The 57671-nt window shown below is 68.8% G+C and carries 43 protein-coding genes and 1 pseudogene (2 of these 44 running past the window's edge); 22 read left to right on the forward strand and 22 right to left on the reverse strand.

Annotation, left to right across the window (positions count from 1 at the left end; all coding sequences use genetic code 11):
* Both IE248_RS26375 and IE248_RS26380 read left to right on the forward strand, forming a co-directional pair.
* Positions 1-1111, forward strand: partial view of an acyl-CoA reductase gene (locus tag IE248_RS26375; RefSeq protein ID WP_190031902.1) — the final stretch only. 1403 nt of this gene lie to the left of the window's left edge; only the last 1111 of its 2514 coding nucleotides appear in the window; its start codon lies off the left edge, out of view; it ends in the stop codon at positions 1109-1111.
* A 129-nt stretch (positions 1112-1240) separates the two neighbouring features.
* Positions 1241-1978: a TetR-like C-terminal domain-containing protein gene (locus IE248_RS26380; protein ID WP_073794275.1), complete on the forward strand. Its 738-nt coding sequence runs from the start codon at positions 1241-1243 to the stop codon at positions 1976-1978.
* A 38-nt stretch (positions 1979-2016) separates the two neighbouring features.
* Here IE248_RS26380 and lpdA read toward each other — a convergent pair whose 3' ends face one another.
* Together lpdA and thpR are read right to left on the reverse strand one after the other, a co-directional pair.
* Positions 2017-3420, reverse strand: coding sequence for a dihydrolipoyl dehydrogenase (lpdA, locus tag IE248_RS26385; RefSeq protein WP_190031903.1), 1404 nt, complete (start codon positions 3418-3420; stop codon positions 2017-2019).
* Between the two features lie 60 nt (positions 3421-3480).
* Positions 3481-4065, reverse strand: a complete 585-nt coding sequence (thpR, locus tag IE248_RS26390) for an RNA 2',3'-cyclic phosphodiesterase (RefSeq protein WP_229895535.1) — start codon at positions 4063-4065, stop codon at positions 3481-3483.
* Positions 4066-4181: 116 nt separating this feature from the next.
* Between thpR and IE248_RS26395 the strand changes: the two genes are divergently transcribed.
* Positions 4182-4634 carry a carboxymuconolactone decarboxylase family protein gene (locus tag IE248_RS26395; RefSeq protein ID WP_073794280.1) on the forward strand — a complete coding sequence of 151 codons (453 nt, stop codon included), beginning with the start codon at positions 4182-4184 and terminating at the stop codon, positions 4632-4634.
* Positions 4635-4658: 24 nt separating this feature from the next.
* On the opposite strand, the gene IE248_RS26400 is transcribed toward IE248_RS26395, so the two are convergent.
* The gene (locus IE248_RS26400; protein WP_190031904.1) at positions 4659-5624 is read right to left on the reverse strand and encodes a CinY protein; all 966 of its coding nucleotides are present in this window, start codon (positions 5622-5624) and stop codon (positions 4659-4661) included.
* A gap of 134 nt (positions 5625-5758) precedes the next feature.
* Here IE248_RS26400 and IE248_RS26405 point away from each other — a divergent pair, with 134 nt between their 5' ends.
* Complete coding sequence (locus IE248_RS26405) at positions 5759-6619, forward strand: arylamine N-acetyltransferase family protein (RefSeq protein WP_008740791.1); 861 nt, start codon at positions 5759-5761, stop codon at positions 6617-6619.
* Between the two features lie 23 nt (positions 6620-6642).
* On the opposite strand, the gene IE248_RS26410 is transcribed toward IE248_RS26405, so the two are convergent.
* On the reverse strand, positions 6643-8070 hold the full coding sequence (locus IE248_RS26410) for an MFS transporter (protein ID WP_047960407.1): 1428 nt from the start codon (positions 8068-8070) through the stop codon (positions 6643-6645).
* A gap of 160 nt (positions 8071-8230) precedes the next feature.
* Here IE248_RS26410 and IE248_RS26415 point away from each other — a divergent pair, with 160 nt between their 5' ends.
* Complete coding sequence (locus tag IE248_RS26415) at positions 8231-9310, forward strand: DUF5954 family protein (RefSeq protein WP_190031905.1); 1080 nt, start codon at positions 8231-8233, stop codon at positions 9308-9310.
* A 12-nt stretch (positions 9311-9322) separates the two neighbouring features.
* Here IE248_RS26415 and IE248_RS26420 read toward each other — a convergent pair whose 3' ends face one another.
* A complete protein-coding gene (locus tag IE248_RS26420) occupies positions 9323-10423 on the reverse strand; it encodes an amidohydrolase family protein (protein WP_229895536.1) in 1101 nt (366 codons plus the stop codon).
* Positions 10424-10453: 30 nt separating this feature from the next.
* Positions 10454-11710 carry a cytochrome P450 family protein gene (locus IE248_RS26425; RefSeq protein WP_190031950.1) on the reverse strand — a complete coding sequence of 419 codons (1257 nt, stop codon included), beginning with the start codon at positions 11708-11710 and terminating at the stop codon, positions 10454-10456.
* Positions 11711-12054: 344 nt separating this feature from the next.
* On the opposite strand from IE248_RS26425, the gene IE248_RS26430 reads away from it, so the two are divergent.
* On the forward strand, positions 12055-12627 hold the full coding sequence (locus IE248_RS26430) for a hypothetical protein (protein WP_008740785.1): 573 nt from the start codon (positions 12055-12057) through the stop codon (positions 12625-12627).
* 30 nt (positions 12628-12657) lie between these two features.
* Here IE248_RS26430 and IE248_RS26435 read toward each other — a convergent pair whose 3' ends face one another.
* The 4 genes from IE248_RS26435 to IE248_RS26450 form a co-directional block, all read right to left on the reverse strand.
* Complete coding sequence (locus tag IE248_RS26435; RefSeq protein ID WP_190031906.1) at positions 12658-14331, reverse strand: serine/threonine-protein kinase; 1674 nt, start codon at positions 14329-14331, stop codon at positions 12658-12660.
* 163 nt (positions 14332-14494) lie between these two features.
* Positions 14495-15964 (reverse strand): amino acid permease, encoded by a 1470-nt coding sequence (locus IE248_RS26440; protein ID WP_008740781.1) that lies wholly within the window; start codon positions 15962-15964, stop codon positions 14495-14497.
* Positions 15965-16262: 298 nt separating this feature from the next.
* On the reverse strand, positions 16263-17513 hold the full coding sequence (locus tag IE248_RS26445) for a serine hydrolase domain-containing protein (RefSeq protein WP_073794508.1): 1251 nt from the start codon (positions 17511-17513) through the stop codon (positions 16263-16265).
* 264 nt (positions 17514-17777) lie between these two features.
* Positions 17778-18578 carry a helix-turn-helix transcriptional regulator gene (locus tag IE248_RS26450; RefSeq protein WP_190031907.1) on the reverse strand — a complete coding sequence of 267 codons (801 nt, stop codon included), beginning with the start codon at positions 18576-18578 and terminating at the stop codon, positions 17778-17780.
* 125 nt (positions 18579-18703) lie between these two features.
* Between IE248_RS26450 and IE248_RS26455 the strand changes: the two genes are divergently transcribed.
* Positions 18704-19444, forward strand: a complete 741-nt coding sequence (locus IE248_RS26455) for an SDR family oxidoreductase (RefSeq protein WP_190031908.1) — start codon at positions 18704-18706, stop codon at positions 19442-19444.
* Positions 19445-19496: 52 nt separating this feature from the next.
* On the opposite strand, the gene IE248_RS26460 is transcribed toward IE248_RS26455, so the two are convergent.
* The 3 genes and pseudogenes from IE248_RS26460 to IE248_RS26470 all read right to left on the reverse strand — a co-directional run.
* Positions 19497-20177, reverse strand: a complete 681-nt coding sequence (locus IE248_RS26460) for a dioxygenase family protein (RefSeq protein ID WP_229895538.1) — start codon at positions 20175-20177, stop codon at positions 19497-19499.
* Between the two features lie 372 nt (positions 20178-20549).
* Positions 20550-20792, reverse strand: a complete 243-nt coding sequence (locus IE248_RS26465; RefSeq protein WP_229895539.1) for a hypothetical protein — start codon at positions 20790-20792, stop codon at positions 20550-20552.
* A gap of 128 nt (positions 20793-20920) precedes the next feature.
* Positions 20921-21820 (reverse strand): annotated as a pseudogene (locus IE248_RS26470) (ABC transporter ATP-binding protein); the annotation flags it as partial.
* Between the two features lie 86 nt (positions 21821-21906).
* Here IE248_RS26470 and IE248_RS26475 point away from each other — a divergent pair.
* The 3 genes from IE248_RS26475 to IE248_RS26485 all read left to right on the forward strand — a co-directional run bounded on the left by IE248_RS26475 (position 21907) and on the right by IE248_RS26485 (position 24637).
* Positions 21907-23073, forward strand: a complete 1167-nt coding sequence (locus IE248_RS26475; protein WP_229895540.1) for a tyrosine-type recombinase/integrase — start codon at positions 21907-21909, stop codon at positions 23071-23073.
* 165 nt (positions 23074-23238) lie between these two features.
* Positions 23239-23433, forward strand: a complete 195-nt coding sequence (locus IE248_RS26480; protein ID WP_190031909.1) for a helix-turn-helix domain-containing protein — start codon at positions 23239-23241, stop codon at positions 23431-23433.
* Positions 23434-23482: 49 nt separating this feature from the next.
* On the forward strand, positions 23483-24637 hold the full coding sequence (locus IE248_RS26485; protein ID WP_308438185.1) for a tyrosine-type recombinase/integrase: 1155 nt from the start codon (positions 23483-23485) through the stop codon (positions 24635-24637).
* Between the two features lie 104 nt (positions 24638-24741).
* Here IE248_RS26485 and IE248_RS26490 read toward each other — a convergent pair whose 3' ends face one another.
* Both IE248_RS26490 and IE248_RS26495 read right to left on the reverse strand, forming a co-directional pair.
* Entirely contained in the window at positions 24742-25044 is a 303-nt protein-coding gene (locus tag IE248_RS26490) for a hypothetical protein (protein WP_190031910.1), read from the reverse strand.
* Positions 25045-27429: 2385 nt separating this feature from the next.
* Positions 27430-27897: a hypothetical protein gene (locus IE248_RS26495; protein ID WP_190031911.1), complete on the reverse strand. Its 468-nt coding sequence runs from the start codon at positions 27895-27897 to the stop codon at positions 27430-27432.
* Positions 27898-29307: 1410 nt separating this feature from the next.
* Here IE248_RS26495 and IE248_RS26500 point away from each other — a divergent pair.
* On the forward strand, positions 29308-30642 hold the full coding sequence (locus IE248_RS26500; RefSeq protein ID WP_190031912.1) for a YopA family protein: 1335 nt from the start codon (positions 29308-29310) through the stop codon (positions 30640-30642).
* A 369-nt stretch (positions 30643-31011) separates the two neighbouring features.
* Here the strand turns inward: IE248_RS26500 and IE248_RS26505 are convergent, their stop codons facing one another.
* On the reverse strand, positions 31012-36021 hold the full coding sequence (locus IE248_RS26505; protein WP_190031913.1) for a hypothetical protein: 5010 nt from the start codon (positions 36019-36021) through the stop codon (positions 31012-31014).
* Positions 36022-36109: 88 nt separating this feature from the next.
* Here IE248_RS26505 and IE248_RS26510 point away from each other — a divergent pair, with 88 nt between their 5' ends.
* The 7 genes from IE248_RS26510 (at position 36110) to IE248_RS26540 (ending at position 44697) form a co-directional block, all read left to right on the forward strand.
* Positions 36110-36331, forward strand: coding sequence for a hypothetical protein (locus tag IE248_RS26510; protein WP_190031914.1), 222 nt, complete (start codon positions 36110-36112; stop codon positions 36329-36331).
* A gap of 1 nt (position 36332) precedes the next feature.
* On the forward strand, positions 36333-36767 hold the full coding sequence (locus IE248_RS26515; RefSeq protein ID WP_190031915.1) for a hypothetical protein: 435 nt from the start codon (positions 36333-36335) through the stop codon (positions 36765-36767).
* A gap of 975 nt (positions 36768-37742) precedes the next feature.
* Complete coding sequence (locus IE248_RS26520; protein WP_229895541.1) at positions 37743-38618, forward strand: hypothetical protein; 876 nt, start codon at positions 37743-37745, stop codon at positions 38616-38618.
* Between the two features lie 87 nt (positions 38619-38705).
* On the forward strand, positions 38706-43091 hold the full coding sequence (locus IE248_RS26525; RefSeq protein WP_190031917.1) for an AAA family ATPase: 4386 nt from the start codon (positions 38706-38708) through the stop codon (positions 43089-43091).
* A gap of 15 nt (positions 43092-43106) precedes the next feature.
* Positions 43107-43343 (forward strand): alpha/beta hydrolase fold domain-containing protein, encoded by a 237-nt coding sequence (locus IE248_RS38605; protein ID WP_350875789.1) that lies wholly within the window; start codon positions 43107-43109, stop codon positions 43341-43343.
* A complete protein-coding gene (locus IE248_RS26535) occupies positions 43241-43810 on the forward strand; it encodes a tetratricopeptide repeat protein (RefSeq protein WP_229895542.1) in 570 nt (189 codons plus the stop codon). Before IE248_RS38605 ends, IE248_RS26535 begins: the two co-directional genes overlap by 103 nt.
* A gap of 17 nt (positions 43811-43827) precedes the next feature.
* Positions 43828-44697: a glycosyltransferase family 2 protein gene (locus IE248_RS26540; protein ID WP_190031918.1), complete on the forward strand. Its 870-nt coding sequence runs from the start codon at positions 43828-43830 to the stop codon at positions 44695-44697.
* A 70-nt stretch (positions 44698-44767) separates the two neighbouring features.
* On the opposite strand, the gene IE248_RS26545 is transcribed toward IE248_RS26540, so the two are convergent.
* The 6 genes from IE248_RS26545 to IE248_RS37665 all read right to left on the reverse strand — a co-directional run bounded on the left by IE248_RS26545 (position 44768) and on the right by IE248_RS37665 (position 53181).
* On the reverse strand, positions 44768-45934 hold the full coding sequence (locus tag IE248_RS26545) for a hypothetical protein (protein ID WP_190031919.1): 1167 nt from the start codon (positions 45932-45934) through the stop codon (positions 44768-44770).
* A gap of 188 nt (positions 45935-46122) precedes the next feature.
* Positions 46123-47406 (reverse strand): hypothetical protein, encoded by a 1284-nt coding sequence (locus IE248_RS26550; protein ID WP_190031920.1) that lies wholly within the window; start codon positions 47404-47406, stop codon positions 46123-46125.
* A 321-nt stretch (positions 47407-47727) separates the two neighbouring features.
* A complete protein-coding gene (locus tag IE248_RS26555; protein ID WP_190031921.1) occupies positions 47728-48297 on the reverse strand; it encodes an RES family NAD+ phosphorylase in 570 nt (189 codons plus the stop codon).
* Positions 48298-48347: 50 nt separating this feature from the next.
* A complete protein-coding gene (locus IE248_RS26560; protein ID WP_190031922.1) occupies positions 48348-48884 on the reverse strand; it encodes a hypothetical protein in 537 nt (178 codons plus the stop codon).
* 949 nt (positions 48885-49833) lie between these two features.
* Complete coding sequence (locus tag IE248_RS26565; protein ID WP_190031923.1) at positions 49834-52428, reverse strand: helix-turn-helix domain-containing protein; 2595 nt, start codon at positions 52426-52428, stop codon at positions 49834-49836.
* 438 nt (positions 52429-52866) lie between these two features.
* Entirely contained in the window at positions 52867-53181 is a 315-nt protein-coding gene (locus IE248_RS37665; protein WP_229895543.1) for a hypothetical protein, read from the reverse strand.
* Between IE248_RS37665 and IE248_RS26575 the strand changes: the two genes are divergently transcribed.
* The 4 genes from IE248_RS26575 to IE248_RS26590 all read left to right on the forward strand — a co-directional run.
* The gene (locus IE248_RS26575; protein ID WP_190031924.1) at positions 53182-55518 is read left to right on the forward strand and encodes a hypothetical protein; all 2337 of its coding nucleotides are present in this window, start codon (positions 53182-53184) and stop codon (positions 55516-55518) included.
* 814 nt (positions 55519-56332) lie between these two features.
* On the forward strand, positions 56333-56584 hold the full coding sequence (locus tag IE248_RS26580; protein WP_190031925.1) for a hypothetical protein: 252 nt from the start codon (positions 56333-56335) through the stop codon (positions 56582-56584).
* A 75-nt stretch (positions 56585-56659) separates the two neighbouring features.
* Positions 56660-57499, forward strand: a complete 840-nt coding sequence (locus IE248_RS26585; protein WP_190031926.1) for a helix-turn-helix domain-containing protein — start codon at positions 56660-56662, stop codon at positions 57497-57499.
* Positions 57500-57563: 64 nt separating this feature from the next.
* Positions 57564-57671 carry the 5' end (the start) of a hypothetical protein gene (locus tag IE248_RS26590; protein WP_190031927.1) on the forward strand. Its footprint extends 420 nt past the window's final position, so only the first 108 of its 528 coding nucleotides appear in the window; its start codon is at positions 57564-57566; its stop codon lies beyond the right edge, outside the window.

Raw genomic sequence — 57671 nt, forward strand, 5'->3', positions numbered from 1 at the left:
GCTCGACAAGGCCGCCGTCCAGGACCTCAACCGGGGCGTCGACCGGGGCGACGCCGAACTGTACTTCCGCAGCGGGGGCAGCACCGGCACCCCCGCCCTGTCCCTCTTCACCTACGACGACTACGACACGCAGATGCACGCCGCCGCCCGCGGCCTGCTCGCCGCCGGCTACGACCCGGCCCGCGACCGCACCGCCAACCTCTTCTACTGCGGCGGCATGTACGGCGGGTTCATCAGCTTCTTCTCCATCCTGGAACGCCTGGGCGGCGTCCAGATGCCGATGGCCGCCGGCCCCGACCACCGGGCCACCGCCGAGATGATCGTCGCGTACGAGGTCGACACCCTGTTCGGCATGCCCTCGTACCTCTGGCAGCTCCTCCACGAGGAGGGCGAGCGCCTGCGTTCCTACGGCGGCCTGCGCAAGATCTACTACGGCGGCGAGCACTTCACCGAGGAACAGCGCCGCACCCTCACCGAGAGCTTCGGCATCGAGGTCATTCACTCCATCACCTACGGCAGCACCGACCTCGGCCCCCTCGGCTACCAGTGCACCGAGAGCGGCGGAGGCGTCCACCACCTCCACGCCGACCTGCACACGATGGAGATCCTCGACGCCGACGAGGACCGCCCCGTCGCACCGGGGGAGACGGGCCGGCTCGTCTTCACCACCCGCGCCCGCCGGGGCCAGCACCTCGACCGCTACGTCATCGGCGACCTCGGCCGCGCCCTGCCCGGCCGCTGCCCCTGCGGCAGCCACGCCCCGCGCTTCGAACTGCTCGGCAGGCTCGGCGAGGTGATGCGGGTGGCGACGTACTTCCTCAACTACCGCCGCTTCGTGGCCGTCGCGGAGGAACGACTGCGCTACGTCGGCGAGATACAGGCCGTCCTGACCGGCGGAGCCGCCCGGGAGGCCCTCACCCTCCGGATGGAACGCACCCACGCCCCCGAACCGGCCGTAGCGCGCGAGGCCTTCCTCGCCGCCTACCCCGAGGTGCGTTCGGCCGTGACGGAGAACCTGCTCGACTTCACCGTCGAGCTGGTGGACGGAGCGGCCCTGGAGCGCACGCCGACGAGCGGAAAGCTGCGGGCGGTGGTGGACCGCAGGCGCTGAACCACCTTGGTTTCCGGGCCACTTGACCTGCGCCCGGCCGTGCCCGGGGATCACCGCCGATCCCCGGGCGCGCCCACCTCCCGGGCCCGTGGCCCCCGGGACTTCGTAGCCGACAGGTACGGTTTGGCCATGGATCTTTCCGGAACACACGCTGCCGACGAGAACACCGCCCGGCCGGCGGCCGTCAAGGCCGCCGCGCGCCGGCTCCTGGTGGAACGGGGCGCCGGGGGGCTGACCCCGGACGCCGTCGCCCGGGCCGGCGCCATGACCGTCACCGAGGTGGAGAGCGCCTTCCCGCACCGGGACGACCTGCTGACCGCCCTCGTCATCGACGCCTACGACGACTCCGCCGCCGCGATGGAGCAGGCCGACCGGGACGCCGTCGCCGCCGGGGCGTCGGCCGGGGCCCGGCTCCTCGCGGTGACCCGCGCACTGCGCGCCTGGTCCTTCGCCAACTCCGGTGAGTTCACGCTGATCTACGGCTCGCCCGTGCCCGGCTACCACGCCCCGCAGGACACCGTCCCGCCCGCCTCGCGGACCCCCGCGGTGCTGGCCGGCATCGTACGGGCCGCGCTGGAGGCCGGTGAACTCACCCCGCCCCGGCGGGCGGTGCCCGGGCCGCCGCTGCTCCGGCCCGAGGCCGTGGCGCTCTTCGGCGGGGTGCCGGACGCCCCGTTCTCGGACCTCGTCGAGCGCGGCATCGTGCTGTGGAGCAACCTGATCGGTCTCCTGGTGTTCCAGGTCTTCAGCCGGACCCACGACAGCGTCCGGGACGAGGCCGCCTACTTCGACTTCGCCATCGCCGTGGCCGCCGAGTCCATCGGGCTGGAGGTGCCCTCCGGCCCGAAGGACACCCCCACCGGCTGAGGCGGCGGCGGGAGTTCACCCGCCGCCGCCCCCGCGGCTCAGAAGTTGATCATGTGTCCGGCCAGCCCGTGGACCGCTTCCTTGACCGCCTCGCCCAGCGTCGGGTGCGCGTGCACGTTGCGCGCGACCTCGTGCACGGTCAGGTCCCACTGCTGGGCGAGGGTCAGCTCCGGAAGCAGCTCGGTGACGTCGGGGCCGATCAGGTGGGCACCGATGATCTCCCCGTGGGCGGCGTCGGCGATCAGCTTCACGAAGCCCACCGCGTCGCCCAGGCCGTGCGCCTTCCCGTTCGCGGTGAAGGGGAACTTGGCGACCTTGACGTCGAAGCCCCGCTCCCTCGCCTGGGCCTCCGTCCAGCCGAAGCTGGCGATCTGCGGCTGGCAGTACGTGGCCCGCGGGATCATCGGGTAGTCGAGCTCCATCGTCTCGGCGTCCGCGATGGTCTCGGCGGCGACCACACCCATCGCCTCCGCCGTGTGGGCGAGCATCAGCTTCGCCGTGACGTCGCCGATGGCGTAGAGGTGCGGGACGGAGGTGCGGCAGCGGCCGTCGACCTCGATGGCGCCGCGCTCGGTGACCCGCACCCCGGTGGCCTCCAGGCCGTACCCGGTCACGTTCGGCGCGAAGCCGATCGCCTGGAGCACCTTGTCGGCCTCCAGCACCTTCGGGGCGCCGTCCTTGCCGGTGACGTGCACACGGACCAGCGGCCCCGACTCGTCGATGGACTCGACCCTGGTCGAGGTCAGCACGTCGATCCCGAGCCTGCGGTACTGCTTGGCCAGTTCGGCGGAGACCTCCGCGTCCTCCAGCGGGGCGATCCGGTCGAGGAACTCGACGATCGTGACCTTCACGCCGTAGTTGTGCAGGACGTAGGCGAACTCGACGCCGATCGCGCCGGCGCCCGCGATCACGACGGACCCCGGCAGGTCGTCGGCCAGGATCTGCTCCTCGTACGTCACCACGCGCTCGCTGCGCCGGGTGCCGGGCAGCAGCCTCGGGGTGGCGCCGGTCGCGATGACGCAGTCGTCGAAGGACACCTCGCGCGTGCCGCCGTCGGGCTGGGTGACCCGGAGGGTGTGCGCGTCGAGGAAGGTGCCCCGGCCGTCGATCTCCGTGATCCCGTTCTTCTTCATCAGGTAGTGGACGCCCTTGACCCGGCCGTCGGCGACCCGGCGGCTGCGGTTGAACGCCTCGCCGTAGTCGAAGGAGACCGTGCCCTCCACCTTGATGCCGAAGGTCTTGGCCTCATGGGTGAAGAGGTGCGCCAGCTCGGCGTTGCGCAGGAGCGCCTTGGTGGGGATGCAGCCGACGTTCAGGCAGACACCGCCCCAGTACTTCTCCTCCACGACCGCGACCCGGCGCCCGAGTTGGGCGGCGCGGATGGCGGCGACGTAACCGCCGGGACCCGCTCCGAGTACGACGACGTCGAAGTGCTCGCTCATGTCTGTTCCCTTTCGGTCGAACGGAGTGTCAGTTCCTGTGCCGGGCCCGGGTGTTCGCGGTCAGCTGTCGCCGCCGAAGCGCCACGCCTCGATGTCGCGGTAGTGGATCGGCCCCGGCCCCCGGCCCGTGTTGCTGCCCACCAGGTGCAGCCGCCGCGCCTCCCACCGCCGGCCGGTGAACCCGGCGAGCCCGGCGGCGGCCTCGGTCACGCTGGTGGGGTCGTCGCGCCGGGACCGGGCCAGCGTGAGGTGGGGGCGAAGGGGCCGCTCCTCGAACTCCACCCCGCACTCCCTGACCACGCGGCGGACATCGGTGGCGAGAAGGTGCAGATCCTCAAGGTCCCCCTCGATCCCGCTCCACAGCACCCGCTCGTCGAAGTGCCCGCCGCCGCGCATCGACAGGTGTACGGGCCGACGCGTCGCCGCCAGATCCGCCAGCGGCGGCCGCAGGAGCGCAACGGCCCCGACCGGGAGCTCGCCGAGGAACGCGAGGGTGATGTGCCAGTCCTCGATGCGGTTCCACCGCATGCGCGGGTACGCGTCGTAGGCGGGCCCGAGCGCCCGCGCCAGCTCTTCCTTCGCGTCGTCGGGCGGAGCGAGCGCTATGAACACGCGGACGGTCGAGGGCTGCATCTGTTCCTTCACGACAGACTTCGTACACCACGGGCCGGGACGAAAAAAATCTGCCCCCGCCGTCACACTCGGGCCGCGGGATCCGTCAGTGCGGTGAAGGCAACGACGATCCCCCGGAGGGACACCCCATGAAGGCGCGCATGACCAACCCGGCCACCGTTCTCGACGCCACCCCGGCGATCATGAACCTCTACAAGGCGATCCACTCCAGCGGCGCCCCGGCCCCCACCCTTGAGCTCGTCCACCTCCGCGTCAGCCAGATCAACGGCTGCGCCCCCTGCGTCCTGTCCGGCTTCCAGACCGCCAGGAAGGCGGGCGAGAGCGATGAGCGCCTCGCCACCGTCTCCGCCTGGCGCGAGGCCCCGTTCTTCACGGACGCCGAGCGGGCCGCCCTCGCCCTGGCCGAGTCCTGCGCCCGCCAGGCCGACACCGGCGACTGCGTCCCCGACCCGGTCTGGGACGACGCGGCCGACCACTTCGACGAGAAGGAGCTCGCCGGCATCATCACCATGATCGGCCTGACCAAGCTCTTCAACACCCTCAACGCCGCCACCCGCCAGATCGCCGGCGCCGCCTGGTGAGCGAGGCGCCTCACGCGGGGCCGGTCAGCGGCAGCCGGACACCGGAGCGTCGTGGGTGAGCGCGCAGACCATCCGCTCCCCGCGCCGGTTCTCGGGGTACGTGGCGACCAGCTCCGCGGCGAAGTCCTTCCACTGGCGGGCGATGTCCCGCGCGGCGAGCTCCGTCGCCCGCCGGAAGTTGCCGTTCGCCGAGCGCCGGGCGACTTCGGTGTCCTTGTTGAGGGTGCCGGTGTGCTGGATGCGCCCGGCGCAGTCGGCGGGCTTGACACCGGTCGAGTCGAAGTCCGGGTAGCAGCCGGTGGCCAGGTCCTCGGGGACCTTGCCGGCGGCCTCCCTGGTCCAGTCGGCGTCGCTCATGGAGCTGTAGCGGCGGATGTCGAAGAACGGCGCGATGCCGGTGCGGTTCAGCCCCGGGGGATTGGAGACGCCGAGGGGACCGGCACCGGCCCTGTCGGACCAGTTGCCGTGCGAGTAGAAATCCTCGATCGGGTGCCAGCCGCGGCCGAGCTGTTCCAGGACGTCGCACTTGGCGCGGCGGGAGCGCCCGTTCCAGGTGCAGGGGGAGCCCAGGTCGCTCTCGCGCGCGATGACCTTGCCCCCGGCGTCGACCAGCCCGTCGGCGTACCTGACGGCGGCCCGCAGGCGGGCGACGGAGCCCCGGATGCAGGCGAGCAGCTCGGTGGTCGCCTCGTCGCGGGTGCGCGGATATCCGGCCGCGAGGCGCGGGGCGAGGTAATCGGCGTTGTCGCAGTGCAGGATGCCGAGGTCGAAAGAGGTGCCCTGGTCGTCGGCCACGATCGCCCCGTCGCGGGAGTCGGCCATCGCCGCCAGCGACGCGGGCTCCCACTTCAGGGCGGCGCGGGTGATCTTCTCGTGGTTGCCGCCGGAGAACGCCCGCGCCGGCGGACCGGGTACCAGCACGGTCAGGCAGGCCGAGCAGGCGAGGGCGGTCACGGTCAGTCGGCGGACGAGCGCGGAGGCGTAGGACACAAGACCTCCATAAAACGTCTTGAAAGGTACGAAAACAGTACCAATAGGTACCGTGGGCTGCTCTTCCATGGAAGATCCGTCACCCGCGGCCGGTTGTGCCGGGTGACGGCCCACACGGTGAAGGAAGTACGAGCATGACGAGCGCACGGCACGACCGCGGGGACAGCTGGCACGGGGAGCTCCTGGACCTCGACGCCTACCTCGAACGCCTCGGCCACACCGGGGAACGCGCACCGACCCTGGCCTGCCTGCGCGCACTGCACCGCGCCCACACGACCTCGATCCCGTTCGAGAACGTCAGCGCCGTCCTCGGCGTCCCGCTCCCGCTCGACGTCGAGTCCGTCCAGGACAAGCTCGTACGCCGGGCGCGCGGCGGCTACTGCTACGAGCACGTGACGCTCTTCGCCGCCGCTCTCGAAAAGCTCGGCTTCCGGTTCACCGCCCACACCGGGCGGGTCTCGCTCGGCGCGGACAAGATCCTCCCGGCGACCCACGCCCTGCTGACCGTGACCCCCTCCGACGACGACCGGACCTGGCTGTGTGACGTCGGCTTCGGCGGCGGCCCGCTGGAGCCCGTCGAACTCGCCGACGGAGCCGAGGCGGAGGCCGACGGATGGCGGTTCCGCGTGGAACGGCGCCCGGACGCGCAGGGCTTCGAGCACTGGTGGCTGCACCAGTACGGGGCGGGCGGCTGGCTCGACCGGCACACCTTCACCCTGACCCCGCAGTACCCCATCGACTACGAGGTCGGCAGTCACTTCGTGGGCACCCACCCCCGCTCGCCCTTCGTCAAGCGGCTGATCGCCCAGCGGTTCAGCGCCGCCCGGCACCACCAGATCGACGGACTGACCTGGAGCACCACACTTCCGGACGGCACCCGCACCGAGCAGAAGATCGAACCGGAAGACCTTCAGCGGGTACTGCGCGAGGAGTTCGGGATCGACCTCGAACCCGAGGTGGTCAGCCGGCTGAAGGCCCGGTCCGACGCGCCCTGACCGGGGGAGTCAGGGCGCGGGAATCAGGGCGCGGGCGCGTCGAGGGCCGGCGCCGGCGCGGTGGTCCGGTGCGCGCGGATCAGCGGGAGCAGCAGGGCCGCGCCCACGAGCGCGAGGAGCGCCGCGGCCCGCAGCACGCTCTCGATGGCCGAGCCGTCCGAGGCCGCCTGCTGCTCCGAGCCGCTCAGGACCTCCAGGACGGTCGTCGCCACCGCCACGGCCACCGCGCCCAGCAGGACCAGCGAGGTCAGCACCAGCCCGGAGGCGGCGGCCAGGCGGCTGGAGGGCACGTACGACTGGGTGGCCACGTTCGTCAGCGCCCAGCCGAGCCCGAGCCCGATGCCCACGACCGCGAACACGGCCGTGTAGAGGGCGAGCGGACCGGCCCAGGTCAGCGCCAGCAGACCCACCCCGCTCAGCAGCAGCCCGCCCGCCATCAGGGTCTCCGGCCGCCGGTGCTGCGCGAGGTGCCCGGACCAGTAGCTCGCGCCACCGGCGCCGACCGACAGCGCCAGGAAGACCAGCCCGGCGTCGAGCGGCGACAGGCCGCGGGCCTGCTGGAGGTAGAGCGCGGAGAACACCGCGACGAGGCAGTACACGATGTTGGACACGGAACCGGCCAGCGTGACCGTCACGAACGGCCCGTTGCGCAGCAGCGACAGGTCCAGCAGCGGCTCGGCGGTGCGGCGCTCGATCAGCGCGAACAGGACCAGCAGGAGCACCCCGGCGGCGGCGCAGGCCAGCGTCGCGGCGGAGCCCCAGCCCCAGTGCCCGCCCTGATCGACCGCGATCATGATGGCGGTCAGCCCGCCCGCCACGGTGACGGCGCCGGGCAGGTCCAGGCCGCCCCCGGCCTCCTCGTCGCGGGTGTCGGTCACGAACCGCAGCATCAGGAACGCGGCGACGACGCAGAAGGGAACGTTCAGCAGGAACACCGCCCGCCAGCTGACGTGCTCCGCGAACACGCCGCCGACGAACGGCCCGAGCGCGGTCCCGATCGCGCTGAAGGCCAGCACCGTGCCGACGGCGCGGCCCTGCCGGTCGTCGCGGAAGTGGGCGGTGACGACCGCCACCGCCACCGGGAAGACCAACGCGGCCGTGGCGCCCTGCACCACCCGGCCCGCGATCAGCCAGACCTCGTTCTGCGCGGCTGCGCAGACGACGGACACCACGGCGAAGCCCACCAAGCCCCACACGATCACCGTGCGCCGCCCGTGGACGTCGGCCGCCCGCCCGCCCGTGATCATCAGCGCGCCCAGGGTCAGCATGTAGCCGCTGACCAGCCACTGCAGGTTCGTCGTGGGCGTGGAGAAGTCCCGGGCGATCGCCGGCAGCATCAGGTTGAGGGCGAACCAGTCCATCTGCACCAGCAGCATCGACAGCGAGGCGGCCGCGATGACCGCGCGATCCCGGCCCGAGAAGAGCCTGGTTCCCGCCTCGCCCACACGCATCGGCACGCCCCGTTCACGGCCCCCGCCTTCTCCCCACCAGCATGCGCCCACCCGCCGCGCCGAGCACGTCCTGGCCGCGGTCATAGCGGGCCACGGCCCCGCAAGGAGGAGAACCGGCGAAACGGCGGCGGTATCCCCTCGCGGTTGTCAGGATGCCGGTATGGATCGAGCGAATGCGGAGCAGGGCGGTACGCGCCGGGTCGTGGTACGGGTCCCGGTCGAGCCGGTGGAAGCGGCGGTGGAGGCCGACGCGGTCGACGCGGTGGCCCGCGCGGGCGACGTGATGGTGCGCGGCCCGCTCTTCGGGGTCGCCGTACGGGACGGCGCGCGGGCGGGACTCGCGCAGCCGTGGCGGGTGCTGATCGCGGTGACGGCCGGATGCCCGCAGGTGGCCCGCGACAGCCTGAACTCGCTGCTCTGGTTCCGCGCGAAGGACGAGGCGCACGACCGGGTGGAACGCCGCGCGCTGCTGTCGGCGGTCGCCCGGCTGGAGAGCGAGCTCGTCGACGAACTGGCCGTGGCCGGGACCCGGTACCGGATCGTGCGCGCCGAAGAGTACGCGGCCGCCGGCGCGGGCGGGATCGAAGAGCCGCGCCCCACCGACCCGGAGCCGCTCTTCCCCGACTGGTCCCGCAACGCCAAGGGGCCCGAGATCGATGCGGACCTGATCCTGGACCCGGACGCCCCGCTCACCCCGACCCAGGCCCTCGAACGCCTGGCCCTGCGCGGCCTGAGCTACACCGGCGAGCGGTTCCCGCCGGACGTACGCGCCGACGCGCGGCGGGCGTTGGAGACCCACCCGGACGTCCTGTTGCTGCCCCCGACGTTCACGGTCGTGGAAGAGACCGAGCGCGGCGGCTGGAAACCGGCCGTCGGCCCGCACGCGAGCGCCCACTCGGCCCGCCTGTCGCTGGACTTCGCCCTGACCTGGGCCTGGCCGCGCATGCACGGCCTCATCCCCGTCGACACCAACACGGAGGCCGACGCCCGGACGGCCGCCGCGGCGGCCGCCGAACCGGAGCTGGTCGAGTACGCCGCGGCCTCCGACGCGCTCCGGGCCGGCCGCGTCAACCGGCTGGAGTTCCAGGGCACCACGTACCGGGTCGCCCGCACCCGCCGACTGCTGCGCTGGGGACCGGACGGACCGGAGGGCCCGCGCCCGTCCGACGTCAACAGCCAGGCTCCCATGCGCATCCACCCCGCCCTCGACGAGGACGGCCACCTCGTCCCCGAGGACTGAGCCCCCGCCCGGTCAGACGGTGGCCAGCTGGGGGAGCAGCCGCAGGGCGTTGTCGCGGTAGACGCCCTGGAGCTGTCGCGGCGTCAGGGCGGGGTCGGAGTCGAGGGCGGGCAGCGCCAGCTCCGTGACCGTGTCGGCGGGGCCCGCCGGCCAGTCCGTACCGAACAGGACGCGGTCGGCGGACACGTGCTCCAGGAGGGCGGCCGCACCCGCCATCGGTCCGGCCGTGTCGTAGTAGAAGCGCCGCAGGTAGTCACGTACGACACCGGGATCGACGGGGGGCTCGCAGAAGCGGCCCAGAGCGCGCAGGCGCGACGCGATGTACGGCAGGAAACCGCCGGCGTGCGGCAGGATGACGGAGATGTCCGGGAAGCGGTCCAGCGTCCGCCGGCTGATCATGTTGACGGCGGCCCGCGTGGTGTCGAGCAGGAAGTCGCACATGAAGTTCGGAATGCCCGGCACGGTGGAAGCGCCGGGCGGGCAGCCCGGGAGATTGTGCGGGTGGGTGTCCACCACGGCGCCGTGGTCGTTCAGCTCGCTGAACACACGGTCGTACGAGGGGTCGCCGAGGTAGACGCCGCCGTAGTTGGCCGTCACGTTCACACCGGCCGCCCCGAGCCGGCCCAGCCCGCGGCGCACGGTCCACGAGGAGGTGTCCGGGTCGTCCAGGAAGAGCGGCGCGTAGAACGCGAACCTCCCCGGATGCGAGGCCGCCACCTCGACCATCGACTGGAGCGTGATGTTGACGGCCTCGCGCAGCTGCGCCGAGGAACCGTAGCGGGCCGGGAGCATCGGCTTGAGCACCGCGGTCGCGATGCCCGCCCGGTCCATGAAGCCGATCGCCGCCTCCGTGTCGAGCCGCGCCCACGGAGGCAGTTGCCCCGGCTTGATCAGCTCGTGCCGCTCGGCCCACTCGCGCCACTCGGGTGCGCAGAAGTGGTGGTGCATGTCGATCTTCGACTGCGGAGCGTGTGTCGCGCCGGGGCCCGGACCCGCGCCGTGCGGACCGGTGCCGACGCGGTCGACCGCCGCCACGGTGACGGTGTCCGTCCGCGTCATTTCCGCGGGCACTCCCAGGAGGGCCACCCTGGAGACGTTCGAAGGATCCGGCATGCCCATCCACCACCTGTCGGGTCGGTCTGCTTACGGTCGGGAGGTCACGGGCGCGCCGGCCGGCGCGGGGGAGCCGGTCGCGGCGCGCCGGGCAGGCTCCAGGACGATGTGGAGCCTTTCGAGCCCCCGGAAGGCGGGCATGGGGCCCTTCAGCCAGGCGGCCCGGCCCTCCTGCGGGTCGGCCAGCTCCATCTCGGGGAATTCCCGCAGCAGACAGGAGAGCGCCACTTCGAGTTCCAGCCGCGCCAGCGGGGCCCCCAGGCAGTAGTGCGTGCCGTGTCCGAACCCCAGGTGCGTGCCCTGGATGCCCTCGCGCGTCACGTCCAGCACGTCGGGAGACCCGAACTTCTCGGGATCCCGGTTCGCCGAGGACAGCGCGATCTGTACGAGGGACCCCTTGGGGATCACCGTGCCGCGGATCTCGGCCTCCTCGGCGGCGTACCGGAAGGTCGAGCTCTCCACGGAGCCGTCGAAGCGGACCATCTCCTCCACCGCCCGCGGGATCAGCAGCGGGTCCGTGCGGAGCTTCGCCAACTGGTCGGGGTGGAGCAGCAGATCGAGGACGGAGTTCCCGATCTGGTACGCGGTGGTCTTGTGGCCGGCGAAGAAGATCACCCACAGCGACGCCACCAGTTCCGCGTCGTCCAGCCCCTCCTCCGCCTGGACGAGGTCGCTGACGAAGCAGTCCGAGGGGTGCTCGCGGGTGTACGCGACCAGTCGCCCCAGCCGGGCCTGCAGCCATGCCTCGGCCGCCTCAAGCTCCGCCCGCCGGGAGGGATCGAACCGGGCGAGCGTCACCGCCCGGAAGTGGTCCAGGATCTCGGGACGGTCCCCCTCCGGGATGCCCATGAGTTCGCACAGGATCGCGATGGGCAGCGGGAAGGCGAACGACGACATCAGGTCCACCGGGGTGGACTTGGCACACGCCCGCAGCAGGTTCTCGGCGATCTCGGTGATCCTCGGCCGCATCTGCTCCACCCGCCGGGGGGTGAAGCCGCTGCGCAGCGCGCGGCGCAGCCGGGTGTGCCGGGGCGGGTCCGAGAACAGCACGTTGTCGTCGAGGGCGTCGAAGAAGCTGCCGAAAACCGCGTGGTACGTGTCGATGGCGCCCCGCATGTCCTTGCTGAAGCGGGGGTCCGACAGGGCGTCCCGGGCGTCCTCGTACCGGGTGATGAGGTACGTGTCGACCCCGTGCGGGGGCTTCAGCAGGCACACCGGGGCCTGCTCGCGCAGCGCCGCGTAGACGGGGTGCGGGCACGCGCGGTACTCCGGCGCCCCCTTGGACACGGCGGTCACGAGGTCACCGAGCGTCCCGCCGACCCCGCCGCCCTCGCCCACCTCGTCGGCCCCGCGCGTTCCGCGCGTCGCCGTTCCGCCGTCCTTCGGTGCCGCACTCTCCTGCGTCATCCTTCGCACCCTCCGTGAGGTTCGCCGCGTGCGGGCACAGCGGTTCCCTGTCGGAGCCGGTCGCGAAACCAGCCGGGACGCGTTCGGGTGAGCGCCGGTGCGCGCGGAGCGAGCAGCCGTCAGCCGACCGGCCGTCAGCCGTCCGCCGCAGTCACCTGGCGGCCCTCCGCAGCGGGGCTCAGGCTGCTGGTGCAGTCAGCCGCTCGTCGCAAGGAGTCACGCGCATGGCCCGACGTCTCGCCCTGGTCCTCACCACGACGCTCTCGCTCGCCCTGGCCGCCGTCGCCGCGCCCGCCGCGGCCGCGCCCGCACCCGTAGGCCCGGAAACGGGCGAAGCCGCGAGCGCGCTCGCCGCCGTGTACGCGGCGACCGCCAGGTTCCAGCGCCACGAGGAGGCGGTGAAGGCGGGCTACGTACCGGACAAGTACTGCGTGACCAACCGCTCCGGTCCGGGCGCGCTCGGCTACCCGCACTTCAACCACAAGCTCGACAACTCCGTCGATCCCGCACACCCCACCGCCCTCTTCTACGAGGACGACAAGAAGGGCGGCAAGCGCCTCGTCGGCGTCCAGTGGCTGGTCTACGACCGGGACCAGAACCTCGCGACGAGCGACGACCGCCCCGCGCTGTTCGGGAAGCCCTTCAAGGGCCCGCAGCGCGGCAACTTCCCCGGCCAGCCCATCCACTACGCGCTCCACCTGTGGCTGTGGAAGAAGAACCCGCTGGGCGAGTTCGAGACCTACAACCCGGCGGTGAGCTGCCGCCCCGGTACCGTCCGCCCCACACCGCAGGTCTGAGGCACCCCGCCCCGGCTCAGGGGCGTCGGCTCAGGGGCGTCGGCTCAGGGCCGACGGCGCGCCGGCCGACTGGGCCCCCTCCGATTCGAGGGTCAGCCGGTCGGGACCCGCCATGGTCACCACGTACAGGTTGCCCCGGGGGCAGTCGAAGGCGGCGGCGGTGTCGGTCGGGTGGCTGGTCACCGCCGCGAGGACCACGGTGTTCCCGCTGACCTGCTTGAGCTCCAGGGCCTCGGTGCACCCCAGGTTCCGCCCGCTGGACACCTCCCGCACATCGCTGGCCTGTTTGCCCACGAGCTCGCCCACGGCGCCGGCGCGCAGGGTGACCGTGACGGTGAACCCGCCCGTCCGCGCCTGGGTGATGCCGTTCGCGTCCGGGGTACCGGGTCCGACCCCGGACCAGGTGCCGGCCCAGGACGCGGGCAGCGACGCGGTCGGGGACGATGCCCCTCCCGACGGTGCCGCCGAAGCTGACGGTGACGGTGACGGTGCGGACGATGCCGGCCGTGACTTCGCGGTGGCGGGATCCCCGCCCTCGTCGGCGCCCCCGTAGAACCGGACGAGGAGCGCGGCGCCCGCGGCCAGCGCGGTGACACCGGCCACCGCGCCGAGCACCCGGCCCCGACGGGAGGACCGCGGTCCGGACGGCCCCGCGGTGACGGCGGGGGAGGGCGGCGGAGTACCGGGAGCCGTGGGCGGGTACGCCTGGGCGGCGGCGCTCAGGGGCGCGGCCGACGGCCGGGGCGGCACCCCGGTCCCGGCAGCGGCAGCGGCCGCGACGCCGGACACGGGCGGCTGCGAACCGGACAGCAGGCGCCCCAGTTCGGTCTCCCGGCGGGCGACGTCCTCCAGGAGCGCGGCGGGCAGGGAGCCGCTCCACTCTTCCTCCCCGGCGGCGCCGAGCCGCTCCCGCAGTGCCCCGGCGGTGGGGCGCTGTCGCGGATCCTTGGCCAGGCACTCCCGCACCAGCGGTACGAGCGCTTCCGGCACCCCGCCCAGGAGCGGCTCGTCGTGCACGATGCGGTACAGCAGGGCGGGCAGCCCCAGCTCCTCGCCGTGCTCCTGGAAGGGGCCGTGGCCGGTGGCCGCGTACACGAGGACGGAGGCGAGGGCGAACACGTCCGCCGGCGCCTCGGCCACGGAGCCGGTCGCCTGCTCGGGCGCGAGGTAGCCGGGCGTGCCGATGACCGCGCCCGTCCGGGTGCTGCGCGGATCCCGGACGGCGCGGGCGATGCCGAAGTCGATGAGGAAGGGCCGCTGCGGGCCCAGCAGAACGTTCGCCGGCTTGATGTCGCGGTGCACCACCCCCGCCGCCCGCACGGCGACGAGTGCGGCGGTCAGCTCCTGCGCCAGGCACCGTACGGCCGGTTCCGCCAGCGGCCCGTACGCGCGCACCCAGTCGCCCAGCGACGGCGCGGCGACGTACTCCGTCGCCAGCCACTGCGGCGCCGCGCCCGGAGGGCTGAAGTCCACCACCGAGACGGTCCACGGGGAGCGCACGCGGTCGTTGGTACGGATCTCCCGGGCGAACCGCTCGGCGAACCCGGGCTCCAGGCTCAGGTCCCGGTGCACGGTCTTCAGCGCCAGCGGCCGCCCGGAGGCGGTCCGGGCCAGGAAGACCTCGCCCATTCCGCCCGCGCCGAGGCGCGCCAGAAGGCGGTACCCGCCGATCTCCGGCAGATCGCCGGGCTGCAGAGACTCCAAGAACTCCACCGGTCCTCACGGCCGTTGCCGAACCCCTGTACGGGTCGTCCGGTGAGCCACCTTAGAGGACGCGGCCGCCGGCCCGGGCACCGTTCACCGGTGCGTACCCGGCACGACGCGCGCGCGGGGGCGCCCCTGTGGGAGCACCCCCGCGCGTGACGGGTCAGGAACGGGTCGCGGGCTGCGCTTCCCGGTCGCCCGACGCCGCCGCCCGCGCCGCGATCTGCGGGTTGCGGGACTTCAGCACCGACCAGCCGACCGCGAGGCAGACGGCCCAGCCGGCCCCCACGTACAGGGAGACGCGGCTGTCGGGGTCGATGGCGATCAGCACGGTGACCAGCAGCAGGAAGGCCACCGCGATCCAGCTGCACACCGTGCCGCCCGGCGCGGGGAAGGAGGAGGCCGGCAGGCGCCCGGCGACCACCTCGCGGCGGTAGCGGATGTGGCTGATCAGGATCATCAGCCAGGTCCAGATGCCGGCCGCGGTCGCGACCGAGGTCACGTACCCGAACGCCTTCTCCGGGACGACGTAGTTCAGGACCACGCCGATGCCCATGAGGGCGACGGACAGGGTGATGCCGAGGGCCGGGGTCTTGGTGGAGCTCAGCTTGCCGAGGACCTTGGGCGCCTCGGAGTTGGCGGCCAGGTCGCGCAGCATGCGGCCGGTGGAGTACATGCCGGAGTTGCAGGACGACAGGGCCGCGGTGAGGACCACGAAATTGACGATCGCCGCACCGGCGGGAATGCCGATCTTCGCGAAGGCCGCCACGAACGGGCTGACGCCCGGCTGGAACTCGGTCCACTTGACGACCATCAGGATCACGCTGAGGGCGCCGACGTAGAAGACGATGATGCGCCACGGCAGGGTGTTGATCGCCTTGGGGAGCGTCTTCTCCGGGTTCTCGGACTCGCCCGCGGTGACGCCGACGAGTTCGACGGCCAGGTAGGCGAACATGACGCCCTGCAGGGTCATCAGGCTGGAGCCGACGCCCTTGGGGAAGATGCCGTCGAAGGCCCACAGGTTGGACACCGCGGCCGTGTCACCGGCCTGGCTGAACCCGAAGGTCACGACGCCTATGCCGATCACGATCATGCCGATCAGGGCCGTGACCTTGACCATCGAGAACCAGAACTCGATCTCGCCGAAGAGCTTCACCGAGATGAGGTTGGCGACGTAGAGCACCACGAGGAAGACCAGCGCGGTCACCCACTGCGGGATGTCCGGGAACCAGAAGTGCACGTAGATCGCCGCGGCGGTCAGCTCGGCCATGCCGGTGACCACCCACATGAGCCAGTACGTCCAGCCGGTCGCGAATCCGAAGAACGGACCGAGGAACTCACGGGCGTACTCCGCGAACGAGCCCGAGACGGGCCGGTACAGGAGCAGTTCGCCGAGCGCCCGCATGATGAAGAAGACGATGACGCCGGCGAGGGCGTACATGAGGATGAGACTGGGCCCGGCCTTCGCGATGTTCGCGCCGGCGCCCAGGAAGAGGCCCACGCCGATGGCGCCGCCGATGGCGATCATCTGGACCTGGCGGCTGCCGAGCCCGCGCTCGTAGCCCTCCTCGGGCGTGTTGCCCGCAGCGGTGTTGTCGTCACCGTGGTGGTGTTCGACCTGCGTCGAGGTCATGCTGTGGTGCGCCTTTCCGCTCCATGCCGATCCGCGCGCCGTGCTCTGCCTCGGATCGGGGTTCCGGCCCCCCGGATGGGTCGTGAAGATGTACCACGGCATTCCGCACAAAACCGTGGTGTACATCACCGGCAAATCCGTCATTCGCCTGTGATCAGGCCGAAAGGCCCTTGTGTGATCACGAGATCGTTATCCGGATCTGAGGATCCGTTGAGCGAGCACGCTTTGCCATCACGGCAATGTGCGCCACAGGAGATGCCCTGTAGCGCACATCGGATACGCGGAGTGACCGGAAGGCTCAGCGCACCGGCGCCGCCATCGGTGCGGGAAGCGCCGGCACGGCCTGCCGCAGGACGCCCTCGGCCGGACGCGGCGCGGTGGTGCCGCACAGCGCGAGGTCGCGGTAGCCGATGATGGCGGCATCGGCCGGGTGGGGGAGGAACTCGGTGCCGCTCTCGTTCAGGCGCTGGTACTTCATGAGGTTGTGGCCGAGGGCGAACTGCCGGGAACCGTCCGCGCTGGACAGGGCCCACGTACCGGCGCCCCAGACGGCCCCGTCATGGCCCCAGGCGGGACCGCACGGGGTGTCCATGGAGTAGATGCCGAGGCCGTAGCGCATGTACACATTGCCCTTCTCGTCCTTGACGTCGACGGTGGTGCGCATCTGGTCCAGCTGGCGGCGCGGCAGCAGGTCCCCGGTCAGCAGCGCGCGGTAGAAGGTGTTCAGGTCCTGCGGGGTGGAGACGAGGGCGCCCGCGGTACCGGCCCAGGTCATGTTGTACTCGCTGTAGTCGCGCGGCGGGTCGATGATCCCATAGAAGCTCTCGTACATCCGGGAGTGGGCGCCGCGGATGCGCGCCTCGGTACCGGGGAAATAGGTGCTGCGCAGGCCCGCCCGCTTGATGACGTCCCGGCTGATGAGCCGCTCCGGGTCCTGGCCGCTCACCTTGCGGAGCACCTCGCCCAGCAGCAGGTAGTTGGTGTTGGAGTACGACCAGCCGGTGCCGGGCTCGAACAACTGGGGCCGGGCCACGCCGTAGCCGATCAGCTCGGCGGGCCTCACCGTGCGGAACCGGTTTTCGTCCAGGCTCTCCGTGGTCCCCTTCAGGAGGGAGGGGAAGGCGTCGCCGATGTAGTCGCTGATGCCGCTGGTGTGGTTGAGGAGCATGCGGACGGTGACCTTGCGGCCGCGCTCACCGGGCAGGAGCCCGGGCACGTAGTCGCCGACGGGCCCGTCGAGGTCGATCCGGCCCTTCGCGGACTGCTGGAGCACGGCGACGGCGGTGAAGGACTTGGTGACGCTGCCGACCCGGTGCTGGAAGTCGGGGCGCACGGGCCGCCCGGTGGCGATGTCCGCGAGACCCGAGGCACCGTCGAAACGCTCCCGGCCGTCGCGGACCGCCGAGTAGACGCCGTGGACGCCCGCCTCGTGTATCGCGGCCAGCCCCTCCCGCAGCTCGCCCCGGTCGAGGCGGTGGCCGGCGGCCGGGGCCGCGGCGGGCGGCGTGTCCTGCCCGGCGGCGTTCGCGGCGGGGGCGAAGCCCGCCAGCAGGGCGACGGCCACGGCGCTCGCCGCGGCGGCGCGGCGCAGCCGTCGCGGAGGCCGGTTCGCGGTCCGCTCGCAGGTTCGGTCGGAGGTTCGGTCGGCAGGACGGGTGTGACGCACGGCGGCTCCTCGTCGGTGGCCCGGTGGGGCCCGGCGATCTGGGACACCTTGAGTCTCGCCCGCCGCTCCGCAGCCCACTTCCTCCGTCAGGACGAAACAGACGTCAACCAAGAGATGGAGACGCACCTTGACGAGCCATTACATTTGTCACACGCCGGTCGTCACCGGCAACGAGTAGATCACCAGCGTGAGTTCCGGGTCCTCGGCCAGGTGGAACGCCGTGTACGCGAAATCGACCACCCCGCCCTCCGGGACCCGCAGCCGCTTGCGTCCCCCCTGCCGCGCCTGCACGTCGTACCGCGTCCACCAGTCAGCCACCTCCGGGTTGCCGGCCTTCAGTTCTTCGACCAGCCCCTCGTAACGGTCGTCTCCGGGGTGACGGCCGGCCAGCGTCCGCAGCCGGGCGAGGAGCCCGCGCGCTTCGTGCTCCCAGTCGATCAGTACCTCCCGGGCGGCGGGTTCCAGGAAGACCCAGCGGGCGAAGTTCGGCGGCCGGTCCACGGCCCCAGCGAGATGGGGGAACAGCTCTTCGGCCGCCCGGTTGTGGCTGAGCACGTCGTACGTGCCGTTGATGAGGTACGCCGGGTTCGGCTGGAGCAGCAGGGGTACGGCCGCCACCTCCGCGGGGAGCGGCCGCGGCCGCGCGGCGCTCTCGCCCGGCGCGTGCCCGGCCAGCCGGAACAGGTGCTCGCGCTCCGGCCCGTCGAGACGCAGCACCCGGGCGAGGGCGTCGAGCACCTGGTCCGAGACGCGGATGTCGCGGCCCTGTTCGAGGTACGTGTACCAGGTGGCGCTGATGCCGGCGAGCAGGGCGAGCTCCTCCCGCCGCAGCCCCGGGGTCCTGCGGCGGCCCGTCCGGGGCAGGCCGACGTCGTCCGGGGTGAGCCGCTCCCTGCGGCTGCGCAGGAAGGCGGTCAGCTCGCCGCGCCGGTCGGGCTGGTTCGGCATGGTGGGATCCCCAATTCCAGGATAAACGCGTTCTGGATACCAGGTTAAGACGGATACAGACTGCTCGTGCGGCCGGTGAGCAGAGCGGAACACCGCCGCCGACGACGAGAGAAGAAGGCGAAGACATGAACGCGGGAATCGACGGCAAGGTCGTGGCCATCACCGGAGCCAGCAGCGGAATCGGGGAGGCGACCGCGCTGCTGCTCGCCGCGCGGGGCGCCCGCCTCGTCCTGGGCGCACGCCGCTCGGACCGTCTCACCGACCTGGTGGGCCGGATCACCGAAGCGGGCGGCGAAGCCGTCCACCTCCGCACCGACGTGACCCGGCGGGAGGACCTGCACGCCCTGGTGGTACTGGCCCGGGAGCGGTTCGGCCGGCTCGACGTGCTCGTGAGCAACGCCGGATCCGGGGCCATCTCCCCCCTCGACGATCTGCGCGTCGACGAGTGGGACCAGATGGTCGACGTCAACATCAAGGGCGTCCTGCACGGGATCGGAGCCGCGCTGCCGGTCTTCCGGGCGCAGGGCTCCGGCCACTTCGTCACCACCGCCTCCACGGCGGCCTTCCGGGTCGTGCCGGCCATGGCGGTCTACGCCGGTACGAAGTTCGCCGTCCGCGCGATCTGCGAGGGGCTGCGCCAGGAAGCCGGCGACTCCGTGCGGGTGACCACCGTCTCGCCCGGCCAGGTCCACACCGAGTTCGCCGAGGCCTCTTCCAACCCGGAGATCCGGGCGAGGATCACGCAGACCCGGGACCGGCTCGCGATCCCGCCCGAGGCGATCGCCCGGGCCATCGCCTTCGCGATCGAGCAGCCCGCCGAGGTGGACGTCAACGAGATCGTCGTCCGGCCCACCGCCCAGGTCTGACCGCCGGCCCCGAGCCGCGAGTCCGGGACCGGCGCACCGGCGTACCGGCGGATCAGGCCAGGCCCACCGTGTACGCCGCGCGGTAGCCGGTGCCGTCCGGGGCGAGGGCCAGCGTCATCGTGGGGCCCTTGTCCCGGTAGCGGTCGTCACGGGCGTTCGGGTCCTTCGGGGCCTTGCGGCGGGAGTACGGATCGCGTGCGTAGACCTGCCGCAGGATCTCCTCGGGCAGGTAGAACACCGAGGTGGTCTCGGAGCGGGCGTCCGGCCGCACCTTGAAGTGGATGTGCGGCGCCACGCCCGCGTACCAGCCGGGCACGATGGTCCGGATCACGCACCGGCCGCCCGCGTCGGTGACCTGGGAACCGCGCAGGTAGGTGGTCCGGCCGCTGGAGTACACGCCCTGGGCGTCCGCCTGCCACACGTCGACCGCGGCACCGGCGAGCGGCGCGCAGCCGGCCTTCACACCCACCACCGTCAGTTCCAGCCGCAGGGGCACGCCCGCCTGACCCTCGGTGATGTCCGACCGGAGCCGCCCGGGCCCGGAGTAGTACGGTCCGGCGCCCATCTCCGTCGCGAGCACGCAGTGCGGGGTGGGCCCGTCCGAGGGGTTCGGCGCGGCCGCCGGGGTCGCCTCGCGGCGGGTACACGCCGAGGCCAGGGCGGCGATCCCGGCCGACCCGGCGGCCAGCAGGAGGGTGCGCCGGCTCGCCCGGGGAGTGCCGTTCTCGCTCATGCGCCCCACCGTGCCCGAGCCGTACGGCCGGCGCCGAGACCGACACAGCCGTCACGGGCCGTGTCACCCGCCGGGCGCCGGGCCGGTGTCGCAATGCGAGATCCAGCCGATCTCTGAGGTATAGTCATCCCTGAGCTCGCGGCCGTAAGTTCTCGGCCCTGAAGCCCGGCGTTGGTGGTCCAAGGAAAGACACCCCACTTCCCGTGGGGGGATGCAGGTGCAAGGCCTGCCCAGCGCTCGTACAAGGCCCCGGCCTCCTCATGGAGGCCGGGGCCTTTTGTCATCGGCCTCCATCGAAGGACCGGCGCCGCTCGCACTGCGGGGGCGGCCGACGTGATCGCCGACCGCCCCCGCGCAGCTGCCGTCCGGGTGTCAGCTGGCGCCGAGGTGGGCGAACTTGGCCCACTCCTTCTCACCCTCGCTCGAACAGTTCGAGGTGTACACGGGACCGAACAGCGCCGGAACGGCGGCGGCGGACGAGCAGGAGGACGAGAAGTTCTTGTGCCCACCGGAGAAGTACTCGGCGTCGACCCCGTCGGCCAGGGCGGCGCCGGCGCCGCCAACCAGGATGCCGGCGGCCAGGACAGAGGCGGTCAGGGCAGAGCGCATACGCATGACTACTCCCAAGGATCTCTGGATGACGCGGAACGGAAGGTGTGCGTCGGCCGGTTCAACGTCACGGAAGGTCACTGGATACGGTGCGTCACTCCAATGCCGGACACAGGAAGGACATCGGCCCGCGGTCAGCGCAGGTCGGGGGAGTGCGCGGCGCTGTCGTCGAAGAAGCCGCCCGACTGGTGCTGCCACAGCTTCGCGTACGCGCCGTCACAGGCGAGCAGTTCCTGGTGCGTGCCCTGTTCCACGATGCGACCGTGGTCGATGACGACGAGGCGGTCCATGTGCGCCACCGTGCTCAGCCGGTGCGCCACCACGAGGGCGGTCCGCCCCTCCATGAGGCCCCACAGCGCCTCCTGGACCAGGATCTCGCTCTCGGAGTCCAGGGCGCTGGTCGCCTCGTCGAGCAGCAGGATCGGCGCGTCGCGCAGGATCGCCCGGGCCAGCGCGACCCGCTGGCGCTGCCCGCCGGACAGCTTGACGCCGCGCTCGCCGACCATGGTGTCGAGACCGTCCGGCAGCGCGTCGGCGAACTCCGTGACGTGCGCCGCCTCGGCCGCCCGCCGGACCTCGGCGTCGCTCGCCTCCGGCCGGGCGAACGCGATGTTCTCCCGCAGGGTGCGGTGGAACATCGCCGGGTCCTGCGGTACGTAGGCCATCAGGCCGCGCAGATCGCGCTGGCGCAGCCGGCTGATGTCCTGCCCCCCGATCAGGATCCGGCCCGCGTCGATGTCCGTCATCCGCAGCAGCAGCCGGGTGAGCGTGGTCTTGCCGCCGCCGGAGCGGCCCACGAGCCCGATCTTCGCCCCATGGGGCACGTCCAGGTCCAGCCCCTCGAAGAGCGGACCCGAGCCCGCGTGGGCGAAGGTCACCTTCTCGAAGCGCACGTCGGCGGCCCGGGTCGGAGCCGGCTCCGGCGACTGCGGGTCGAGCACCGTCGCCGGGGTCAGGAGCAGCGCCGTGAACTGCGCGGCCTCCGTCATCGAGCTCTCCAGACGACGGTAGATCTGGTTGAACTCGAACTCGATACCCAGGAACGTTTCCGCAGTTCAGAGGCCCTTCGGATCGTCAACGGTCAGCAAACCGTCAGCATCAGCATCCGAGGAGGCCACACATGGCAACCAAGAGACTTGCCCGCGGGATGGGTTCCTTCTTCAAGGACTGCGAGCACCCCATGTCCCGATGGGCGAACTGCCCGCACTTCTACAAGGTCCGCTACAGAGACCCTGCCGGAAGCCAGGTCGAGGAGTCGGGCTTCGAGACCTCCGACAAAGCCATCGACCGACTGACCACTGTCTACAAAGCGCGAAAGGCCTCCTCCCCCGCGAACCAGGCGAGCGAAGCGAAGATCGAGCGCATCGCCAAGTACGGACACATGAGCTTCGAGGAGTACGCCACCGAGTGGAAGGCCGGTCAGCGTCACCTCGGTCCGGGGACAGTCGTCAGTCTGGACTCGCTCCTCCAGCACCACGTCTACCCCGTTGTCGGGAGCCGGCGGATGAGCACATTCGACGCCAAGGTCGTGGACAGCTTCATTCGCACCATGGAGCGCAACAGCGTCGGCTTGGCAACGCAGTCCAATGCCTACGACAAGCTGAAGTCGATCCTCCTCGACGCACACCGCTTGGGCATCTTCGAAGACAGCCCCCTCCTGGGTGTCAGTCCACCCCAGTACGACCCCAAGCGCGCCGTCATCCCCTCGCCTCAGCAGCTCAGGGCCCTTCGTCGCACCGGAGACGACGTCTTCCACCTACTGGTGGACCTGATGACGGGCTGCGGCCTCCGCAACGGCGAGGCCGCCGCCATCAACCTCAACAACATCGTGGCCGACGACGTCTACCGCGTCACCGAGCAAGTCAACCAGGTCACCAAGCAGTACGACCGCCTCAAGCACCGCAAGATCGGTGAGTACCGCGACGTCCCACTTCCCCAGCGGACAAAGAACGCGATCGAATCGTATGCCGAGAAGCACGGCGCCACCGATGGCTACCTGCTGCGTCACCCGAAGGACGCCGGTCTCCCCTTCCAGCCCTACCTCTTCCAAAACCAGTGGCAGCGACTGAGGAGACGAGGCGAACTCGACACGCCTCAAGGCATGGTCATCTACAGCCTCCGTCACTACTTCGCTTCGAACTGCCTCACACACAACATCCCCATAACGGACGTAGCCGAATGGATGGGGCACAAGAACATCGACGTCACCTTCAAGATCTACCGCCACCTCATGCCCGGATCGGTCGGCACAGCCGCCAAACTCCTTGACGCCGGGCTGGCTGGATGAGCCGAGAGGCGCCGCTACGAACCTCTTCCCCGGAATCCGGGTGCGGAACGGGGAGGCCCGCCCACCACATGGATCCTGCTGCATAACACGTGATCCCCGGTCAGCCAAACCGGGGATTCTTCGCACTATGGATCCAACGGGGCCCTAGCCGACGGAAGGAGCAGTATGCCCGCACAGTTCATGACCGCGAAGGAGCTCGCAGTACATCTCAACATGTCGCTGCCGTGGGTCTATCGAGAGGCCGCACGTTCAGGGCTGACGCCTTACAAGTTCGGAAAGGGGCGCAATGCGAAAATCCAATTCAAGGTATCCGAGGTGCAGGTGTGGATCGGACAACAGAAGGTTCTCTCTGCGGCATAAGCAACCCTCACCATAGACACGGAACGCACAGCAGAGGATTACTCTCAAGGTGGCAACGAGCAAGCTGGTACGCGGTATGGGCACCTTCTTCAAATCCTGCGATCACCCACAGGTCAAGTGGTCTAAATGCCCGCACGACTACAGGATTCGTTTTCGTGATGCATCTGGACGTCAGGTCCAGGAATCGGGATTCGCCACGCAGGAGAAGGCCATCGTGCGACTCGCCGAAGTCTACGATACAAAGCGAAAGAAGCGGCAAAGCCAGGCGAAGGCTGAACGAATAGAAAAGTACGGCCCGATGCGTTTTTGCGAGTATGCAGCGGAATGGCGAGCTGGGCAGCGTCATCTAGCAGAATCCTCGGTTAGACACCTCGATTCCTTGCTCAACAATCACCTGCTGCCGGCCCTGGGTGGTCGGCGTATGAATAGCTTCGACCGCAGGGTCGTCGAAAGTTTCATTTGCGACATGGAGTCCGCTGGGGTCGGCGTAGCGGCACAATCTAACGCCTTCGATAAGCTCTCATCCATATTGCTTGATGCACACCGCATGGGAATCTTCGATGATAATCCTCTGCATGGGGTCAACCCACCCCAGTACACGCCGAGCCGCAGTGTCATACCGGATCCGAATCAGGTAGCAACGCTACGCTCCAGCGGTGACGAAGCCTTCCAGCTATTGGTCGACTTGATGAGCGGATGCGGGCTACGCAACGGTGAAGCTGCCGCAGTCAACCTCCGCAACCTGGTTGCGGACGATGTGTATCGAGTCACCGAGCAGGTCAATCAGGCCACCAAGACGTACGGGCCACTCAAACATCGAAAGCCCGGGGATTACCGCGAAGTCCCACTGCCCCGGCGCGTCAGGAGCACCATCGAGCGGTACGTGGAAAAGAATGGAACCAAGGAGGGCTACCTGCTTCGACACCCCAAGGACGCCGCTCTCCCTTTCCAGCCCTACCTCTTTCAAAATCAATGGCAACGTCTTAGGAAGGAGTATGAGTCACCTGTCCCGACCGGCCTGGCCATCTACGGTCTGCGGCATTTCTTTGCCTCGAACTGTCTCAGTAACGGAATCCCTATCACGGATGTCGCCGAATGGATGGGGCACAAGAATATCGACGTCACCTTCAAGGTCTACCGACATCTAATGCCTGGGACACTAGGCCAGGCAGCAAAATTGCTGGACCTCGGCCTTGCAGCCTAGGGCGGTGTCTGGCGTGGTAATCTTGGTGATCGTCTTGTAGCAGGCTATGGCTGCGGCGCGCCCGAGGGCGAGGAAGTGACTGCCCCTGCGTTCATAGCGGACAATCAGGCGGCGGCATCCGAAGAGCCAGGAGAACCGCTGACCCCTGGTTTCGCGCCAGAATGCCTGTGCGCGGTCCCGGCCGGCCTTTTGACCTTGGGGGCCTTGGCGTTGGCCTCAGACCGGTTCATGCCGGCCGCGATCAGGGCGTCGCGGCCGCGCTGCCACATCTGGTCGGCGGCGAGGAAGAAGGCGTGGGCGAAGTTGAAGGCGCAGCGGGACGCGGTCGCGTAGCGCTGGAGGATCACGATCTCGGTCGGGCCTACGTCGAGGGCGAAGCGGAACGCCCTCTTGATCTCGGTGGTCACCTGCACAGGTCCTTTCGAATACGGGAGCTCGGGTGGCGGCGTCCCACGGCGAGCGCGGGGTGGCGAGCGGCGTGGGGTGGGGCCGGGCGGGGCGTCGCGCGTGGCGGCATTCGGGGCCGACGGCAACGTCAGTAGAAGCCGATGATTTTGTACAGGCGGTTGTCATGGCAGGCGGCGAAGCTCATGGCCCAGAGGCTGTGCATGTCGTCCACAACGACCAGGCGCCGGCCGGTGGTCTCCACGGGCCGGTGCAGAGCCATCCGGACAGGTACCGGGCATTCGCCTTCGATGCCGCAGGAGGCACGAAAGTACGGAGCGGTGATCAGCCGGCCAGCGAAGCGTCCAGAACGGTAGTAGGCGGCTGGGACCCGCCGCAGGATACCGGCGAGTCCGACGGTCAGTATCCGCGGCTCGTGGGACGACTTACCCCGGGGCGGCGGGTCGGTGGCCGGGTGCGCGACAGAGGTTCGGACATGGCGCCGACCGTAGGCACCAGCGCTGACATGGGGTCCGCCGTCTGGAACACACGACGCCCCAAGGGAGTGAAAAAGGCCACCTGATCGGCCGCACCAGACCCAGATCGCCGCCGCCGACCTGCCCGAGAGGCGGGCCCCACAGCCGCCGGCATGGCCGCCGATACGACGGCCCGCTGCGGGCGCGCCTCGCGTCCCGCCCGACCGGCGGCGTAGTGCCGGGCCGCGGCCGTGCGCCGGTCCAGAGTGAAGCGGACCGCACGGAGTTCTGGTTCGGTGAGTTCACCCGCTTCGCGGCGGCGCTGGCAGCCGAAGCGCAGATGGATCAGATGCCAGCGGTTAGGCGACTCCGGCTGTTGGCCGGTCTTGCAGAGGGACGCCGGGGCTTCGTCGCGGCGGGGTCTTCCATGGCGACGATGTCGTGGGGCTGCGGGAGCTGCCGGGTCGGGTGGGACATGAAGCACTCCGGGCTGAGCGCGACCAGGAGCCTTCGGGTGGCGTCGGACATGCGAGGTGGCTCATCCTGGTCGGCATGGCAGAGACCGGCAACAGGTCTCCGTCCGCCCGCCGTCTGGGAGCAGTAGCGCTGGAGCTCAGCCGAGCGGACACCGCCTCAGGAACCCAGCGCTGTCCACAGAATCGAGTGGGACGCCGACGTGAGGTCCTGGCGCAGTGTCTGTTCACTCGCCTACCCGGACGCCCTCGCCATGGAGCCCTGGCGTCGGGCGGAAACTCTGACGTCGTAGCCCAGCATCACAAAGCTAGCGAAACACCAAGCGCTCGGCCCCACGTGTAAGCGTCTTGCTGAGCGACCGTCCCCGGCTCGGGTGGCGATAGTCAGCAAACGTCAGTTCCACCTCTGTGAGGCTGCTGTCCTGCCAGTGGCTGACGTCATTGCGGACTGCGAGTGTGTCGGGGTGGTCCGGTCTGAGCACCCGCACGTAGTTTTCCAGCAGCTCAGCCAAGAGGCCAGCCGCGCCTGGCACATCTCCTGACTCACCCTGCCATTTGGCGAGGCTACTCCGGGAGCTGAGGGTGTCCGGGTGCTCCGGGCCTAGAATCGCAACCGGTCCTCCAGGAGAGCAGCGGCCGCTGCGGCTGCTCCGGCCGGATCCCCGGCCACACCCCGCCAGTAAGTCAGGTTGTCCCGAGTCGAGAGGGTGTCCGGATGCTCTGCTCCCAGCACTCTGATGTAGACCTCCAGTACCTCAGCTGTCCCGGCAGCTGTGCCGCCCGGATCTCCTTGGACACCCATCCACTGGGCTAGGTTCTGGCGAGTCCTGAGGGCGATGGGGTGTTCCATTCCAAGTACCCTAATCTGGTCCCCAAGCACTTCCGTGGCGGCTGCGGTCGCGCCTGCCGCATCCCCCATCAAGCCGAGCCGAAGCGGTCGGTGGCGGTCGCCCCCGCCGGCCGAGGATCGCAACATGATCGGCATCACGAACGTCGGAGTCGGTCACACAGCGTGGCGGTCGCCCCCCAGGGCGGCCGAGGATCGCAACGCCACCTACCTCACGGGCGAGAGCACGAGTCTGATCGGGTGGCGGTCGCCCCCCAGGGCGGCCGAGGATCGCAACATCAGCCACTGGCAGTCCATGCGGGACGGCGCGGTCCGGGCGGTCGCCCCCAGAGCGCGAGGATCGCAACGCACGGTGACGCGCGTCCACCGGCGTCTGTACTGGAGGTGGCGGTCCCCCCCCCCGGGGGGCTGAGGATCGCAACGCCGCCGAACATGGTCTGGCGGTCATATACGACAATGCTGCTCGGTCGGTACCTTCCGTTCGTCATCCCGTTGCCTGAAGGTGCGCGCGAGCTCGTCGATTCGCCTTCTGCTGCATGTCAAAGTGCCGAAGCCGCCCCCAAACGGGGACGGCTTCGGGAACGATCCACTCGATCGGGGACGGCCCCGGGGTCAGCCGGTCTGCGGAACGATCCGGTCAGGAGTGTCGAGCCACGCCAGCGAGCCGTCCGGGCTGACCGTCATCCCGAACCGCCCGGGACCGGGCCAGCCGGCCGCGTCCCACCAGCGGTAGGCGGCCGTCACTTCGCTCCACAGGCGGCGCGGCCCGTACCCCCACACGGTGTACCGCTCGCCCCTCGTGCCGTCACAGTCGACCGCCGCCCACGAGGTCGCGTCCGTGGTGGCCAGCCACAACCGGGTGAAGACACCTGCCACGTCCGGGTTGTGGTGCCAGGTGCGCCACACGTTGCCGAGTTGCAGGCCGATCGCGAACTGCGCGGCCGGGTCGTCACCAGCGACCGCCGGTGGCGGCAGACGGGTGGACGACTCGTGAGGGACGTGGTCCTCGCGCATCACGTCCCGGTAGATCCGCAGGTCCGTGCGCTGTCCGCGCATCAGGTGTCGGCGGTCGAGTCCCATGTGTCGCGGGCTGTAATCGACTTTGTTGGAAGTTCTGTTGACAATACTGGCGAGTAACAGATTGGGTCTCGGGTTGCGCTGAGCCGGGTTGCCCGCGACGGGCGGTGCCAGCACCTGCGACCTTCATGGCGGATCCGGTCGAGCTGTGCGATCCGTTGCTGAGGTGTGTGCGTGGGGGGTTGACGGAGCTTGCAGACAGGTGACAAAACCTTATTTGCCCGGTTCCTCCGAGCGAGGGGGCGGGGGCCGTGTGTAGGCGAGTGGCAGGCCTCCGGGAGGCCATTCCGCGATTGTCCCTCTTGGGGAGTCGAATGGCCGCATCCAGGGCGGCTCTGGTCGGTAGCGCCTTTGAGTGCACAGACCGGCAGATTTTTGGTCTGCTGTTGGTACAGCAGCTGCACCCATGCTGACCAGGGGGAACGGCAGGAGGTGAGACCCCCTAGCGGGGGCTGGTCCGGAAATGGTCCGGATCTTGGTCTGGCTGGTGCCTGCCTGGCCCGTAGTTGTGCTGTAGTGGCAGGGATCGGGTGCGATCGGGATTGGACGGGGCAAGCGGTTGGCTGCCCGGGCGCCACACCGGATCGAGGTCGCATGGGCCAGTGGCTCGCGGCCCCTCCAAGGCCGAGAGATCCGAAGGGTCGTGGGCCCGCGCCGAACGAGGTGGTGACCGCGCACTGAAGCTACTGGGGGTGCCGGACGGCCGCCCCGTGCTCCGACTCGTCTGACGAGCTGCGCGCGGCACGGTTCGGATGATCAGATTGCCTTGGGCTGGGAGTCGGCGAGGCCGTTCAGGACCGCGTTTACTCACGGGCCAGCACATGTCCAGGGTGTCGCGGTCCGGGGCGTGAGCCTCCCGGACCTCGGCGCGCGGATGTACGAAGTTGCGGTACTTACGCTACTCGTGGCATAGGCGCTCGACGTCGGCCCCGATCCAACCGGCGTCGTGACAGGTCTTCGCCATTGGCGACCGCTCTCGGCCCGCACCAACTCTTTCCCCGGTCCTTCGCTCGCGAGCGAAGATCCTCACCGTCCGCGTCCCGGCACAGTTCAGGGGACGCCCACCCGTCCAGCACTTCCGGCAGCGGCGGCGGGGCGGCCTGGGGCACGTGGTCGAGGGTGAGCAGGATGCCGTCGGGCCGGTCGACGGGGCTTCGTACGGAGGCCGGTAGGCTGGCGAGCCACAACCGCTCCCGCGAACGCCGGTCGTCCCATAGACGCTGGTGGCTCTTTGGACGATCTCTCGCAAGAAGCCGGTCAGTCCGGTGGTCTGCCCGATGACATCAGGGCTGTTCGCGGCGCGGGTTGTCGTCCGAGCACGCGTTGTGGAGAGCTGAGCTTGCAAGGGGGAGCCGCGCAGTGCCCGGCGGCACTGCGCGGCACATGTCGGTGGCGACGTTTAGAGTGCGGCACATGTCTGCTTCATCGACTGAGCTCAAGGCTGAGGAGCCCCTGGCGCCGATGTACCCCTTCAATGCGCCAGGGGAGCCGATCACCCTCTATGACGGACCCATTGGACCGGCCGGGACTGAGGTGCCCGGGGTTGTCCAGTATGACTGCTCCCCGAAGCCCGGGATCTCTTGGCAGTTGCGTACCGAGGAATATGACCCCACCTCTATGGACAGGACTGAGCTGAGTCTGCTCGACCTCGGCATCGAACTGCCGGTGTCCGCCAGAGACGCTGTGAGCGGCTGGTCCAACGGCACTTCCTACGGAGACCGCACCGCCCCGCTCGACCGTCTTGTTGCCCACTGGTTCAACCTGCCGCGATGGCGTGGATCAGCCCACCTCGAGGCTCATGCTGCTGACGGAACGCCGCGACTGGTGTCGGCCGGGCGCAGTGTGTACGTGGCGGGTGGATGGATGATCACGCTCGACGTCCGCCCCGACCACGAGGCCGTCTTTTCTGGTGTCCGCCAGGCTGACGTCTACGTCATGACCCATGTGATGGAGATCCGTCGGCTGGACGGAACCACGTTCACGGCCGCCGAGGTCACCCCGGTTCTCAGTGCGCTGCACGTCGGGCTGTCCTTCGCGCTCGGCCGGTGGGTTGCCCCCGCCCTGCCCGTCGGCCTGAACGACCAGGAGCATGCGGTGTGGGGCCAGTGGGGTCCGATGCTCTGTGACCCAGCACGCCGCATCAGCTCCGGCTGGTGGTATCCCGAAGACCAGGAGTCCTTGGCAGGTCTGCTGGCCTGCCTCCTGCCCGCCTTCCGTGATCCCGACAAGGGGCAGGCGCTTCGCCTGCAGATGCAGTACGCGATCACTGCCATTGCCGATCGGGGATTTGTCGAACAGCGGATCATGAGCGGAGCTGCCGGACTGGAGCATGTGATGTGGCAGGAACTCGTGCTCAGCGGCCGGCTCACGGAAGCCGAGTACGCATCCCGTGCACGGCCGGCTCATGACAAGCTGCGTACGCTCCTGACGGAGTCCGGGGTCGATCTGAGGGTGCGCGCAGACCGTCTGCCGGCAGCCGCTGCCTATGCGACCAGACAGCAGGTAAACGGCGCTCGGCCGGCGGACGGCGCCGACGTCGTCACCCGAGTCCGTAACCGTCTTGTGCATCCCAAGGAGACACAAGAGCCCGTCTACGGCGTCCAAGGACTGGTCACCGACATCTGGCTCCTGACCCGCCACTACCTCGCGCTGCTGGTGCTCCGTTCGATCGGCTACCTGGGCTCCTACCAGGATCTCTCCAAGACCAACAGGTTGGTTGGTGAGACCGAGCCCGTCCCATGGGTGTGAGGTCGAGCAAGCCTTCAGGAGTCGACAGCGCTCTTTCCGGGCTTGGAGGCCCCTGCGGTCGTACGAGGTGCTGGGCGACATCGTTGCGGCTGATGTCCTGCGAAGTCGCAGCCTTGCGGATCGTGCGCCACCGCATCCCCTGCTGAGGACGGCGGCGTCCGAGTCCCGATTCGGAGACCGGAGGTCGACTGTTGCCCCCAGCCATACCAACCATTTGACATCGGAATGAAGCCGCGATCTTGAAGGTGCCCCGTGTGGGAGATAGAGGCTGATCGGTACCTCGCTGGAACGTGTGCCCTGGCGCCGGAGCCGGTCCTGGGCGAACACAAGGCTGGCTGCCCCCCGCACCCCGGGGGCCTTGCGCCAGGTTCATTCCTCCATGCGCTGTAGGTCCGCCGCCCGGTGGTCACCTGCGGACGCCAACCCGTCGACGAGGCGTCGCCACCGCGCGATCTGGTCCGGTGTCATGGCATCGCGCGAGTGCAGTGCCCCGAGCCAGTCGGGGAGGTACCAGCACCTGTTCGCGGCGATGCGATGGTCGCCGTCGATCAGTCGCTCCGCCAAGCGGAGCCCCGTGTCCCTCTGCCACACGAGCGGGGCGCACTTGCCGAGACGTGCGAGCGCGTCGAGGGCCTCCGGTTCCTGACGGGCGAGCACTGTCCAGCGGTCCAAGAGGCCGGTGAGGATGTCGGGATGTAGCCAGTCCTCCCGGGCGCGGGCCAGGGTCGCGTCGATGTCGATGTCACTCATGTCGATCTCGGGCGTGGGCAGGAGCGACCCCAGCGCGCGGCCGTCCCAGTGATGGCTGGTGCGCAGCCCGGTGCTGTCGCCGATGGCGTCGAGGGCGGCCTCCATGACGACGGGCCAGACGGTCGGGAGGGACGTACGCAGGCCGTCGTCGTAGGTGAAGAGCACGGTGAGGTCGCGGAGGAACTCGTGCAGGGCGCGGCTGTTGGTGGCGAAGTGCCATGCGTGTGCCTTGAGCGGCTCGGTGGCGCCGCTGACTGCCAAGTCGACGATGAGACGTGCGCTTCGTCTGCTGTGCCGGTTCTTGTACCCCTCCTTCGCCCAATGGTCGGTGGAGCGGGCATGGGCGGCGAGCAGGACTGCGGTGAGTCCGCTCGCCCGTTCCGCCACACAGCTGTCGCTGAGGGATGCTGAACCGGCGGCGACAAGCGGGGGAATCAGCGAGATCAGGTACAGCTGTTCCGTTTCGACTGCAGGCAGGGACTGTTCGTAAGGGCCGTAGAGCTGAGGTCGTTCCCGTGTGCCGGTCTCCGGATCCCAGTCGCCCAGTCGACAGTCCTGCAGTCCCGCCTCCACCGCGTCGAGCGCCGCCTGGTGGCGGCACGGGCCCGGAGGTTGGCCGGTGTCGCATGGCGCGGCCCAGACGTGTTCGAGAGCCGTGGCGAACGCCATGCGCACCTCGTCGAAGTGGTGCGTGCTGCAGCGGGTGAGGGCGTCGATGACTGCCTGCCGGTCGAGGATGGCGTCGTCGGATGGCACGGCCAGGAGGGCTGCCAGGCCGGTCGCCGCGGACCTGTCGGCTCCCATCGAGTTGAAAGAGGACGAGACGTATTCGATACGGTGCGGTTCGGTGATCGCCTTGATGAGGACGGTCGTTGCCCACCGCAGGTCGTCGACTGGAACTTGGATCCGTCCGCGAGCCTGTGCGACGGAAGCGGTGGCGGCGACGGCGGCGATCGGGTCGAGCCGGTCGATGGGAAGATCGGGCGTGTCGTCGCCCAGGGACCGCGCCAGGGCGATGTCGACCAGAAGGGTGTCGGGAGGGGCGGTGCGACTATCGGATCCGGCGTAGGCGTTCTGCAGGCGCAGGGCCTGGCTGACACGGTCAAGCATCTCAAGCTCGGGCCGCATGTGAGTCGCCAGTGGCTCGGGATGCTGGTACTGCGCTGTCAGGTTGCCGGATCCGTCGGTCTCCAAATGGAAGTTCTCCGGCCTGAACGTCGCCGCCCATCCTTGTACCGAGGTGAGAAAGCGGTCAGTCTCCGCAGCATCCTGAGAGCCGGCGACCACTTCCTCTGCGCGGCGGACGAGTTCCTCCCCAGTGGCCGCGAGCTCGTCCAGTCGGCCCTGGTCCCCGGAGAGGAACGCGCGCATGGTGAGTTCGGCGGCGATGTCGCGCGGGCTGCTTCGGCGGCGGGACTGCCCGACGAGATCGGGCTCGTCCGGGCCTTGTACGTGCAGTACTCCTTCACCGTCGACTCGTGCGAACTCCAGCTGCCACACGTTCGGATCCCGCATCCAGGGAATCAGCAAGTCGCTGGCCTGTTCCAGATGGCGGGTCAGGAATCCGACGACCAGACCGGGCATGGCCAAGTTGTTGCAGTCGCGCAGCAGCAGGTCCACGACCCGGGCGGGGGGAATGCCGGCGATGGCCACGAGCTGGTCCGCCATGCGCTCGACCGCGAGCAGCGCGCTCACACACGGGTACGGGCCGACTGACGACCCCCGATACCAGGCCCATACCTGCCCGTCCCCGATGCAGTGCCGGACCACCCCCGCCAGTTCCAGCTCGACTCCGGTTGGTTCGTCAGCAGGTGCCCGGACATCGTCGCCGTGGTTCCCGACCTGGACGGTCGCCGCGTGGTCGAGCATCCGGTTGATCAGCGCCAGGGCAGGCACGGCGTGCTCCTTCAGCAGCGGCCAGAAGGGACCGCGATACCACCCGGTCAGCCGCTCGGCAAGGCCTCCGCGGGCGCGGTGATGTCGAATGCCGTCGTCGAACGGGTGCGAGCGGGACCAGTCGTATCTGGCCTTTTCAGGGTCGTGCTGTTCGATGTAGTAGGACTCGGCGAGGGCCAATAGCAGATCCGGCTGATGCCTGGCCATCTCCGTCGCGGCCCAGAAGCTCTCCACGGCGGGCTCGAGACGCGAACTGCGGTTGTTGGCGATTCCCCTGAGGAAGGCCTCGGTCCGGCCGTCGAGGTCGGGGCCGAGCATCGCCAGGGCTTCCACTGCGAATTCGTCCGAGTGCTCCGGATCGGATGCGAGCACGCGGTCCCGCAGCGACTGACGGATCGGGACTGGCCCGCGTGTCTCGGCTTTCACCAGGCCATACAGCCACGCCAGCACCAGTTCGCGGACGCTGTGACCCACCTCGTAGGTGGTTTGTGAGCCGCTGTCGGAGCCGGCGTCGTGCGGGTGGCAGAAGGCCAGCTCGACCAAGGGCGCGAGTACCAACGGGTCGCCGACGCCATGGGACGCGTAACGCTGCATGGCCAGCCGGATCACCGTGCGCAAGCCGGCTTGCTGGTCCGTCTGCAGCGCGGGCCACACGCGCCCGAGTACCGTTCCGGCGGCACCGAGGGTGAGCACCGCCTCCCACGGCACATCCGACCACCGCTCGCCGTGGTCGGCCGCGATCCCGTCGAAGACGGTGCGCAGGTGGGCGAGGGACCGTTCGCCGTCATCGGCGCCGAGTAGATGGGCCTGGCACGCGACGCGCGCGGCACGCAGCGCCCAGCGCGGCGCGTCGGCGGTCGAGAGGAGAGCGAAGCCGTCTGTGACGAGTAGCCGCACCACCGCCATGTCCCGCACGAGATCGCTGGCGAATCGGTCGGACGGACTCCAGGCGCTGGTCGGGCCGAGCGCCGCCAGCAGACCGTCGGAGCGCAGGGAGGGCAAGGCGGTCGGGTCCGGTGGCACGGCGGTCTCGCGGGGGAGTAGTTGGCGCCTGGCCAATGCCTGGAGAGACTGGTCGCGAGCGTCGGGGGAGGGGCCTCCCACCCTCATTACCTCTCCGCGGCGTACAAGGTTGCGCCAGACAGCGGCGAACAGGTCGGCCTCCGAAGCCGCCCCTTGGGGAGCCGCCACGCCTGGGCCCGCGCGCAACAGCATGTCCACCAGACCAGGCCTGCCCAGCAACCACCGCGTCCGCTGGTCACCGGCCCACTGCCCCAGCTGCGGAAAGACCTCGACGAGCCGCGTGATCTCGGCCGAAGTCAGCTGGGGGACCTCGTGCTCGCGGACGAGGTCCTCGCCGGTTCCGCCGTCCCGCGTCACGCTCTCCGCAGCCTGAACGAGCACCTCACGTGCGGCTCCCGAACCGTCGGCACGGGTGACCGCCACCACGCCGAGCCCTGCGGCCATGGCCGCCCGCGCGAGGTCCGAGAGCAGCTGGGCACGTCCTTCCAGCACCGACTCCGCGCCGTCGACGACCAGCAGACGCCCCGTACCCACCGCAGAGGCGCTCAGCACCGCGGCGAGGCGGGCGCCGAGCAGCGCCTCGAATTCCGCAAGCGTTGCGGGGATTTCCCGCAGGTTCAGCACGGTGACCGCGACTCCGTCGGCTCGCAGTCGCCCAGCGGTACGCAGGGCCAAGGCCGACTTGCCGGCGTCGGGTTCCCCGTGGACGATCAGCGCGGTCGCCCGCGAGGCGACCGCCCTCGCTTCGGAGGCCAGAGCATTTCCGGCTTCGGCGCGCTCCAGTTCGAGGTTCTCGCCGACACTGGTCAACCGGAACCGCACGAGGTTCTCGGCCGTTTCCGACAGGGCGTCGAGGGCACGCCAGGCTGGGGCGTAGGACGGGGAGCGGTGGACGACCGCAGTCCCGGAGAGCTGTCTCCGAAGCATGCTCTCGGTGACGGTGGCCGCTGTCGGGGCGTAGCTCCGAGACAGTTTGCCCAGAGCTTCGAACAGGGTGGCGGAGCCCTCCACGGAGGCATCGGGAACGACACTCCGCAGGCGGGCCACGGCCGCCGTACGGTCAGACTCGTCGGCCCCCTCCAGCCTCAGCTGCCACAGCCAGAGTACGTGCAGGACTCGCCAGGTCAGCTCGGCGGCAGGCCTTTCGGTGCTCACCTTCGAACTGGTGGCCGCCTGGGCGATCAACGCGTCCAGATGGCTCAGTCGGCTGCGAACCGCTTCGGTCGTGCGTCCAGGCTGCATCATCACCGCGCGGAACGACTCCTCGTCGGGCTGTCCCCGTGCGATCACGGCCAGTTCAAGCACCTGCCGTACGGCAGGACTGGTACTGGCCACGGCGAGCGCCAGCCGCCAACGCCCCGCGGCGGCCTCGGCCCAATGATCCGTGACGATCCGCAGGTAGGACACGAGCAGGTCCGCCGTGGAGACGTCGCTGGTCGTGAATACCGGGGCCCGGCGCACACCGATCGACAACCGCCGCTGCGTTCCGTCGGCCGTGTTTCCGACGACGATCAGGTCGTCCACGGGGCTGAAGCTGCTGTCCTGAAAGCGTACGGACACCGGCGTCACATCATCGCCCAGTGCCGGTACTGGATCGCCGAGGAGGAGGTGCGTCAGCAGGACGGCACCGAAGCCGTGTTCCAAGACCGTGCCACCGCCGCCGGTCGCGTACGGGCTGGCCACCTGCTCTGATGCGTTGCTCCCCACCATCTCCGCATCATAGGACGCACCACTGACAGCACAGGCGGGCACGACGCCGCGCGCGTCAGTGCAACGGCCCCTCTCAGGAGAGAGGGGCATGCGATGGAAGCGGCGAAGGACTGACCGGGCAGAGTTCCGCATCACAGCGAACGGCGCGTTCGCCGCGGCGATGCTGGCGCAAACAGACGAGTGGGCAGTGGTGGCTCAGCGCATCACTCTCCTCAAGAAGCACTTCAACAAGTCAGGTACGACGCTGAAGACCCTCATCTACGACCGTCTGCCGGATGCGGTCGACAGGCCCTGGCGGACGGAGATCTGACATGGCAGTCCACCTTCGCTTCCGATGCCTCACCGTCACCACCGCCGACGCCGAGAAGACCTACCGGTTCGACGGGCCGGCGACCGTCGTCAGCGGGCCCAGCGGCACCGGCAAGTCCGGCCTTCTGATGCTGGTCAAGCACGTGGTGGGTGGCAAAATCGTACTGACCCGTGCCGTCCGGGATCACGTCGTCTCTGCCCAGGCCGAGGTCGTCATCGGCGAGCAGCACGTGATCCTCAGGAGGACCGTGAACGATGCCCGATCCGGCCAGGTGGATGTCCTGGATCCCGGAACCCTTGCCACCCTCAACACCTACGCTGTGCAAGCGGACGGCGACGTGCCACCCCCCTGCGCTGTGGATCCAGTCCGCGACTATCGCCCCGGCGTCCTATCTGCCTGTCGTGGACAATGTCTCGTTCGAGAGCCTTCAAGCTGACGGCGTGGGGCATTGTGACCTGCATCAACGTCACGTACAGCCTCTCCCTGCTGGAGTTTGGCATCACGCACCCAGACGTCCGAGTGCCGTCGCTGCTGATCATTGACTCCCCACGAAAGGCGTCTGGGAGCAATCTGGACGATCAAGCACGTGGCCATCGGACCTACGAGCGCTTTCAAGTACTCGCCGAGGTCACGGCTCTCAGGCCCAGCTGATCACCGCCGACGACGACTCGGCGCCGATCCCCGGCGCAGCCTTCAGCAAGATCGAGCTCGACTATGACCACCCTCCCGTCCCAGGCGTGTCTCACCCGGGACCCGAGCACACCCACCGGGCCGAAGACGAGACCTGATCAGGTCGAAGCCATCGGGATGGATCCCTGTCGAGCCAGATGGTGAGAGAGTCAACCTCGCTCACCGCTGCGCCGAGCGGAAGGATAGTGCTGTCCGTGGGCAGAGCCCACCGGCAGTTCGCACAGAGCCGCTGCACGGCTTCGCCGAACGGGATGTCCATCTGGTTCACCGAAGTGAACGACCACAGTGCGTGGCACTTGGGCTTCCGTGGAGCTTGCCCTTGCCCTTGCCCTTGCCTGTTGCCGATGCTTGACAGGTGATGAGGATGTACCGGGTCGGCCCCAGGGGATCTCGGGCCTGAAGATCGAACCGAGCATGACGTGGCGAAACTCGTCGCGCGTCGGGGGCATGTTGGCAGGCCATGCGTAGGCGCTGATAGCCGTCGGGAAATTGGTCTGCAGCCGCAGGGGCACGTCTTTGGGAGTGGCGGCGACGGAGGCCCGCAGGCTACGGACGAGAGGTTACTCGTCGGACATGGCGACAGCCTAGAAAGCGGTGCCGCTCTCCTTCACCGAATCGAGCTGCGGTTTGTGGTGCGGGGCGGCAGTCGGCCACGGCACACTGGCCGGAGTGATCCTGAGTCTAGGCGGGTCAAGTCGCACTGGAGGAACGGTTGGCAGCGGTGGTGCTGGTACACGGAATCTGGAACAGGCAGCGCGGCGTGACGCCCGCGGAGGCGGCACTGGGCTTGGCCGACACCGCCAGATCCCGACTGGAGCAGGGGCTCTCCGCCGCAGGTCTGTCGCACGTGCCCGTACCGGCCATGGCCATGGCCTACTACGCGCATCTGCTGGCCGACGACTTCGCCGAAGCGCAGGCGGGAGACGGCGGCGACGGATTGGCGAGCCTGTCGCCCGCCCAGTTGGCGCAGGCCTGGGAGTGGCTGGTGGCGGCAGGCGTGCCGGAGATGAAGGAGGCACAGGCCACGTACCTGATGCCGGTGAGGCAGGGTCTTGGCTGGCTCGTCCAGCACCATGCCGGACAAGGGGTGAGCTCTCGGGTTCGGCAGCAACTGACTGAACGCCTCTCCCGGATGGTCGTAGCCCTGGTCCAGGACCTCGATGCGTATGCGTCACGTCCGGGACGCAGGCGAGCGGTGTGCGAAGCCGTGGCGCACGTCATTCGCAAAGAGCAACCCCGAGTGCTCATAGCTCATTCGCTGGGCTCAGTGGTCGCCTACGAGACGCTGCACGCCCATCCGGATCTGGAGGTGGAGGTCCTGGTGACCGTAGGCTCCCCGTTGGGCCTGCCTGCAGTGATGCGTCGGTTGGAACCGGAGCCACGTGAGGGCCGGGGGACGCGGCCCAAGCGGATCCGGCGGTGGATGAACATCGCTGACCACGGCGACTTCGTCGCCATTCCGCCCAAACTGGGAAATGCGTTCCCCGTTGATGTCCACGAGACCGTGGACATCGGCCTGCTCGATCCGCACACGTTGGGCAGCTATCTGGCCAATGGAGTGCTCGCCGCAGGCATCGCCCCCTACGTTGCTCTCTGACAGGTCGGCCTCAGGCGGGTCGTCCATGCCGCGGTGCCGCCCGCTCGTCGGCGCCGCGACACGGCGGACAAGTGCGCGGGAGTGACGATGACAGGACAATCCCTGGTCGTGGGCGCCGGTGGTTTTCCGGCCCGGGTCGTGTCCGAGGAGGAACAGGCCTTCGGAAGGCCCCTGTTCGCGCCCCTGCCGAGCGTGGCAGAAGCGGTTACGGAGCTGGCACATGCCCTGGCGAGAGTGGGCATGGCAGCCGTCCCTCCCCTTCTGGACCCGGATCGCCACGAGATGCTCACATGTTGGAAGCGCACCCAGGAGGAGGCCGCGGACCAGCCGCTGGTGGTCCATTTCTGCGGCCACGGGACGGTGGGCGCAGACGGCGGACTGTATCTGGCGGTTCGGGACAGCGAAGGCACGCTCGACCGGGTGCGAGCCACCAGCATCGAGGTCGACGCCCTGCTGAGGGATGTGGAGGGTGGGTCGGGCGGACCGGTGCTGTTTCTGCTGGACGTGTGCGGCGGTGGGCGCGCGGTGACGTCCCAGTTGGCGCACCAGTTGTCCGGACGGTGCCGACGGGCCTGGCTGATCGCGGCGTGCGCCGATGACGAGGTCACGCACGAAGCCAGGTTCACCAAGGCCACCACGACGGTGCTCGACCGGCTGGCTCGGGGATGGCTCGACCTGTCACCAGCGCTGGAATACGTACCGGTCGACGCCCTTGCCGCGGAAATCGACCGCGAACTGGCCTGCGCCGACCGGCGGGCCGGCCGCGTCGGACAATCCGTGGTGCGCACTCCGCAGCAGAAGGCCGCCTCGGACGCACCGTCCTTCTTCAGGAATCCGGTGTACGGAAATGACGCGACGAGTCGGTTCCTAGCCCGTACCGACGCCGCGCTGCGGCAGTTCGCCATTGAGAGCGACCCGGGGCTGGACCTCGTGCACTTCGCCACCCGTGCGGCCGGAAGCAGCCACGCGGACACCAGCTTGTTCAGCGGTCGCACCGCACAGTTGCAGCGCATCGCGGAATGGCTCGACGACAGAAACCGGAGTCAGGAGCGGCTTCTGGCGATCACCGGCGGACCGGGCTCGGGCAAATCCGCCTTACTGGGGGTGACGGTGTGCGTCACCCATCCAGTGTTCGCTCCGCTCAAGCGCCGCACCATCAGCCGTGTTCGAGGCTTTCGCCCCACCGTCCGGGCGAAGATACTGGCCGTGCACGCCCGACAACTCACGACCCGGCAGATCATCACCTCCTTGCAGCACCAGCTCACGGACCAGATCACCGAAGCCGCAGGCAGAACCGCCTCGCAACGGCCGCAACCGACGGATCCGTCACCCTCCGGTCCGTACCCGCAGGACATTTCTGCGGATTTCGGTCGGCTGACGGACTCTATGCGGAACGCGGGACCCGTCGTGGTCATTCTCGACGCGCTCGATGAGGCGGTCGACCCTGCGGAGATCCTGAAGGAAGTCCTGCTGCCGCTGTCCGGGCACGGCGAGGAGGATCCCGTACCCGACTGCCGGGTCATGATCGGAACTCGGCTGTGGCAGGACACTCTGCCTTCGTTGCACGGCATTACCGCCGCCAGGCCGGCCACGCACCTGGACCTCGACACACGACATCGCAAGGACCTGACGGAAGACCTGGCACGCGACCTCGCCGAGTACCTGAGCGACTTCATGTACCCGCACTACCCGCAAGGCACCACGGACACCATCGCTCACAGACTCGCCCACTCCACCGAGCACGGAGCCTTTCTGATCGCGGCCCTCTACGCCGACCACCTGCTCAGCGAACGTGCCGCAGGGCGCCACATCCCCGACCAGCAGATCGCCACCGATCTGCCCTGCAGCATCACGGAAATGTTCGACCTGCACACGGCCACTCTCGCCGGTGCCGATCCATGGATCCGACCCGTGCTCGCCGCCCTGGGACAGGCCCGGGGCCAAGGGATGCCTCTTGACCTCATCCACGCAGTGGCCCTCGCCCATGCTCCGCCGGAACTGCGCGAACGGCCCCTGCCCTTGACCCTGCAAGACACCCGTGATGCGCTCACCACCGCCACGTTCTATCTGCGCACCTCGTTGGACGACGACCAGCGCGTTCTCTACCGCTACTTCCATCAAGCACTGGTCGAGCACACGGCCTCCTCCACCGATCCCGCAACCACCCTCGAGGCTCTCCTCGACACCGTTCCTCTGGCCGAGGCGCAGGGCACCCGCCGCTGGGACCTCTCGCACCTCTACCTGCGTCGTCACGCTGCCGCCCATGCAGCGGCTGCCGGGCCCGGGGCGCTCGATCCGCTTCTCGAGGACCACCTCTTCCTTCTGTACGCCGACCCCGACCACCTCAACGCGAACCTCCGCCATGCCGACGGTCCCCGAGCTGTCCGCCGGAGCCGCATGTACCGCACCACCGTCGCCCACCACTCCCACCGCCACAGCTTGACCGCCCGTCGCAGCTTCCTCGCCCTCGACGCGGCGGTGTGGCACGACCCCCTATTGGCCCGCACCCTCGCCACCACCCCGCTCGACCACCAGACCACTCCGGTCACTCCCCAATGGGCCACCCGGCTCAGTGCGTCCGTCGATTCCACGCCGGGTGGGCGGCGGCAGGCGAAGCCCGTGCTCGCGGTCACCACGACGTCCCTGCCGGACGGTCGCGCCTTGGTCCTTTCCAGCCGCTCCGGCGAAGGGGCGACCGTATGGGACATGGGGTCCGGCAGACGTCTCAGGCACCTGGCGAGTCCAGCCGGCGAAGTGACCGCACTGGCCGCGGCGTTTCTTCCCGACGGACGGAGCATCTGCGTCACCGGCGACGTCGGTGGCCACCTGATCATGTGGGACCTAGCCTCCGGCAAACGCCTGCGAACCTACGAAGGACATGCGGGCCGCGTGTCCGCCATCGCCCTCGGGAGCCTGGCAGGCAGGCCGGTCGCCGTCACGGGAAGCCACCGCAGCGGACGCACGGTCGTATGGGACTTGAGCACCGGCGAACGCCTCCGTGTGGTGAACGTCCACCGCAGTTGGGTTTCCTCCATGGCCCTCGGCGAAGTCGACGGACGGAGCATCGCGGTCACGAGCGGAGGCCACCGTGGTGGTGCGGTCGTGTGGGACGTGACGTCCGGAGAGCGCTTGCACGTGCTCGGCGAACGAGACGAGCAAATGTGGGGAGTTGCCGTCGGCGAGCTCGCGGGGAGGCCGATCGCGGTGACGGGCAGTAGCGGATCCGGGCGGGTGGTCCTGTGGGATCTCTCGTCCGGAGCACGGATCCGCAACCTCACCGGACTCGGCCATGAGGTCTCCGCCGTAGCCATCAGCAAGCTCGGCGGGCGGGACATCGCGGTCTTCGACGGTGGCAACGGACAAGCGGCCGTGTGGGACCTGGCATCGGGTCAGGCGAATCGTATACTCGCCGGTCGGGGCCAGAGGCTCTCCGCAGTGGCAGTGGCCCACCGGCCCGGCGAGGGATGTGTCGCCGTTACCGGTGGCAGCGCCGGCGAACTGTTCCTGTGGGACGTGGGAACCGCTGGACAGATCGGCGCCTTCGTCGACGAATACGACGGGATATCCGACGTCGCCGTCTACGGCAACGGCCCGCACGAGGCAGTCGTGACAGGGCGGCACAACGGCCGGGTCGAGGTGTGGAACCTGGCAACCGGACAGCCCTCGAGCGCATTCCCCTCGGGTGTCAGCTCGGTCTCCTCGCTCGCCGTCGCGCCTGTCCCGGAACCACAACACTCCGCCTTCATCGGTGGCAACGATGGACGCGTGATCGTGTGGGACACGGAGGGAGACCGTCCGTTGCACCGCCTCGCCGGCCACGTCGGCGGTGTGTCAGCGGCCACCGGGGGAAGGGTGAACGGTCGGGGCATCGTCGTAACCGGTGGCGCCGACGGACGAATCGTCGTCTGGGATCCGGCGTCGGGCGACTACGTCCCTCCGATCTTCGGGAACCACGTCGGCGGTGTGTCGGCACTGGCGACAGCAACCCTTGCCGACGGAAGGGACCTCGCCGTCACGGGAGGCCCCGATGGCCAGTTGATCATCTGGGACCTCGACACGCATCAACCAACCAGGTCGCTCGTTGGACATCTCGACGGCGTGTCCGCGCTCGCCACGGCGTCCCTTCCCGACGGCCGCAGCATCGCGGTCGCCGGTGACTGGTCCGGACGCGTGATCATGTGGGACCTGGCCTCCGGCCGGCGCTTGCGGTCTGTCCCCGGCGACGTCGGCTGGGTGTCCGGGATCGCCGTGGGGAGGCTCGGTGATCGCCCCGTCGCCATCATCAGCAGCGGCACACGCATCAGGTTCTGGGACCTGCTCTCCGGCGAACTGCCGTGGCAGCCACTGCAACTGCCCACGTTCATCGACGCCGTGGCGGCGACGAGCGTCGGCTTCGTCCTCGTGCACGGCCCTGACCTCGCCTGCTTCGGGTGGAACGTCCAAGCCGACAGCGGTCGTGCAGAAGGCACCTGACGGGCTGGTGCTCGGATTTACCGCGCAGGACACCCCCGGCTCAAGCCGCTGTCCGCGGCAATCGGCTGCGCCATTGCCAGCGTCGACCACCGGCTGGCCCCGGAAACCCCCGCGCCCGGCGCCGCCGAGGACGGATACACCGCCTACCGGTGGATCAGCGACACGCCACCGGTCTCGGCCTCGACCTCACCCGGATCGGCCTGGCCGGCCAGAGCGGTGGCGGAGGCGCTGCCGCCGCCACCGCCCATCTGATCCGTGACCGCGGCGCAGCGACCACCGACTCCAGCCGCTCGATCACCGACATCGGCACCTGGGACCGCCCGCGGGACGAGGTGCCCGCCTACTCCGCGGCCTCGGGGCCGGTGGCGGCCACGGTCGCCTCGCACATGGGCAAGACCCTGACCGCGATGAACGACCACACGGCGGCCGAACGGCACTACCGGCGGGCCCTGGCGGGCCGCACTCCGGGCACCTACCAGCTCAAGCACGGGCTGACCATGGCCAACCTGGGACGATCGGTGGCCGGGCAGCACCGGCACGAGGAAGCCGTGGGCCTGTGGGCGAAGTCCCTGGACTTCATGGGGGGCGTGGTCTCCGACCGCAACCGGCAGGCGGTCAGGGAGATCCAGGCGGCGGCGGCCCGGTACCGCCGCCGCGGTGTGACCGGCGCGGCGAGCCTGAACCAGCGCGCCACCGAACTGCTCAACAACCAGGCGTGAAAGGAACGAACACCAGAATGCCGAAGATCGGGGTTGTGGTCCTGACCATGGGCGACCGGCCCGCAGAACTGGGGTCCCTGCTGGCCTCGGTGGCCGCCCAGGAAGGCGATCCGGCGACCGTCGTGGTCCTCGGCCAAGGCGTGAAGCTCCCGCCCCTCCCGGACGGCGTGGACGGCGTGGAGTTGCCGGAGAATCTGGGCATCCCCGGCGGCCGGAACGCCGGCGTGCAGTGGCTGCGCGAGCGGGGTGGCGTGGACGTCGTCGTGGTCCTGGACGACGACGGCCTGCTGCCCCGCACCGACACCTTCCGCCTGGTCCGGGAAGCGTTCGCTGCAAGGCCCCGCCTCGGGGTCGCGGGCTTCCGGATCGCGGACGAGACCGGGGCAAGTCAGCGCCGGCACGTCCCCCGTCTGGGTGGCAAGAACCCGATGGTGTCCGGGCCCGTGACGACGTTCCTCGGCGGCGGCCACGCCATCCGCATGACCGTGATCGATCAGGTGGGCGACTTCCCCACCAAGTTCTTCTACGCCCACGAGGAGACAGATTTCGCCTGGCGGGCCCTGGACGCCGGCTGGGAGATCGACTACCGGGCGGACATGGTGCTTCAGCACCCCCGGACCGAGGCGTCCCGGCACGCGGTCTACTACCGCAACACCGGCCGGAACCGGGTCTGGCTGGCCAAGCGGCACCTGCCCGCCGTCCTGGTCCCGGTCTACCTCGGCACGTGGGCCGCGTACACGATCGCGCAGCGGCCCCCGTTGTCCGGCCTGGGCGCCTGGTGGGCTGGCTTCTTCGAGGGCGTACGGGTGCCGTGCCCACCGCGGCGGCCCATGCAGTGGCGGACCGTGTGGCGGATGACCAGGTTGGGCAGGCCCCCGGTCATCTGACTCCCGCCAATGGCTGCACAACGGGTTCCCAATACCGCCCCAGGGGGCTGTCTCTCGGGGTGCCTAAGTGTCAGCTCTCCACGCCGTCAGGATATCCAGACAAACCAAAGAGCGTTGCTTGCTGCCTGGGCGGCTCTCCGCGATCCGGAACCATTCCAGCCGAGCCCTCGAATGGAATTCTCTGCAATCGCTGAAGAGGTGCCACTGCTTGGGGGCCAGTAATGCTCTCAAGGCACCTAAGCGCGACTAGCAGCAAACCCTTGTGCTCGGTTGTGAAGAGATGTGCGAACGCCCTTTCCTTCCAGGCGGAGTCCCCAAGTAGCGCGTCAAAGCAGGCCAGTTCCGCCGTCTGCAAGAGATTCCGGGAGACTTGCGGGTTTGCCCGCAGCCGTTCCACTAGATCAATGTAGTCGCTGGCGAACGGCGGCGGGGTTGCCACTGCGTCCCTAAGCGATGAGTAGTTGATTCGAACAGGATCGGCGCCTGCGTCTACATAGGCCTTGTGGGTTCGCTCCTGAATGTGACGGAAGTACGCATCCGCCCTCTCCAGCACGGGGAGTACGAAGTTGTCATCTGGATCGCCCACGGTCAGGGCACTGATGAGGCGTCGACGCAGCACGCGCTCAGGGACATGGTCTAGGCGGCCAGCGTCCTGCAAGGCCGCCAGAAGCACCGCGATCAGACTGTGGCTCGCCAACACCTGGGCAGCTGGCTCAGGAAGGACTCCCTGCCGTTCGACGGCGGCGCCCATCGCCTGAACTGCACGCAAAAGCTCAGGGGAATCCGCAAGCAAAGCATCCCCACGCAAGAAGCGTGCTAGACCTGCCGGTATTTCAGGCAACCCCTTGAGTTGCGTATCAGTCCGGGCTTCGGCTGCGGCACAAGCCGGGCCGTCCAGATGGGCGAATCTCTGGGGCAGCCAAGCGTGAGCTTTCTCCCTCTGGCCCACGGCCGCTTCGTCCATTGCAACGATGTTCAGCTTGCGCGCCAACGCCTGCCCACGCGGACTCACCGTCTGACGAACCAGAGCGACACGGTCAAGTTCGAGCAACTGACGAAACCCGGCGAGCCATAGAATCGTGCTCGGCTCGCCCTGAGACTTGCCAATTTTACACTCCATACTGGAGCGTGAAATTCGGAGCCGAGAGTCAATGTCGATCGATAGAACATCAATATCAGTGAGCGTTGCCTGGCCCGCCTCACCATCGTCCGCGGGCACAGGAACACGCAGCCGCACGTGAGCCCCTTCGGCAAATTCCAGTCGGGCGACTCGCCGCTCCAACTGACCTCCTGGCGTATCTGCCGGCTTCGTACCAGCCTGCGTCCGCCCCGATGGAGACCGACGCGCCCTACGATCCGGTCGGGCTTGGCTCCCCCTGTCGGGCCGGGGGGCAGCCTGCCGCGAGACCTCCGCCCCTTCACCAGTCACTTCCGACCACCCATCATGCGGTTCACCGAGGCATCGCGAAGGGCCGCGATGAGCCGCGCTTCTTCGACCTTGTCGATGTCGCTAGTCAGCGCCAGGCGGGCCCGTTCCTGTTCCACGTGGATGTAGGAGCGCTGCGCTCGAAGAGCTGCGATATCGCCCTTCTCGGTGCCACTGCCCTCACGGGCGTCGAGCATCGTAAGGGCATCCTGCGCGACCTCCGGCTGCAGCAGCTGCAACCGGTACCGATCCGCACCCATCCCCGCAACTACCTTTACGACGCCCGCCTTTTCAAGCATCAGATAGTCAGTCCCGATAGGCGAAGCGTTGCCGGCCACCCCGCGGTTGACCAACGCGCGCAGGAATATCTCAGGCGTGTCCAACTTGAACTTCGCAAATGTCGCAGCGTAGATCATCGATCCCACAAGCTGCCGCACATGCCCGGAGGCGTCACCTGCCGTTCCACCAAACGGATCCCGCCGGAGGTGTGGAGTGAACAGAAAGCCCCGTTCGACACCTTCGGCGGTCTGGATGACCGACCGCTGCACCAAGTTCTGCGATACGGCGAAGTCAACCCACTTGCGCTCGGTGGACTTTACGTGCGCGTCAGGCAGTCCCGGGTTGAGCGCCACCTCCTGGAGCAACGCGCCCACCTCCGTGGTGGCCCGCGCGTCAGCTGCCTTCAGAGCCGCCTTCGCCAGCGCTTCATCCCCCTGAGTCCAGACGTTCGGGTTGTAGAGAACCGATCGGCCGTCCTCGGAGTCGACACGCCGAATCAGCCCCGTCCCTGTCAGGTGCCGAAGCGCGTCCTCTGCAGCCTGATCATGGCCCTTGACGCCCTCAGCCACTGCGGCGATCTGCAGCGCGTCCTCCACGAGGAGTGGCTGCAATACGGTCGCCCCAAGGAGGGCAAGAGCCGCCCGTTCCACAGGTCCGACCATGAGGATGTTGAGCACCTTCGGCGCGGCCATGATGAGGTCCCCGCGGGCGGGGATGCGTTCCGTGATGGAGACGAACTGGCCGGCCTTGTCGCGGACTACGGAAACCCAGCTCAAGACTTCCATCGTCTCGATCACGTCCTTCAGGCTGCGCGGCCCAAGGCCAACGTCGAGCCCAATGGCGCGTACCCTGGCGGCGCTGCTCGTGGTGCTCCCGTGCAGACGAAACGCAACGTCGAAGATCCATCCCGCGAACTCCAACTGCTCAAGGGCTGCACGTTCAGAACCCATCGCGTACGCACGCAGATGCCGCGAGAGCCCCAGAGCGAACTCAGCATCCGTCAAAACAGCCAAAACTCCCCCACTTCGAGCATAAGACGCAGAGTGCTCACGCACAGCGGGCGGAGCCACCGATTCAGGCTACCCGGCGCCGTAGGCGGCCCGTTGGCTATTTCTGCAGCCTGGGTACTCGACCTGGGGATCCCAGGCGCGCCGCCGATCAGACCTTGCAGCTGCCCCGCACAGCCGCCCGCCGGTACCACCTTGCCCGACCCGGTCAAACAGAAGTGCCGCTACATACCTAACTTGCCATAACAGCAGACAAGTTCTGACCCGCCGAATCGACTTGACAACCCTATGGCGATCGCGCCGGGCCGACGACGCCCATCAAGTACTCCTTACCGGGTACGAGCCTCTGGGCGGGGGAAGTAGCTCAAGGCGGAACTCGGCGGCCACACTATTCACCACGTCATCTGGGATCGGCCCTTTCCCATCGACGATCAGACGTATGTCCTCGTAGTCGCCGCCAGCATCAGCGAAGAGGGCGAAATTCGTTCGGCCTGAGCGGTCACGCACACTCGTCCAGTGCACTCCGTCGAGCCCGTAGGAACGGGCTACTTGAGCGAATGCGTGGCTGAGTGGGTAGTTCTTGTCCACTTCGAGGGCCAGAGCATCACCGATGCCCATGACGTTCAGGTTGGCATTATCGGTCAGGTCCGCCAACTGGTGGAGATCGATAACGCGCATGTACACGTGGGACATCTGCGCGACCGTGCCCAACGGGATGCCTGCATCCCAAAATCGGCGGAAGACCTCGATAAATGCGCCCTCTCGTGAGGAGGCTGCGTAACAAGTGCCGCTGCCGGGGGTGTCGAAGCGGCACACAGGGTCGCCGTCGCAGTACCAGGCCGGCTTGCCTGGTCGGCCTTTGTACATGCGGGGATAGATGCGGTGCACCCTGGTGGTGTTCTTGAGTGGAAAGGGCACCAGGTCTCTGGGAGGGCTAGTCATTGTGTCAACCCCGCTACTGCACATCTCGCGGACCAAATCAGCTTCTCCGTGTACGCCTCCTCCTCCACCGCAGCGCGCGGCTCCCTCCCGTTGAGCTCGGGCTGTCCGGTTGCAGCCCAGAGGACCACTAGTTCGGGAGCGAACGCTTCGCCAAGCTCCTCAACGAACACGTTCAAGACTTCGGTGACGACTCCAGTGGGTTCTTTGTCGGGCTGACCGGGCAGGAACTGCCACAAGGGCAGGAAAGTCTCGTGCCGACCGTGAAGACCGACGAGTCGGCCATTCTGAACCTTTTCAATCACGAACTGAACGGGCACGTCGAGCTCGGATGCCAGGGCGCTGGCGGTTGTACTGGCCCCAAGCGCGAGGTGCCAGGAAAGGTTGCTCGTAGCGAGGGCAGCAGCGTCTTGGGCGATCTGAGCGACGGCGCTCGCATCGGCATCCTTGCGGTGCGCCTTCAGGTACTGCATGGTGTCAAATCGCCTCTGGATCGCCTCAGTGAAGGCAGTCACCAGACCCTCTTCGCTGTCCATATCTCCACCGTACGCCGCGCTGGTCAAGGACACCGTTCGGGCCAGACTGCCCACCCTCCCGTCCTCTACTTGCCCGGCGGGCAGTAAAATCGTGGGGTTGCGCCAGCTCCGTTGAGTCACCCGTAGGGGGGACACTTCCCGCCCACGGTAAGCCACCACAGCAGGCCGGTGACAGCGTCCCGCACTGCATCCTCGTCGTCCGCGTAGACACAGTCGCGCAGCCGATGCTGGTCCGGTCGGGCATGTGGGCCGGAGCCACTTCGAGGACAAGCTTGCCGGCCTCCCAGCGCGCCGTGCGCAGATTGTGAGCCAGGCGCCGTCCCTCGCCGACCTGGTCGGCTGGCAGCGGGCTGCCCGGGGCGACGTCGGCCCCGGCGAAGTAGGCGTTCAAGGGTCCCGGGTCGCCTTCGGCGGCATAGCGGCTACACGCGAGGTCGTGGGCGAGCAGGGCCCGAGCGGCCTCAGCATCGGTGAGGTGGGCGGGTGCCGTGCCGAGGACGACCGTGCCGAACGAATACTCGAACCGCTTCTTGCGCTGCTCCACTCGATGGGTGCCGGAGGCGATCTGGCGGAGCGGCGGGGTCGTGATTCAACGAGCGCCGACGCCGCCCGGAACGACCGCTCCCTTCCGAGGCAAGCAACTTGCCTTACGTACCAGAAGAGGTGAATCGACCTCTGACCTGCACAGGTCTGGGCCTGACCCTAGATAGCGATCGCCGCTGGCCTCCAGCTCGGCCCCCACGCAGCCGCACCCGGCAGCGGCGGCGTCACGGTCGCGGCGCTGACCGTCACAGCCGAACGGGAGTCCCGAAAGCGTTTCGGTCGAAACACCTTCCCGGGCCATGACAAGTCGCACTTGCCTTACTTGCCTGATGCCGCCTCGTGCCGTCTGACCTGGACGAAGTACCTTCGCCCCCTAGATAACGATCGGTGTGGGGGAGGAGACCTTCTACTTCCACGGCTGTGAAGGTGTCCCGTCTGGGTCCAACCCATACGGCCACCGATCCTCCACCTTCATACCGCCGAGCACCCGCATTGCTGGGTGGAGTGGCGCGTTGGCATGGCCGATGTCGACCAGCCGCCGGTAGAGGGCTTCGGCAGCGTCACTGTCACCGGCCTTCTCCCGTGTCCTTGCGAGCCGGATGAGGGTGGCGGGGCTGGTGGCGCTGGCGGCCTGCTGGTAGAGGGTTTCGGCGGCGTCGGGGTCCCCGGCTTCCTCCCGCAACCTTGCGAGGGGGAACAGGGCATAGGTGTATCCAGCGTCGATGGCCTGCTGGTAGAGGGTTTCGGCGGCGTCGGGGTTCCCGGCTGCCTCCCGCAACCTTGCTAGCTGGACCAACGAGGGGGCGTGGCCGCTCTCGGCGGCCTGCTGGTAGAAGAATTCAGCGGCGTCGAGGTTCCCAGTCCTCTCCCGCATTCCTGCGAGGACGACCAGGGCGTAGTTTTCGCCGGTGGCTGCCAGCTGCAGGTAGATGCCCTCGGCGCCGTCAAGGTCACCCGCCTCCTCCTGCATTCCAGCGAGGACGAACAGTGCCTTGGTGTGGCCGCTGTCGGACAATTGTTTGTAGAGGGTTTCGGTGGGGTTGGGGTCGCCGGCCTGCTCCCGCAGCCTTGCGAGCTGGACTAGGGAGGGGGTGTGGCCGGTGCTGGCTGCTTGCCGGTAGATGGCTTCGGCGGCTTCAAGGTCCCCCGCGTTCTCCCGCAACACTGCTAGTGGGAACAAGGCGTAGGTGTATCCGGTGTCGGCCAGCTGCTGGTAGAGGGCCTCGGCTGGCCCAAGGTCCCCCGCCTCCCGCCAAGACTCTGCGAGGAGGAACCGTGCGTGATATTCGCCGGTGCTGGCCAGCTGGTGGTAGATGGCCTCGGCGGCTTCAAAGTCACCCGCGTTTTCGCGCAACCTTGCGAGTGGGGTCAGGGCCTTGGTGTATCCAGTGTCGGCCAGTTGCTGGTAGATGGCCTCGGCTGCGTCAAAGTCACCCTCCTCCTGCCGCCGTTCTGCCAGGCGAAGGACGGCGTCGCTGCGGCCGGTCTCGGCACCCTTGTTGCGGAGGTGGTGCTCCCACTGAAGACGGTGTCGGGTCAAGGCAGCGTCGGCGAGGTTACTGAGGTCGTCAGGGTGGGTGAGATGGGTGTGAGCAGCGTGCCAGAACGAGGCGGGAGGGCACACAGCGATGCGAGTGGTGCGGCTGTGCTGTTCGAGGTAATCGGACAGCCGGAACACCGGCCCTGCTGACATTGGTGGTGCCGATGGAGCTGGGCCGCCGGGAGGTTTGCGCGTGGGGCGGGCTGCAGCGCGGCGAAGGGGGGCCTGCTTGCCATGTACGGGGCGAGCCAGTTCGGCGAACGCGGCTTCGACCCAGTCGTCGCCGAGCTCCGCGTAGTCGCTGTCGCTGAGGTAGTCGGTCGCGGCGTCAACAAGGAAGGTCTGCGGCAGGTGCAGTCCGACGCCGAGACGTCGTGCGTCCATCGCCGCCTCCAGTACCGCCTTGGCGGCTGGCGTGCTGTGTTCGAAGCGGCGTAGCAGCTCGGGGGCGCCAGCTAGGTCCTGCGTCACCTGTCCGTGGTCGCCTGCCCTGGTGAGGGCGTCGGCCAGCAACTGGTCTCCTTCTTTCGCGAGAGCTGCCGCGGCATGGAGCGCATCTGCATCGAAGCTGCCGGGGACAGAGAAAGTACGCCCGGCCAAGAGCTCCCGCACCCGGCTGTGCGGGTCCGGCTGGCCGGGGGCGGGTAGGGCCGCGTACCGGCGTTCGTATTCGGGCCACAGGGTGCCCAAGACCAGGACCGGCGCGCGGCCGGGATGGGTGAGCAGGGCATGCACAGCGGCTGCAACACGCTCGCCTGCCAGGGAGTCGCCAAAGTAGTGCTGTGCCTCGTTCAGCCATACGACGGTGCGCGGCTGGACGCGTTTGAGATCCTCGAGCGCGGCTTCGGCGCGGGTCGGGTCGAATGGGTGCCACAGCCGCCACCCGTCGTTCGCAAGCGGTTGGACCGCTTCCCAGCACGCCCTGGTCTTCCCGGTCGAGGATGTTCCGACCAGGACGACCATCCGGCTCTGCCCCTGCGCTGCATCCCGAACCGCCTGGGCCAGCACGCGGTCGTGGCTCCGGTGCACGTATCCGGGTAGACACGCCGCCACAGCATCGGGTCCCTGCCGTGAGGATGTGGGTCCGGCCGGGTGGACCTCAAGGGCATGGGGGCCCCACTCGGAAATCGGCAGGCCCGGTCCCGGTTCAGCACCGGGTACGGCCTCGGGGGCTGGCTCCGCAACGAGAAATGGTGCGGCAGTCGCGCGTCGCCGCAGCTCCAGCAACTCCTTCTCCTGCAGGCCCAGCACCCGGGCCAGCGTCGCCACCGTGGTAGCCGAAGGAGGGGGCGCATCCTCCTGGAACGCCAGCTGCACGGTGGTGCGACCCAGACCCGTTCGCGTGGCGAGCTGGGTCTTGCTCAGCCTCTTGTGGGCCAGCGCGTCGGACAGCATGCTCCTCAGCTCGGCAAGCGCCTCGTCGGCCCCAGCCTGCCACGCCGCGGTCAGCTCTTCGTGCATACGTTCATCCCCCTGGCCTTGCGTTAGCGTGTGTTCATCTTCGTCCGGACCGCAACATGGCGCAGAGCAGTTCTGCGACATTCGACACGCCAACAGTTCCGAAGCGGGGCCGCTTCCGTGTGCTGTTCGCGTGTCGCGCACGCAGTCCTTGCGTCGAACGCCAGCCCCTCGCACGGTCAGGTTTGATCATTGTCGTGGAGCAGGTGGCGACGCTCGGGCCCTGCCTAGTCCGGGCACCGTTCGACGGGGCCGTGCGGGACCTGCGCGGGCCGATCGCCTCACGCGCGAGAGCCCCCGGACTGCTCGTACGGTCCGCTACCGGCTCCGCACGAGCAGCCGGGCCGGGCCCGGGGTTCCACACGGCGCGGTGGGGCGCAACGCCTGGTGTCGTCGCTCACCGCTCCTCATCGGGGCCGGTCCGCTGCGGTGCCGCGTGGTTCACGTGAGGACGGGGGTGAGTGTTTGGGCAACGACTGCGGCGAGTGTGAGGACGGCGGCAAAGGTGGCGCCTGCGCGCATGAGAGTGGCGGGATAGGTGGCGCCGTCGAGACGGGCAAGCACGCCCGCTGCCACTGCGGCAAGTAGCGCGAACACGACAACAAGAGCGATGGCGAGAAGAATGAGGGCGAGGTGAGTCACGATAACCTCCCGGTTGAGATCGGGTGTTGACGTGATCGAGCGTCCTGGAAGCGGTGTTCGCCGTGGTTCGGCAGGACAAAGGCGAACACCGATGAACACCGACTTGGGGGTCATGTGGTTGAGGAAGACGCCGACGGTGCGGCTCTATCGGAGCTGCGCGGGCGGTTGCGTGACGGGCGGGTTCTCGCCCGGCTGAACATGACCCAGCTTGCGGTCCGGGCAGGGTTGGGCCGCACTACGGTTCAGGCGGCCTTCCAAGCCGGCGGGCCCGTTCCGTCGGCGGATACGGTCGCGGCTCTGGCCCGCGCGCTGCGCCAGCCGGTGGAGGAGTTGCTGGCGCTGCAGCGGGCTGCATCCGGGGAAGCCACCTCAGCAGCGGCGCCGGAGGTCGGCCTGGGCAGGCCGATTGCGGAGTGGGACCCGCACGATCTGGAGGTGCATCCCGCCGGAACCGCTGCCGTCTCCAGCTCCACCACGTCGGGGCGGGTGCTCTCCGGTTACGTGCCCCGTGCCCACGACCGGGCCCTCGCCGATGCCGTCAGGGACACCGTGGCGGGTCGGAGCCGGATATTGGTGCTGGTCGGCTCGTCCTCGACCGGTAAGACCAGGGCGTGCTGGGAGGCCGTCCAGCCGCTCGCGGATCAAGGGTGGCGGCTGTGGCATCCGTTCGACCCGACCCGGGCCGAGGCCGCGCTGGCCGACCTTGAACGCGTCGCGCCGCGTACGGTGGTGTGGCTCAATGAGGCCCAGCATTACCTCGGTGACCCGCAGGTCGGCGAACGTGTCGCTGCCGCCCTTCATGCCCTCCTCATCGACCCCAGCCGCGGACCGGTCCTCATCCTGGGAACCCTCTGGCCCGAGTACGACGACTCGTACACCGCCATGCCCAGACCCGACGGTCCGGACCCGCACAGCCGCGTCCGCGAGTTGCTCGCTGGCCGCACGATGACCGTCCCCGACGTCTTCGACCAGGACGCGCTCGGTACTGCCGCGATCCTCGCCGAGGGCGGTGACCGGCTGCTGGCGGATGCCCTTACTCGTACTGGCGCCGACGGGCGCGTCGCCCAGGACCTTGCAGGCGCTCCCGAACTCTTGCGCCGCTATCAGCACGGCACCCCAGCCGTCCGAGCTCTGCTTGAGGCCGCGATGGATGCCCGCCGTCTCGGTATGGGCCTCCACCTCCCCCAGGCGTTCCTCACCGACGCCGCCGCCGACTACCTCACCGACCACGACTGGGACCAGCTCACCAACGACTGGGCAGAAGCCGCCTACGCGGAACTCGCCCGCCCCGTCCACGGCAAGCAAGCCCCGCTATACCGAACCAACCCCCGACCCACACGCCGTCCCCCGGTCCGTCCGACAGCAGCCACTGCTGCGGCCCCGCCGACGGGCCCAATGCTCCGCCTCGCCGACTACCTGGAACAGCACGGCCGCGCCGCCCGCCGCCTACTCTGCCCACCCGCATCTTTCTGGGACGCCGCCCACACCCACCTCACTGACCCCGACGACCTCAACAACCTCGCCGAAGCTGCCGAAGCCCGGGGCCGTTTGCAATGGGCCCACCATCTCCGCCTCCGAGCCGCCCGCTCTGGCCACACCCGCGCCATGATCAAACTGGCCTGGAGGAGGGAAAGCGATGGAGACCGGGAGGGCACTGAAGCCCTCTACCGGCAGGCCGCGGACGCTGGCGATCCCAGCGCCGTCCGCTTCTTGGGGCAGATGCGGGAGGCTGCCGGGGACCAGGAGAACGCCGAAGCCTTCTACCGACAGGCCGCCGACGCTGGTGAAGCCGATGCCCTACGCGGCCTGGCGCGGTTGCGGGAAGAGGTCGGAGACTGGGCCGGCGCAGAGGCGTTCTATAGGGAGGCTACCGAGGCTGGGGACACCAACGCCTTTACCGACCTGGTGAGTATGCGGGAGCAGGCCGGGGACCGGCTGGGTGCCGAACGCTACGCTCGGCAGGGCGTCGATGCCGGCGATCCGTTCCCGCTCACCAACCTGTCGGTGATGCGCGAGGAGGTCGGCGACCGGGAGAGTGCCGAGGCCCTCGCCCGGGAGGCCGTCAGCGCCGGTGACGCCAACGCCCTATTGGAGCTAGGGCGAATGAGGGAGCGGGAAAGAGACCGGGAGGGGGCCGATGTTGCCTACCGGCAAGCCGCAGAGGCCAACGGCGGCCTCACCATCGCCCAGATAGCGCGGATGAGGGAGGAGGCTGGGGACGAGGAGGGCGCCGAAGCCCTTGCTCTGACGGCCGCCGATGCCCGCGATTTCTACGTCCTGCGCGATTTGGAGTGGATGCGGGAAGAAGCCGGGGACCGGGAAGGGGTCGAAGCCCTATACCGGCGCGCTGCCGACGCTGGCCATCTCCCCTCACTGGGCAGGGGAAGATGGCCGTACGGACTGGACCCCGACGGTTCACCCTCATCTCCTTGGGCCGCGGACTGCTACTGAGAACAGCACACCCATTCGGGTGAGATGGGCGTTAGGGTCGTCGTGTCTCACAGGTTTGCCTGATGGCCGAACCCCGACGTGAACGTGATCGGCTCGCAACGAGAACAGGGATGTCTCATGAGACATCCCTGTTGTGGAGAACACTTTGCCGAGATCGGCGATCTTGACGCTGCCCACCTCGTGCCGGTCGCCTTCGTTGTCGACGATCGACAGACGGAACGTGGTGCGGAATCCGAAGTCGTCCCACCGGTCCTTCTCGAGCACTGCCAGGGGCCGCGGCCCCTGGCAGGATGCGCTCGCCCTCCTCGACGACGATGAACTGCACAGCAGTCATTCTCTGACGGCCGTACCGCACGGCGCTCGCACGGACTCGCCGATCCTACGATCCGACCGCAGGTCCTCAGTCCGCGGCGCGGCATGGCAGCGCCCCAGAAGTCGTCACTGCCGGGCCAGCAGAAGGGCGACGGTTCAGCGGGCCCCGAACACGATGCACTACCCCGGCCCGGAGCTGGGGCTCGCCTTGATCTCGCTTAACAAGGACCACGGAGTTGCTCTCGGTGCTTTGTCCGGCGGCCTCGACAAGGAAGGGCCCAGAAAGCAGTCGCTCTATGCCGTGAGTACGCCTCTCGTGTGGCCCAGCCAAGTAGACGAAGGTAGCCGCAGGTGTGACTGATCTCATGGTGGCGCAACAATGCGCACGCTATGGGCTCTCTCAAAGTTTCCGGGCGCAACATCGCGCAATCGCGTAGCGATGGCTCTCTGTGACGGATCACGCTCAGATCGTCAGCAGTCAACCGGACCACTTGGAGGACCAATGGCGCTTCATCTGCTGTGCAAGGACCCGGAGAGCCCTAACAATGGAAGCCCGACCTTGTACTACGACGACGTCTCCGATAGCTACCTGCTCCAGTCCTGGAAGGTGGTCGATGACGCCAGGCTGGCGTCCATCACGGTCCCTGACCACGAGACCGTCGTCGAGTTCCCAAAGAGGCTCCTGCCGCTGTTCCCGAAGCCGGGGACGGAGCCGCACGTGCGCGCAATCCCGAGAGCCGACATATCGTCATAGTTGCTTATATATGCCGCGTTTGCTGCTACGTGGGCTGCTCACCGGCTCCGCACTCAGGGCTGCACACTGGGCCGCATGCCTACCTCATCCAGCATCACGGAAGCTCGCCTAGCGCTCGGTCAGCGACTACGCCGACTGCGCGAAGACAACGGGCTCACGGCGGCGGAGTTAGCGCGTAGGTGCGGATGGGACCGGGCGAAGTGCAGCCGGATCGAAAACGGCCGCGCTCCAGCTTCGCCCGAAACGATCCGGGCCTGGGCGCAGGCGTGTGGTGCCGAGTCGGAGGCCGAGGACCTCATTGAAGCGGCACGCAACATCGAGGTCATGTACGTCGAGTGGCGGTCGATGGAAGGCAGAGGCCTGCGGCCGGCACAGGACATGGTGCGGCCGTTGTGGGCAAGGACGAAGGACTTCAAGGCCTACTCGCAGAATCTGATCCCCGGCCCCCTGCAGACCGAGGAGTACACCCGGACCGTCCTTACCGCCATCCGTGAACGCCGCCGACTTGCCGATGATGTCGAGGAAGCCGTGGCCTCCCGGGTGGAAAAGCAAAGGATGCTGAACGACCCGGCCAAGAAGTTCGCCTTCGTTCTGGAGGAGGCCGTCCTCTACAGACGGGTCGGGCCCCCGGGCGTGATGGCCGAGCAACTCGGTCATCTCGTCAAGGCCGCAGTCCTGCCCAACGTGCTCATCGGCATCATCCCTCGCAACGCTGACCGCAGTCTCGTGCCGCCCGTCGAAGATTTCTGGATCTTCGATGAACGGCAGGTCAACGTCGAACTCGTCTCCGCATACCTGACAGTGAAGCAGAAGCGCGAGGTAAATCTTTACCTCGATGACTTCAGACGCCTGACGGAACTGGCCGTGCACGGCGGCCCCGTTTTCAACCTCATCGCCGACGCTCTGCGCTTCTGAATGCCAGCTCGGCAGGGCCCGACCGTGCCGAGCCCTGCCAGCCCTGGCAGAAGGCAGATCGTCCATGGAATCGCAGCACCGCCGCCCGAGGCCCGCCATGCTCAGAGCTGAGGACGACACCTTCCATCCCTACAGCCGACGACGCACCGCCAACGTGCTCGCCGTCGTGGTG

It is taken from the genome of Streptomyces goshikiensis (assembly GCF_014650555.1).
Lineage (GTDB): Bacteria > Actinomycetota > Actinomycetes > Streptomycetales > Streptomycetaceae > Streptomyces > Streptomyces goshikiensis.

Excerpts from the sequence above, each read along its gene's own strand:
- IE248_RS26585 (WP_190031926.1), top strand. The coding sequence starts at position 56,660 with ATGCCTACCTCATCCAGCATCACGGAAGCTCGCCTAGCGCTCGGTCAG.
- IE248_RS26430 (WP_008740785.1), top strand. The coding sequence starts at position 12,055 with ATGGCCCGACGTCTCGCCCTGGTCCTCACCACGACGCTCTCGCTCGCC.
- IE248_RS26475 (WP_229895540.1), top strand. The coding sequence starts at position 21,907 with ATGGCAACCAAGAGACTTGCCCGCGGGATGGGTTCCTTCTTCAAGGAC.
- IE248_RS26580 (WP_190031925.1), top strand. The coding sequence starts at position 56,333 with ATGGCGCTTCATCTGCTGTGCAAGGACCCGGAGAGCCCTAACAATGGA.
- IE248_RS26405 (WP_008740791.1), top strand. The coding sequence starts at position 5,759 with ATGACGAGCGCACGGCACGACCGCGGGGACAGCTGGCACGGGGAGCTC.
- IE248_RS26510 (WP_190031914.1), top strand. The coding sequence starts at position 36,110 with ATGCGATGGAAGCGGCGAAGGACTGACCGGGCAGAGTTCCGCATCACA.
- IE248_RS26460 (WP_229895538.1), bottom strand. The coding sequence starts at position 20,177 with ATGAGCGAGAACGGCACTCCCCGGGCGAGCCGGCGCACCCTCCTGCTG.
- IE248_RS26465 (WP_229895539.1), bottom strand. The coding sequence starts at position 20,792 with ATGCGTATGCGCTCTGCCCTGACCGCCTCTGTCCTGGCCGCCGGCATC.
- IE248_RS26420 (WP_229895536.1), bottom strand. The coding sequence starts at position 10,423 with ATGCCGGATCCTTCGAACGTCTCCAGGGTGGCCCTCCTGGGAGTGCCC.
- IE248_RS26380 (WP_073794275.1), top strand. The coding sequence starts at position 1,241 with ATGGATCTTTCCGGAACACACGCTGCCGACGAGAACACCGCCCGGCCG.
- lpdA (WP_190031903.1), bottom strand. The coding sequence starts at position 3,420 with ATGAGCGAGCACTTCGACGTCGTCGTACTCGGAGCGGGTCCCGGCGGT.
- IE248_RS26480 (WP_190031909.1), top strand. The coding sequence starts at position 23,239 with ATGCCCGCACAGTTCATGACCGCGAAGGAGCTCGCAGTACATCTCAAC.
- IE248_RS26455 (WP_190031908.1), top strand. The coding sequence starts at position 18,704 with ATGAACGCGGGAATCGACGGCAAGGTCGTGGCCATCACCGGAGCCAGC.
- IE248_RS26540 (WP_190031918.1), top strand. The coding sequence starts at position 43,828 with ATGCCGAAGATCGGGGTTGTGGTCCTGACCATGGGCGACCGGCCCGCA.
- IE248_RS26560 (WP_190031922.1), bottom strand. The coding sequence starts at position 48,884 with ATGGACAGCGAAGAGGGTCTGGTGACTGCCTTCACTGAGGCGATCCAG.
- IE248_RS26515 (WP_190031915.1), top strand. The coding sequence starts at position 36,333 with ATGGCAGTCCACCTTCGCTTCCGATGCCTCACCGTCACCACCGCCGAC.
- IE248_RS26495 (WP_190031911.1), bottom strand. The coding sequence starts at position 27,897 with ATGGGACTCGACCGCCGACACCTGATGCGCGGACAGCGCACGGACCTG.
- IE248_RS26505 (WP_190031913.1), bottom strand. The coding sequence starts at position 36,021 with ATGGTGGGGAGCAACGCATCAGAGCAGGTGGCCAGCCCGTACGCGACC.
- IE248_RS26410 (WP_047960407.1), bottom strand. The coding sequence starts at position 8,070 with ATGCGTGTGGGCGAGGCGGGAACCAGGCTCTTCTCGGGCCGGGATCGC.
- IE248_RS26565 (WP_190031923.1), bottom strand. The coding sequence starts at position 52,428 with ATGCACGAAGAGCTGACCGCGGCGTGGCAGGCTGGGGCCGACGAGGCG.
- IE248_RS26500 (WP_190031912.1), top strand. The coding sequence starts at position 29,308 with ATGTCTGCTTCATCGACTGAGCTCAAGGCTGAGGAGCCCCTGGCGCCG.
- IE248_RS26415 (WP_190031905.1), top strand. The coding sequence starts at position 8,231 with ATGGATCGAGCGAATGCGGAGCAGGGCGGTACGCGCCGGGTCGTGGTA.
- IE248_RS26395 (WP_073794280.1), top strand. The coding sequence starts at position 4,182 with ATGAAGGCGCGCATGACCAACCCGGCCACCGTTCTCGACGCCACCCCG.
- IE248_RS37665 (WP_229895543.1), bottom strand. The coding sequence starts at position 53,181 with ATGACCCCCAAGTCGGTGTTCATCGGTGTTCGCCTTTGTCCTGCCGAA.
- IE248_RS26440 (WP_008740781.1), bottom strand. The coding sequence starts at position 15,964 with ATGACCTCGACGCAGGTCGAACACCACCACGGTGACGACAACACCGCT.
- IE248_RS26450 (WP_190031907.1), bottom strand. The coding sequence starts at position 18,578 with ATGCCGAACCAGCCCGACCGGCGCGGCGAGCTGACCGCCTTCCTGCGC.
- IE248_RS26525 (WP_190031917.1), top strand. The coding sequence starts at position 38,706 with ATGACAGGACAATCCCTGGTCGTGGGCGCCGGTGGTTTTCCGGCCCGG.